This window comes from Pseudomonas sp. QL9 (genome assembly GCF_041409665.1).
In the GTDB taxonomy this organism is placed as follows: Bacteria; Pseudomonadota; Gammaproteobacteria; order Pseudomonadales; family Pseudomonadaceae; genus Pseudomonas; species Pseudomonas knackmussii.
Genome location: NZ_CP166971.1, coordinates 621429 through 679099 on the forward strand (window position 1 = coordinate 621429; position 57671 = coordinate 679099).

The following is a 57671-nucleotide window of genomic DNA, read 5'->3' on the forward strand; positions in this document are numbered from 1 at the left end:
GATGACCCAGGCGGCCGGCACGCGGATGTACTGGCCGAAACCACCATCGGTGTTCATGCCCAGGTCGTAGCCGGTGACGATCACCTCGTCGCCGGGCGCGAACTCACCGACAGAGGACTCCTCCACCACTCCGGCCGCATCGATGCCCGGCGTGTGCGGGTACTTGCGGGTGACGCCACGGTTGCCGCTGGCGGACAACGCATCCTTGTAGTTCAGCGACGAGTAGCGGACCCGGATCAGCACGTCGCCTGCGGGCAACTCGGAGGTGTCGCGCTCGACCACTTGCTGCTCGTACAGGCCGTGCGGGGTTTCGGTGACCCAAAGGGCCTTGAATGCACTCATCTCGCTCTCCTTTTCAATCCTGTCGCACGGGCGGCGCCCGCCGCCCGAAGAATTCATTGCCAGTAGCGGCTGCGCCCCAGGCGCTCCCACCAGCTCAGCAGCACGCGGTCGATCACCGTGCTGGCGCCGACGCCCAGGCGCTCCTGGACGCTCTTCTTCTGCAGGTACTGCAGGTGATAGACGTCCGCTTCGCGGGCGCGTTCGGCCAGATACTCGTCGCTGGTCTTCAGTTCATCGACCAGCTTGCGGCCGAGTGCTGCCTGGCCCAGCCAGACTTCGCCGGTGGCGATCTCGTCGATGGCGAGCTTCGGCCGGTAGTGGGCGACGAAGCTCTTGAATAGCTCGTGGGTGGTTTCCAGGTCTTCCTGGAACTTCTCACGGCCCTTGTCGGTGTTCTCGCCGAACACGGTCAGGGTGCGCTTGTACTCGCCGGCGGTGAGCACCTCGAAATCGACGTCGTGCTTCTTCAGCAGGCGGTGCACGTTCGGCAATTGCGCCACCACACCGATGGAGCCGAGGATCGCGAAGGGCGCGGAAAGGATGCGCTCACCAATGCAAGCCATCATGTAGCCGCCGCTGGCGGCGACCTTGTCGACGCACACCGTCAGCGGCACGCCGGCCTGGCGGATGCGCGCCAGCTGGGAAGCGGCCAGGCCGTAGCTGTGGACCATGCCGCCACCGCTTTCCAGGCGCAGCACCACTTCGTCCTTGGGCGTCGCCAGGCTGAGCAGCGCGGTGATCTCGTTGCGCAGGTGCTCGGTGGCGGAGGCCTTGATGTCGCCGTCGAAATCCAGGACATAGACGCGGCTCTTCTGGCTGCCGGCCTTCTTCGCCTGCTTGACCGCCTTGTGTTCCGACTTGCGCAGGGCCTTGAGCTTGTCCTTGTCCAGCACGCTGCTCTGCAGGCGCTCGCGCAGATCCTTGTAGAAGTCGTTGAGCTTGCGCACTTCCAGGTGGCCGCCGGAGCGACGACCGCGGCCACGCAATGCAGCTATCGTCACCAGCACCACCACGACCGCCACCACCACGGTGAGGGTCTTGGCCAGAAAGCCCGCGTAATCCAGAAGAAACTCCACACTTCCCCCTATTCACCTTTGCCCCGCCCGCCGACCGGAACGGAGAATCCAGCAAGCATACCCAGCCGGCCAGGCCTCAGCCAGCGCCGCGGAGCGCCGTCATCAGCGGCGGGAATGGCATTCAAACAAGCGTATGTTTTTTCGTTGACAGCCCCAGGCCTTCCTCATAACCTCGCGGAACTTTCACCCCTGCCGAGGTCCGTGCGTGGGCAGCATCTATCTGATTCGACATGGCCAGGCTTCATTCGGCGCCGACGATTACGACGTGCTCTCGCCGACCGGAGTGCGCCAGGCTGAAATCCTCGGCGAACACCTGGCCGGACTGGGCCTGCGCCTGGACCGCTGCCTGGCCGGCGACCTGCGTCGCCAACGCCACACTGCCGAAGCGGCACTGCAGCGCATGGCCGCAGCCGGCCTGGCGGTACCCGACCTGGAAATCGATGCGGCGTTCAATGAATTCGAAGCCGACGCGGTGATCCGCGCGCATCTCGACGACCTGCTCGAAATCGACCCCCAAGCCCTGCACATCCTGCGCAATGCGGCGCAGCATCGTGCCGAGTTCCAGCGCCTGTTCTCCTTCGTCATCGCCCGTTGGGTTTCCGGCGAGCACCACAAGGACGGCCTGGTCAGCTGGCAGGAATTCCTCGACACCGTGCACGACGGCCTGCAGCGCCTGCTGCAACAGGCCAGCGGGCGCGACAACATTGCCGTGTTCACCTCCGGCGGCACCATCACCGCCCTGCTCCAGCTGATCGTCGGCATGCCGGCGATCAAGGCCTTCGAGCTGAACTGGCAGATCGTCAACACTTCGCTCAACCGCCTGAAGTTCCGCGGCAGCGAAGTGTCCCTGGCTTCCTTCAACAGTCACGTGCATCTGGAACTGTTGAAGGCGCCGGAGCTCATCACCTACCGCTGAGCCCGGCCCACTGCGCCCCTCGGGGCGCGCGAGAAAACCTAGAAAAGGGATAGAACCATGAGCGTTGCTGACATCGTCTCCACCATGAAGAGCAAATTCAACGCCGGCGCCGCCGCAGGCCTGGACCTGGTGTTCCAGTTCAACATCGAAGACGGCGACAACCACTACCTGGTCGTCAAGGATGGCACCTGCGAAGTCGTACAAGGCGACGCGCCGAACCCGAACGTCACCCTGATCATGGACAGCGAGACCCTGAAGGGCATCACCAGCGGTGAGACCGACGGCATGCAAGCCTTCATGGCCGGCAAGCTGCGCGCCGAAGGCGACATGATGCTGGCCATGAAGCTGGGCGAGCTGTTCCCGGTCTGATCCGCGGAACGCTGCCAGCCAGCACAGAAAAACCGGAGCTTTGCGGCTCCGGTTTTTTTTCGCCTGCAAGGCCCGCCGAAAGCCGAATCAGGCAGCTTGATCGACGGCCAACACGCTCGCCAATAACAGCCGCGCATTCTTGTAGGGGCCCTGGGTGAGCATTAGATTAGCCAATTATCTCGGGGCGCCATCATTGCCCTGCATGATGTTCCCGAGAGTCGCTGCGCCCGCAGCCACCGCCCACGAGAAGGGATAAGCATGTCGCTGACAGACCAGTCCACCCGCATCCGCCAAGGCGAAGAACTCGACGCCTCAGTCATCGATCCCTACCTGAAGGCCCATATTCCGGGCCTGCAGGGCGAACCCAAGATCAGCCAGTTCCCCGGCGGCGCCTCGAACCTGACCTACCTGCTGGAATACCCCAGCCACGAGCTGGTGCTGCGCCGCCCGCCGTTCGGCCACAAGGCCAAATCGGCACACGACATGGGCCGCGAGTTCCGCATCCTCAACCAACTCAACGCCGGCTTTCCCTACTGCCCGAAGGCCTACGTGCACTGCACCGACGAGTCGGTGATCGGCGCCGAGTTCTACGTCATGGAGCGGGTCAACGGCATCATCCTGCGCGCGGACCTGCCGCCGGAGCTCAAGCTCGACGAGCAGCAGACCAACCAGCTGTGCAAGAACTTCGTCGACCGCATGGTCGAACTGCACAACGTCGACTACGTCGCCTGCGGCCTGGCCGACCTGGGCAAGCCCGAAGGCTACGTGGCGCGCCAGATCGCCGGCTGGACCGACCGCTATGAGAAGGCCCTGACGCCCGATGCGCCGAGCTGGGAGCCGGTCAAGGCCTGGCTGCGCGAGAAGATGCCGGCCGACCACCACAAGCCGGGCATCGTCCACAACGACTACCGCTTCGACAACGTCATCCTCGACCCGAAGGACCCGATGCGCATCATCGGCGTGCTGGACTGGGAACTGACCACCATCGGCGACCCGCTGATGGACCTGGGCAACACCCTCGCCTACTGGATCGAAGCCAAGGACCCGGCGCCGGTGCAACTGATGCGCCGCCAGCCCAGCCACCTGCCGGGCATGCTGACCCGCCAGCAGTTCGCCGACTACTACGCCGAGCGCGCCGGCCTGCCGCAGATTCAGAACCTCGACTTCTACTACACCTACGGCCTGTTCCGCCTGGCCGGCATCGTGCAGCAGATCTACTACCGCTTCTTCCACGGCCAGACCCAGGATAAACGCTTCGCTCAGTTCATCCACATGAACAAGCTGCTGGAGCAGATGAGCCTGCAGGTCATCGCCAAGTCATCGCTGTAACACCGATCACAACAAGGGGAACCCCATGTCCAAGACCCACCTGTTCGACCTCGACGGCAAGATCGCCTTCGTCTCCGGCGCCAGCCGCGGCATCGGCGAGGCCATCGCCAAGCTGCTGGCCCAGCAGGGCGCCCACGTGATCGTCTCCAGCCGCAAGATCGACGGCTGCCAGGCCGTGGCCGACGAGATCATCGCCGCTGGCGGCAAGGCGACCGCAATCGCCTGCCACATCGGCGAGATGGAGCAGATCCAGAGCGTCTTCGCGCAGATCCGCGAACAGTTCGGTCGCCTGGACATCCTGGTCAACAACGCCGCCACCAACCCGCAGTTCTGCAACGTGCTGGACACCGACCTGTCGGCCTTCCAGAAGACCGTCGACGTGAACATCCGCGGCTACTACTTCATGTCCATCGAAGGCGGCAAGCTGATGAAGGAGCATGGCGGCGGCAGCATCATCAACGTGGCCTCGATCAATGGCGTGAGCCCGGGCGAATTCCAAGGCATCTACTCGGTGACCAAGGCTGCGGTGATCAGCATGACCAAGGTCTTCGCCAAGGAATGCGCGCAGTTCGGCATCCGCTGCAACGCCCTGCTGCCGGGCCTGACCGACACCAAGTTCGCCTCGGCCCTGACCAAGAACGACTCGATCCTCAAAGTCGCCCTGCAACGCATCCCGCTCAAGCGCGTAGCCGACCCGAGCGAGATGGCCGGCACCGTGCTGTACCTCGCCAGCGACGCCTCCAGCTACACCACTGGCGTTGCACTGAACGTCGACGGCGGCTTCCTCTCCTGAGGTCCATCGCGGCATGAAAAAGGGAGCCTTCGGGCTCCCTTTTTCATTTACCGACTCGCGCCTACCGCCAGTTCTGCAGCGCCTGGATTGCTGCCTGGTTGACCGGCTCGGCTTGCAACCCCGCAGGCCCCGAATGCACGGAGAACACCGCCTGGTCGGCCAGCGGCAGGAAGCTCACCCGCCCCGCCTGCGGCCTGAAGATCAGCAGGTCGTGCTGGCCATCGCGCAGCCAGCGCCAGAGATCGATACCGGAGCCGCTGCTCGCGAGTTCCAGGCGACGCGCCTGGCTCTGCTGTTCGACGGCCAGGAAGCGCCCGCTGAGGCTCTGCAGGCGATAGCCAGGAGCGAGGCCGATCAGTGCCGCCAGGCCCTTCCACTGCATGATGCGCACGTCCAGTTGCCAGAGATCGCCGTCCAGCTCCAGGCTACGCTCGCTGTTGCCTTCCAGAACCTTCACCTCGAAGCGTTGCGGCGCCAGTTGGCGGAAGCTCAGCGTGGCCAGCGGGCGGTCTGCCGGGAGCGGCTGGTAGCTGCGCAGGTCCCACGCAGCCAGCGCGACCAACACGGCCAGCGCGACGAAGGCCAGGCCAGCGCAGCCGCGCAGCCAGCCGAGGAACCAATGGCGGTCGAAGAGGATTCGGGCGGCGACCAGCAGCGCCAGCAGGGCGACCAGCGCGAATGTCCAGGCCAGACCGTCGTACTGCATGCATTCAGTTCCTAGCAGGTAGAATTGCCGGCATTATGCGCAGCCCTCGGCGGCGCCACCAGTCGCTCCGTCGCAGCCTTGGACCCAGGTCGTACATTTCATGCTTCTCGAACTCACCGTTGACCCGCTGACCCTCGCCATTCTCGCCGTCGTCGCGTTCATCGCCGGCTTCATCGATGCCATTGCCGGCGGCGGCGGACTGCTCACCATCCCTGCCCTGCTCACCGCTGGCGTGCCGCCGCACCTGGCGTTGGGCACCAACAAGCTGAGCTCGACCTTCGGCTCGGCGACCGCCAGCTTCACCTTCTACAAGCGCAAGCTGTTCCACCCGGCGAAATGGCGTAACGCTCTGATCGCTACCGCCATTGGCGCAGCCATCGGCGCCTGGGCCGCGCACCTGCTGCCGGCGGAATGGCTCAACCGCATGCTGCCGGTGGTGGTGTTCTCCTGCGGTATCTACATGCTGTTCGGCGGCACGCCCAAGGCGCCGCTGGACGCCGACGCCCGCGTCGGCCAGAAACGCCAGTGGCCGCAAGGTCTTGGACTGGGCTTCTACGACGGCGTGGCCGGCCCCGGCACCGGCGCTTTCTGGACCGTCAGCAGCCTGCTGATGTATCCGCTGGACCTGGTCCGCGCCAGCGGCGTGGCACGCACCATGAACTTCATCAGCAACATCATGGCGCTGGCGGTCTTCGTCGCCTCGGGTCAGGTGATCTGGCTGCTCGGGCTGTGCATGGGCAGCGCACTGATGGTTGGCGCCTACCTGGGCGCACGCACGGCCATTGGCGGTGGCGCCAAATTCATCCGCCCGGTGTTCATCACAGTAGTGCTGGCATTGACCGCGCGCCTGGCCTGGCAGCACTGGTTCAACGTCGTTTGAGGGGACGCGGCGGCGAGCGCCGCCGCGTTCAGTGACCGCCGCCCGGCAGGACGGGATCGGGAAGACCGGCGCGGCGCGCCAGGAAGACGTCGATCAGGTAGCGGGCAATGGAACGCCCGGCCGGCAGGCGTGGCAGCTCGTCAATACGGAACCAGCGCGCATCCTCGATCTCGTCCGGCTGCATGACGATCTCGCCGCTGACGTATTCGGCGTGGAAACCGAGCATCAGCGAATGCGGGAACGGCCAGGACTGGCTGCCCAGGTAGCGGATGTTGCCGATCTCAAGACCGACTTCCTCACGCACCTCGCGGGCCACGCAGTGCTCCACCGACTCGCCCGGCTCGCAAAAGCCGGCCAGGGTGCTGTACATGCCCGGCACGAAGCGTGGCGAACGCGCCAGCAGAAGCTCATCGCCGCGGGTGACCAGCACGATCATGCTCGGCGAGAGCAACGGGTAGCGTTGGATATCACAGGTCTCGCAGCGCATTGCGCGGTCGCGCGGCATCCGCTGCATCGGCGCGCCGCAACTGCCGCAGAAGCGATTCTCGCGAGCCCAGGTACCGATCTGGCTGGCGAAGCCGAGCATGGCGAACAGGTCTTCGTCGGCTTCCAGCATGAAATGACGCAGACCGATCCAGTCGCAGCCTTCCAGGCGCTCCGGCGCATCCACTTCCAGCAGGTAGATGGCATCGCCATCGAAGTGCCCTACCCCATGCTCGGAGAGCACGCGCAGGTCCTGGCGCTTTAGCCACTCGCGGGGAAACAGCACGCCATTGGCATCGCCGAGAAACTGCTGCTTGTAGTGGGCCAGGGCCCAGCCACCTGCGGCAGCCGGGTCGAGCAAGGCCGATTGCCAACGCCCGGTACGCATCAGGCGGCCACCTCAAGGCCCAGGGCGCGCACGCTCTCGGCGGCGACGTCCAGTGCGTGGGGCTGACCTTCGAATCGCAGCACGGCTCCACCCTCCAGATAGTACTCAAGGCCGGTCAGGGCATCGGCCAGGGTTTCCAGCATCTGCTCCGACGGCATCTGCGTCGACTCGATCATCTGCCGCTGGATGTAGTCGGCGCAGGCGCCAACCAGCTCGGCGGCACGTACCTGGTCGAGGAACCAGAGCCCGCCACGCACGGCTTGCAGGCTGAGCGGTACGTTGGCCAGGTGCAGCTTGTCGCCGTTGGACTCCAGATAGGCAGTGATCGCGCGCTTCGCCAAGGCCAGACCGCCCTGCGCCTCATCAATCACCACGATACGCGCCTCGGCCAGTTGGTGCACGGCGAAGGAATCAGCGGACGGTTCAGCGTTCAGGTCGACGGCAGCGGCGCGAGTGCCGGGACGCTGCCCGTGCTCCAGGCTGGCGACCATGCTTTCCACATAGAGCAGCGCATCGGCCAGGGTATTGAGTGCCGCAGGTGACTCCACGGCGCCCTTGGCTACCCAGCCGGAAACCACCGTCGTCTGGGTCTGCAAGGCGGTGGCCGCGGAGTTCAGGCCCACCATGCCGAGGGTCTTGCCCAGCTTGCCAAGCTGGCTGTGCAGCGTCGCCAGGGCATCGCCCTGGGATACGCCGCGCTCGATCAGGTCCAGCTGATCCTTGACCGCGGTCAGCTCCTCACGGATCGCCACGGACAGCGAACGCATCACCTCGCGCCCCGGGCCGGACAGGCGCTGCGACTCGTCCTCCAGCAGGTGGTCGGTGAACGGCAAGGGAGCCAGGCCGAACACCGCCTTGAGCTCGCTTGCGCGCGGCCCCTTGGTGTCCGCCAGCGCGGTCAGATAGAGCAGCTCTTTGAGCAGTTGACGTGGCGGCTCGTAGGCCTCGTTGGCCAGCAGTTGCTTGAGCTCCCGGTCGATGCGCGAGAACAGCTGCTTGCGCGTGCGGCGCGGCAGCATTTGCGCATCCACCATCGATTCCAGAGCCCCCGCACCTACCCAGCACAGGCGCGTGCGCGCACCCAGGCCGAGCAGTTGATCCAGCCCTGCCAGGGCACGCCCCATGGCTTTGAGGCTCGGGTAGAGCGGCTGCTCGCGGACCAGACCGAGCAGGCCGGCCTGGTACAGGTGGCGCAGGCGACGTACTTCGCCCGCAGGGTCGGCTACCGCAGCAGTGGTTTGCGAAACCGGCGGGCGCGGCAGATCCAGGCGCGCGCTGAAGAAGAAGCTCTCCGGCAACATCGGCTGGCCGGCGGCGAGACGCACGTCGTTGATCGCCGGCAGAAGGAGTTCGGGGATTTCCTGGCGATTGGTCTCGAGGTTCTCGAGATAACGACGCAGCACGTAGAGCGCATTGCCCAGCGCAGCGAGTTGGCCATCGCGCTCCTCACCGACGCCGGTGGGAATGTCGGTGGCCAGCTGCAGCGCTTCCTGGGCCAGCAGCTCGGCACCGACCAGCTCGATCAGGTTGAGCGTGCCGCGAATCTGCGCCAGGCATTCCACAGCATGCTGCAGGAGGCTGCCGTTCTGCCGCTCGGCAATGAACTGCTCCAGGTTCTGCTCGGCCTGTTCCATGGTGGCGAACAGCTCGTCGCGCACCAGACTGAGGGAGGTGGCTCCGGTGACCATCGGCCTAGCGCGCCTCCTGCGCGGAAATGGAGAGTGGCATCAGTCGGCGAACTCCGGCTGCTTCTTGCTCATGTGCGCAGCGATGGCCGCCTGCAGGTCAGCCGACTGGAGCATCGCAGCGTTCCAGGTGGCGATGTACTCCAGGCCGTCCGCGACGCTATGGTCGCGGGCGTAACGGATCATTTCCTTGGTGCCGCGAACGGCGATCGGAGACTTGGCGGCGATCTGCCGGGCGATCTCGAACACGCCGTCCAGCAGCGCCGAACTGTCGGCATAGCTGCGGTTCACCAGGCCGATGCGCGCCGCTTCGCTGGCGTCGACCATGCGCCCGGTGTAGGCCAGTTCGCGCATGACGCCATCGCCGATCAGGCGCGGCAGACGCTGCAAAGTGCCGACGTCCGCGGCCATGCCCATGTCGATCTCCTTGATGGAGAACTGCGCGTCTTCGCTGCAGTAACGCATGTCGCACGCCGAGATCAGGTCGATGGCGCCGCCCAGGCAGTAGCCCTGGATCGCGGCGATCACCGGCTTGCTGCAATCGTCGATGGCATTGAAGGAAGCCTGCAGCTCGAGGATGGTGCGGCGCAGCTTGCGGGCGTTGCGGCCGACGTCCTTGCCCAGCTGGCTGCCGGCCTGTGCCAGCAGCATCAGGTCGATGCCGGCGGAGAAGTGCTTGCCGGCGCCGGATATGACCACCACGCGGACCTCGTCGGTCTCGTCGGCCCAGCGGAAGATGTCGACGATCTCGCGCCAGAAGTCCGCGTTCATCGCGTTGATTTTTTCCGGGCGATTGATGATGACGTGGGCGACCTTTTCGGCCAGCTCGACGCGAAATGCTTTGTACTCGGTCACGGAGGTGGTCCTCGGAGGTGCCCTGCTCTGCTGTGCGCGGCAGGTCTTGTAGTGGTGACGCGCCACTATAACAAGGCAAGGACAAAAGTCGATGCCAGGCTATGTGACGCAGGCCACGCCCCGAATGCAGCAGGGCGCAAGCCCCGCCAAGCTACTCGGAAACGGCCACGGGCAGGCCTTGCTGGCGGTTCCGCCATTGCCGCCAGGTATACATCGGGATACCCGCCATGAATACCAGAAAGCCCCAGAAGATCGCCTGCTCGCCAGTGCCGTAGAGGGCCCACAGCGAGTAGAGGAAGCCCAGCGCGCCGACCGCCACCAGTTGCGGCCGCGAGCGCGGCGAGAAGGATTCGGGACGCACCGCCAGAAGCTGAAGCAGCGCCGCAGTGCAGAAGGCATACGGCACCACGCCGGTCATGGTGCCGAGCAGGATGATGACGTTGAACACCTCGACCAGCTCGCCACGCCCGTCGATCAGCACCAGCACCGTCACCAGCAGCCCCGACGACCACAACCCGTTGGCCGGTGCGCCGTATTTGTTGAGCTTGCTGAAGGACTCCGGGAACAGGCCGTCACGCGCCGGCGCGACCGGGATCTGCCCCTGCAGCAGCACCCAGCCGTTGAGCGCGCCGAGGCAGGCGATCACCGCACCGCCGGCTACCAGATAGTAACCCCAGTCACCGAGCAACAGGCGCGCAGCATCGGCGAACGGCGAGGTGGACTTGGCCAGCACGTCCGGCGGCAGCAAGCCCTGCACCGCAGTGATCGACAGTATGTAGACGGCGGCCGCCACCAGGGTGCCGAACAGGGTGGCGCGAGGAATGGTGCGCTTGGGGTCGCGCACATCGTCAGCCGGTACCGTCGCCGACTCGAGGCCGATGAAGGACCACAGGGTCAGCGCCGCAGTCGTGGCGATAGCGTGCGCATAGCCCATGTTGGGCAGTTGCTCCACCGGCGGGATGACCAGGTACTCCCCGTGGAACTGAGTCCAGCCGAGGATGCCGATCAGCAGCAGCGGAATCAGCTTGAGCGCGGTCAGCAGGTTCTGCATCACCGCAAATGCAGCGATGCCGCGCAAGTTGACGAAGGTGCAGAACCAGATGCAGCCGATGGCGGTGGCGACCATCAGCACTGGATCGGCCAACGCCGGGATGAACACCCGCAGGTAGCCGACCAGGGTCACGGAAATCGCCGCGTTGCCGATCCACGCGGCTTTCCAGTAGGTCCATGCGCACAGGTAGCCGGCAAAGCTGCCAAAGCCGTCACGGGTGTAGGCGTATGGACCGCCCGCGCCGGGGTTGAGCCGCGCCAGGCGGGAGAAGGTGAGCGCCAGCAGGACTGCCCCTGTGCTCGACACCAGCCAGCCGAACAGACTGAGTCCGCCATAGCTAGCCAGGCTGGACGGCAGCAGGAACACCCCTGAGCCGACCATGTTGCCGACCACCAGAGCGGTGCAGCTCCAGAACCCCATGCTGCCTTTCTTGGCAGCGCCTCCCCCGCTCATCCTCTCTCCTTAGAGCCGTCCGACGTACAACGACGGACTCAGCTGTCGGCGTTTTCCACGATGCACTCCACTGTATAGCAGCGCTCTCCGTCGACTTCCTGCGATTGCAGGCCGTGCACGTCCGAATCGAAGCCCGGGAAGCTGCGCTCGAAGATCCTGGCGAAGGCCAGATAATCGAGGATCGAGCGGGTTTCCTCGGTGAAGCGCTCGCCCGGCATGATCAGCGGAATGCCCGGCGGATAAGGCACCAGCATCACCGCCGCGATACGCCCCAGCAGCTGGTCGATCGGTACCGCCTCGACCTCCCCGCGCACCAGCTTGGCGTAAGCGTCGGCCGGGCGCATCGCCACCTCCGGGAGCACCGTATACATGCGCTTCATGGCCTTGGCCGTGGCGTGCTGGCGATAGCAGGCATGCAGGCGCTCGCAGAGATCGCGCAGTCCCATGCCCAGGTAGCAGGCGCCATCGGCCTGGAGCACGCTGGGCAGGACTTCGGCCAGCGGCGCATTGCGGTCGTAGCTGCGCTTGAACTCCAGCAATTCGGTAACCAGGGTGCTCCACTTGCCCTTGGTCACGCCCAGGGAGAACAGCACCAGGAAGGAATAGAGGCCGGTCTTCTCCACCACCAGGCCGCGCTCCCAGAGGAAGCGACTGACCACTGCCGCGGGGATCCCGTGTTCTTCCAGCTTGCCGGCCGCATTGAGCCCGGGAGTGGCCAGCGTGACCTTGATCGGGTCGAGCAGCACGTAGTCATTGGCCACGTCGCCGAAGCCATGCCAGTCGGCGTCGGGCGCAAGCAGCCAGTCGCGCGTCCGCACCTCGTCGGTCCCTTCGACACCCGGCGGCTGCCAGACGCAGAACCACCAGTCCTCGGCCGCCAGGCTCTGCTGCACATTGGCCAGCGCGCGGCGGAAGCTCAGTGCCTCGTCGAAAGTTTCCTGGATCAGCGAGCGGCCAGCAGTGCCTTCCATCATCGCCGAAGCAACGTCCAGCGAGGCGATGATGCCGTACTGGGGCGAGGTCGAGATGTGCATCATGAAGGCTTCGTTGAAGCGCGCCCGGTCCAGGCGCCGCGCACCGCCGTCCTGCACGTGGATCATCGAGGCCTGGCTGAAGGCGGCGAGCATCTTGTGCGTCGAGTGCGTGGTGAACACCAGCGGCCCGTGTTCGCTGCGGCTGGTCGCCATGCCGTAGCGGCGGTCGTAGAACTCGTGAAAAGCGGCGTAGGCGTACCAGGCCTCGTCGAAGTGCAGCACCTCGACGCTGCCGTTCAGCGTCTGCTTGATCAGCTCGGCGTTGTAGCAGAGGCCGTCGTAAGTCGAGTTGGTCACCACCGCCAGCTTCACTTTCGGCTCGCGCCCGCGGGCCAGCGGACTGGCCGCGATCTTCGCGGCAATCGACTCGCGGCTGAACTCCGACAGCGGAATGGGCCCGATGATGCCCAGCTCGTTGCGCTCCGGACAGAGGTAGAGCGGAATGGCGCCGGTCATGATGATCGAGTGCAACACCGACTTGTGGCAGTTGCGGTCGACCAGCACCAGGTCATCGCGACAGACCATGGAATGCCAGACGATCTTGTTCGCCGTGGACGTGCCGTTGATCACGAAGAAGGTGTGGTCAGCGCCGAAGTTGCGCGCCGCGCGCGCCTCGGCGTCGGCCAGCGGGCCGGTGTGGTCGAGCAGCGAGCCCAGCTCCGGCACCGAGACCGACAGGTCCGAACGCAGCGTGTTCTCCCCGAAGAACTGGTGGAACGCCTGCCCCACCGGGCTCTTGCGATAGGCCACCCCACCACCGTGCCCCGGTGTATGCCAGGAATAGTTGGACTGCGCAGTGTGCTCGACGAGGGCGCGGAAGAACGGTGGCAGCACCCCTTCCAGGTACTTGCGCGCAGCACGCGAAACCTGGCGGGCAAGGAACGGAACCGTGTCCTCGAACAAGTAGAGGATGCCGCGCAATTGATGCAGGTCGGCCATGGATTCGGCCGGCGCGTTCTCGATGGTCATCTGCTCGCCGAGGGCGAAGATCGGCAGCTGCGCCGCGCGTACCCGTGCCACGCGGATCAGCTCGACGACGTCCTGCAGCAGGCGCTGGTTCTCCCCCGCCCCCTCGGCGGCGACCAAAATGCAGGCCAGCCCATGGTGGGTCGAGGCGACGATGCGGCCTTCGGCGGAACTGGCAGTGGAGAGGATGCTGAAGCCGTCCTGCTCCAGCTCGCGGGCGATGCCGCGGACGCGATCCCCCGCGACCGTGTCGGCCTTGATGTCGCGGTGGACGATGAGGATGGGGAATTTCAGGTCTTTGTACATTGTGAGCCCCGGAAGCTGACGGACTCTGCCGTCTGTCCTCGCAGAATATGGGCTTACTAAATGTAGGGAAATACAGCTGGCTTACCGTTGTAACAAATGGTCGCACGGGCGACAGGGATTGGCGTTTCCCCGCAGGAACGGACCTTGTTCACAAACGCGCGGCCGCGGGTCGTTCCTACAGGTAAATCGGGCGTTACTCCTGTGGAGCGGAAGCCTCCAGTTGCGCCCAAAGCGACGGCCCGCCGGCGGATTTCTCGATCGCCGCCAGACGCGCGGCATGTGCCGCGAGCTCTTCGTCGCTGGCACGAATCACCCGGGTCAGGCCACGCTCGGCAGCCAGGCGGCGAATGGCGCTGACCTGGGGACGCCCGCTGCCGTCGCCCTCGGCGCCCTGGCCGGCCAGCGACAGGCTGGTCTGCCCGCCGGTCATCGCCAGGTAGACGTCGGCGAGGATCTCGGCGTCGAGCAATGCACCGTGCAGGTCGCGGCCGGAGTTGTCGACGCCATAGCGTTTGCACAGGGCATCGAGGTTGTTGCGCTGGCCCGGGTGACGCTCACGCGCCATCAGCAGGGTATCGAGGACCGAGCAATAGTCGGTGACCTCGGCGCGCTCGCTCTGCCCCAGCAGGGCGAATTCGTTGTTGATGAAGCCGACGTCGAACGCTGCGTTGTGGATGATCAGCTGCGCACCGGTGATGAACTCGAAGAACTCGTCGGCGACTTCGCGGAAGCGCGGCTTGTCCTTCAGGAAATCATTGGTGATGCCGTGGACCGCGATGGCGCCTTCGTCGACTTCGCGATCCGGCTGCAGATAGACGTGGAAATGACGGCCGGTCAGGCGCCGCCCTTCCAGCTCGACGCAGCCGATCTCGATGATCCGGTGACCATCGGTCACCGGCATGCCGGTGGTTTCGGTATCCAGTACGACGCTGCGCATCTTTCAGAACCCTGCTCGGTAAAACGTGAAGGGCGCCACCCGGGCGCCCGTTGCATTCTTCAGCGCGGCAGTTCGGCGACGCCGCGGTTGGCCAGCATGTCGGCCCGCTCGTTGCCCGGATGCCCGGTGTGCCCGCGCACCCACTGCCACTCGACATTATGCCGGTTGACCTGCTCATCCAGTGCCTGCCACAGGTCGGCGTTCTTCACCGGCTGCTTGGCGGCAGTCTTCCAGCCGCGCTTCTTCCAGTTCGGCAGCCACTCCTTGATACCTTTCATGACGTACTCGGAGTCGGTGACCAGGCGAATCTCGCAGGAGCGCTTGAGCGCCGCCAGGGCCATGATGGCGGCGGTCAGCTCCATGCGGTTGTTGGTGGTCTCCACCTCGCCCCCCCAAAGCTCGCGCTCGGCGCCCTTGTAGAAGAGCACTGCCCCCCAGCCACCGCGGCCGGGATTGCCCTTGCAGGCGCCGTCGGTATAGATCACGACCTTTTCTTCTTCGCTCATAACACCTTCAGTCCGCCGCCAGGCAGCAAAGGCTCATCCGCGCCCGGCACTAAGGTGCATCCGGCGCAAGGGAGGGCCCCGCAACGGGACGACGCTAGAGTTTGGAATCTCGCCGGCTGACCTTGGCCACCGGCAGCGGCACCAGTTGGCCACGTGCCTCGCGGCGTGGCTGGCGCAGCGGTCGTAGTCCGACCACCAGCTTGCGCGCAACCAGCAGATAGAAGCCGGCGCCGGCACCCTTCAGCCCCTTGCCCCAGCGCTCTATGGGCGCCAGTCGGGCCTGCCAGAGCGCCGAAGCAAGCGGCGGACGATAGCATCCGAAGCGGCGTTTCTCCAGCGCGAAGCCCAGCAGGTTAAGCCAGTCGCAGACCCTTCCTGGGGAAATGCAGCGCGCCCTGCGCAAGCCGTCGCGGGCGAAGTAGTGACGCACGCCCCAGGCGCTACGCGGATTCACCCCGAGCACCAGCAGGTGTCCGCCGGGCCGGACGCTGCGCGCGGCCTCGCGCAGCAAGCGGTGAGGCGACAGGCAGAAGTCCAGCCCATGCTGCAGCAGCACTACGTCGGCTGCGTGTTCACCCAGCGGCCAGGCGCATTCGTCGCAGGCGATCTCGACGCCCGGCAGCGGCGGCCCGAGACGCACTCCGCGCTGGATGTTGCCGGTGCTCGCCGGCAGCTCGGCGTGCGGCCCGTAGTGCACCAGGTAGCCGCCGAAGTATCGTGCCAGCTCATCGGTGAGCAGGCGCTGCTCCTCGGCCAGCATCATTCCGCCCACGGGCCCCTGCAGCCAGTCCCGCGCTTCGGCGATCAGCTCCAGCCAGTCGGCATCGGCCTGGGCAAACGCTTCCCGTTCCATACGTACCCCCTGCAGCCACTCGGCATCCGTCCCACGACTCGACAGCGGCGCTCGCAGGGCGGACCATTGCGCTAACTATGCGCCAACCCATCCTGCTTAGCGACTTCCGACCATGATACAGATCGACGCCCTCCCCGCCTTTTCCGACAACTACATCTGGCTCCTGCAGGATGCCGCGCAACGCCGCTGCGCGGTGGTCGACCCGGGCGACGCCGCGCCGGTAGAGGCCTGGCTCGCCGCCCATCCGGACTGGACACTCAGCGACATCCTGGTGACCCACCACCATCACGACCACGTCGGTGGCGTAGCCCGTCTCAAGGAAGGTTTCGGCGCACGAGTCCTGGGCCCGGCCGGCGAGCGCATTCCCGCCTGCGATCAGGCGTTGGAGGATGGCGACGAGGTGGAAGTGCTCGGCCTCGCCTTCAAGGTGCTGCACGTTCCCGGCCACACCCTCGGGCACATCGCCTACTTCCATGACGACGCCGACGCGCCCCTGCTGTTCTGCGGCGACACGCTGTTCGCCGGCGGCTGTGGACGCCTGTTCGAAGGCACGCCTGCGCAAATGCAAAACTCGCTGAGTCGATTGGCCGCCCTGCCCGGCACCACGCGCGTCTACTGCACCCACGAATACACCCTGAGCAACCTGCGCTTCGCCCGCGCCGTGGAGCCGGAGAACCCGCAGCTGGCTGCGCGCTTTGCCGAAGTCACCGCCTGGCGCGAACAGGGCCGCATCAGCCTGCCCTCGAACATTGCCCTGGAACGCGCCACCAACCCCTTCCTGCGGGTCGCGGAAAGCAGCGTGCGACAGGCAGCCGACGAGCGGAAAGGCGAGCAAATCCTCAGTCCCGCAGAGGTCTTTGCGGTGATTCGGCAGTGGAAGGACAGCTTCTAAGGTCTGGCGAAATCTTGACCATCTCCGGGACGGTTTTTAGAATCCCCGAAATTTTTACCCCGGACACAGTCATCAGCCAATGCCGCCAAAGACCAGTAAGACCAGCGATCTAGACGCATTGGCTCGTGCCATACGAGTCTCCATTCTGCTTGGCGCCGGCGCCCTGGCCGGCTGCCAGACCAGCGGCCATATGGCCTCCCAGGACGCCAGCTACAAACCCGCTGCACCACGCGCCGTCGACGTTCAGTTCAACCCGGCCTATGCCGATGACAGCGACATCTGGGTTCGCGTACGCCACGGTTTCCAGCTACAAGCCGACGCCACCGACAACAACCCGCGCATCGAGCGTCAGCGCCTGTGGTACGTCAGCAACCAGGACTTCATCGAGCAGGCCACCGAGCGTGGCGGCCCGTACATGCACTACGTGGTGGAACGCCTGGAAGCGCGCAACATGCCGCTCGAACTGGCGCTGCTGCCTATGATCGAGAGCGCCTACAACCCCCTGGCGATCTCCCGCGCGCAAGCGGTTGGCCTCTGGCAGTTCATGCCGGCCACCGGCACCCACTTCAACCTGCGCCAGACCAGCTGGTACGACGGCCGCCGCGACATCAAGGCCTCGACCAACGCCGCGCTGACCTACCTGGACCGCCTGCACGACATGTTCAACGGCGACTGGCTGCTCGCGCTGGCCGCCTACAACGCCGGCGAAGGCACGGTGAGCCGGGCGATCGAACGCAACCAGCGGCTCGGCCTGCCGACCGACTACTGGAACCTTTCGCTGCCGCAAGAAACCCAGGACTACGTACCCAAGTTGCTGGCCCTGTCGCAGTTGGTGATGTCGCCCCAGGCCTACGGCATCAACCTGAACCCAATCGCCAACGAAGCCTATTTCAAGGCGGTGAAGATCAAACCGGGCCTGGACCTGAACCGAATCGCGGCCCTTGCCGACGTCGACGCCGACGAGCTCTACCAGCTCAACCCCGCGTTCACTCGCCGCGTTACGCTGGATGGCCCGCAACAGGTGCTGGTGCCCAAGGCCAAGGCGGCAACCCTGAAGGCCGGCCTTGCCACGCTCAAGCCGCAGGAATTGGTGAGCTGGAAGCAGTACAAGGTGCGCCGCGGCGACAGCCTGGCCAGCATCGCCAAGCGCTTCGACGTCAGCGTTGCCGAACTCAAGAACAGCAATCGCCTGGGTAATGGTCGCCTGCGCCATGGCCAGGCCCTGCTGATCCCAGGCCGCGGCACTGGCAACCTGGCCGAGCCGGCAAGCCCGCCGCAATTGGCCAGGGCCGAGACGCGCCCGGCGCCGAGCCGGACCTACAAGGTAAAAAGTGGCGAGAACCTCTGGCAGATCGCCCGCTCAACCGGTGTCGGCGTCGACGACCTGAAGCGCTGGAACAATCTCGACAGCCACGGCATCAAGCCTGGCCAGACCCTCAAGCTGCAGAGCGGCAGCCAGCTGATGGCGCGCGCCTCCAGCAACGACAAGGCACAGAAGCCCAAAGAAGCGGCGACCTACTACAAGGTCCAACGCGGCGATTCCATGTACCTGATCGCCAAGCGCTTCAACGTCGAGATGCAGCACATCAAGCGCTGGAACCCGCGCAGCGCCCACGCCCTCAAGCCGGGCCAGACCCTGACCCTATACCTCGATACCGCCAGCCGCTGATGCCCAGCCCTCAGCGCTGGCTAAGGGCCTGTAGGCAGCGCCCCACCGCCTGAGTGAAATGCCGGAAGGCCACGTATTGCTCATGCAGCAGCGCGCGCCCCGATGGGCGGTTATCGGCATAGAGCACACCGACCTGTCGCTTGCCGGCCAGCAAGGGCGCAATGAAGAACATGCCCTGCCCCAGGTGCTGGCGCAGCGTCTGGCTGACCAGATCGCTCAGTCCGTAGCTGACGGGAACGCCCATCCACACCGGTTCGCGACTCTTGAGCACGTAGTCGAAGAGGTGCGCATCGGCGCCCTTGCCGACAGGCAGCTCGAAATTCGCCAGCCACGCGTCACTCCCCTCGCCGGCAGCCCGGCGCACGCGATAGCGCGTCTGCTGCTCGGCCAGCACCGCCACCATCACGCGCTCCAGGCCCGCACCGCGGTGTAGTCCGTCGACCAGATTGTCGAGCACCGCCTCGATGCCCGCTGGCGCACCGGCGAGCGTGCCCAGCTCCTGAAGGCAGCGACGCATTTGATCCAGATCCGGCTGGAGCAACGCCGCACGACGCCGTTCCTGTTGCAGACGGATCTGCTCCGGGTCGGTCTGCGGGATCAGCTTGCACAGCCGACTGGCACCGAAGGTCGCCGCCACCTTAACGGCCTCTTCGGCGTTTGCCAGAATCAGCGGCAGCACTTCCTCGCGTGGCAACTGAGTGAACTGCGCGACCTGGTCAACGAGCTTTTCCATTTCGGGGCAGTCCCAGCCATCCAGTGCTGCCTCGCTGATCCGCACCCCCAAAGCCACGGCGCGTGAAGCCGGATCACGCGGGGAGCCTCCGGACGCCGCCATCCCGAGGCTCTCACCCAATCCCCAACTGCGCATCAGGCCCGTCGTCAATTGGCGGAAGCTGATCCCCAGCACCTGGCGCACCGCAGCCTCCTGCTCCTGCCCAGGTTGCCGAAGGAGCGCCGAAAGCATATCGGCCTGCTCACCGCCGCCGCCCCAGAAAGCCAGCTCTCCGACGTTGTAGAGCAGCGCGGAGATGAACACTTCCTCCTGCTCGCGAGCGAGCACGAAACCCGCCAGGTTGCGCGCCTGAACGGCAGCATGGAAAGCACGCGCGAGCAGCTCCAGCAGCTGTTCGCGCGGTTCCTTGCCCAGCAACTGGTCGATCAGGCAGGCCGAAAGCCCGATCAGCCGCACGTTCTCGAAGCCGATCAGTACGATCGCGCGGGAAATGGTACGGATGCTTTCCTGCGAGGGGTTGTAGTAGACGCTGTTGGCAACCCGCAGCACCTGGGAGGTCAGGCTGGCATCGCGCAGCAGCACTTCCGCCAGTTGCCGTACCGACGACTGATCGTGCGCGGCAAGTTGCTGCAGGTCCTGAACCACCGCGGCCAAGGCCGGCAGCTCGGCCTCGCTGAGGCGCTCGATCCAATAGTCCAGCCCCTGTTTGGCGGTGTTCACGGGACAACCCTCGAAAATGCGTTTGAGGTGCTCTGACGCTGCAATGGCATTATGCCCATTCAGCATATACTTTTGCTGGAGAAACAAGCTGTTACTTTAGAAGAACTCGGGCCGGTATAGCTTCGCGCTCCGACGTCCTGCATGCCTGTGGCCGTCAACGGCAAACGAATTGCGACGCGAATCTCGTTCCCTTTGCGGAAACCTCGGCGGGTCAGTCCCGGTCTATTCGCTTCCTGATGCCGAATCCTCCCGGTCGCCCCGCGCCAAATGCGCCGGGTGGCGCTTGCCGCGCTTGCGCAAGGCGGACCGGACCCAGTACAAACAACGCCATCCCGAATGGACCCGACGACTGCATGATGCCCAAGCACCCACCCCTGATTCCCGCGCACCTTCTCGAGTCGGCCAGCCTCGCCGCAGGGATTCTTGGAAGCCGACGCGCTGCCTGCCGGGAGATGCGCCCATGATGCGCCGCATTCTGGCCGCCGCGCTGTTGGGTCTGGCGACTCTGGCGCAAGCCGCCCCGCAGCACGCCATCACCCTTTACGACGAACCACCGAAGTACCCCGCCGACTTCCAGCACTTCGACTACGTCAACGCCAAGGCGCCGCAAGGCGGCACCCTGCGACTCTCCGACTTCGGAGGCTTCGACAGCCTCAATCCGTTCATTCCCAAGGGCAATCCGGCGTCGCAGATCAACCTGGTCTACGACACCCTGACCTTCCACTCGCTGGACGAGCCCTTCACCGAATACGGACTGCTCGCCGAGAAGATCGAAAAGGACCCACAACAACGCTTCGTGCGCTTCTTTCTGCGACCGCAGGCGCGCTTCGCCGACGGCACCCCGGTGACCGCCGAAGACGTGGTCTTCACCTTCAACACCCTGATGACAAAGGGCGACCCGATGTACCGCAACTACTATGCGGACGTCGACAAGGTGGTAGCCGAAGATCGACTGCGCGTTCGCTTCGACTTCAAGCGTGCGGGCAACCGCGAACTGCCGTTGATCCTCGGGCAAATCGCGATCCTGCCCAAGCACTGGTGGGACAGCCGCGACTTCGGCAAGACCAGCCTGGAGCCGCCGCTGGGCAGCGGTCCCTATCGCGTGGCCAAGGTCGACCCGGGACGCTCGATTCGCTACGAGCGGGTCAAGGACTACTGGGCGAAGGACCTGCCGGTGAATCGCGGCTTCAACAACTTCGATGCCGTGGTCGTCGACTCCTACCGCGACCTCACCGTCGCCCTGGAAGCCTTCAAGGCCGGACAGTTCGACTTCAACGAAGAGCGCATCGCCAAGAACTGGGCCACCGCCTACGACTCGCCAGCCGTGCGCGACGGACGCATCGTTCGCCAGGAATTGCCCAACGACAATCCCTGGGGCATGCAAGGGTTCGTCTTCAACATGCGCCGCCCGGTATTCAAGGACGTGCGCGTGCGCGAAGCCATCAGCTTGCTGTTCGACTTCGAGTGGACCAACAAGCAGATGTTCTTCGGCTCCTACAAGCGCGACCGCAGCTATTTCGAGAACTCCGAAATGGCCGCCCACGCACTGCCAGACGCCGAGGAACTGAAGATCCTCGAACCGCTTCGCGACAAGCTGCCGCCGCAGGTCTTCGACAGCGTCTTCGAGCCGCCGGAAAGCGACGGCAGCGGCATCATTCGCGAACAGAAGCGCAAGGCCTATCGCCTGCTGCTCGACGCCGGCTACAAGATCGTCGACGACCGCATGGTCGACCCCGACGGCAAGCCGCTGAGTTTCGAGTTCATGTTGGCCCAGGCTGACTTCGAGCGCGTGCTGCTGCCCTTCAAGCGCAACCTGTCCGAACTGGGCATCGACCTGCAGATTCGCCTGGTCGATGTCTCCCAGTACGTTAATCGGCTGCGCTCGCGCGACTTCGACATGATGGTCGCCAGTTGGCCTCAGTCCAATTCACCAGGCAACGAGCAGCGTGAGTTCTGGCATTCGAGCAGCGCCGACAATCCCGGCAGTCGCAACTTCATCGGCTTGCGCGATCCGGCGGTCGATGCACTGGTCGAGGGCCTGATCGCCGCCGACTCGCGTGACTCGCTGGTGCATCACGCCCGCGCCCTGGACCGCGCCCTGCAATGGGGACACTACGTGGTCCCCAACTGGTACCTGGACACCTGGCGACTGGCGTACTGGAACCGCCTGGCCCATCCGCAGAAGCTGCCGCCCTACAGCTATGCGCTGATGACCTGGTGGCAGGCGCGTGAAAACGCCGAACCTTCCACCGCTACGGCGCAGCAGGAGTCTCGCTGATGCTGGCCTATATCCTGCGCCGCCTGTTGCTGATCATCCCGACCCTGTTCGGCATCCTGCTGATCAACTTCATCATCATCCAGGCCGCTCCCGGCGGCCCGGTGGACCAGATGATCGCCAAGCTCGAAGGCATCAACAACGCCGCCGGCGGCGCCACCGGGCGCATTGCAGGTGGCGGCGGCGAGCTCGCCTCAGGCGGCTCCTCGCATTATCGCGGCGGCCAGGGCCTGGACCCGGAGCTGGTGAAAGAGATCGAGCGCATGTACGGCTTCGACAAGCCGGCGCCCGAGCGCTTCTGGATCATGCTCAAGAACTACTGCCACCTGGACTTCGGCACCAGCTTCTTCCGCGACGCCAAGGTCACCGATCTGATCATCGAGAAGCTGCCGGTGTCCATCTCGCTGGGCTTGTGGAGCACCCTGATCATGTACCTGGTGTCCATCCCACTGGGCATCGCCAAGGCCGTGCGCAACGGTAGCCAGTTCGATATCTGGACCAGCTCGGCGATCATCGTCGGCTACGCAATCCCGGCCTTCCTGTTCGCCATCCTGCTGGTCGTGCTGTTCGCCGGCGGCAGCTACTGGGACTGGTTCCCGCTACGCGGCCTGACTTCCAACAACTTCGACCAGCTCAGTACCTTCGGCAAGATCAAGGACTACTTCTGGCACCTCGCCCTGCCGATCACCGCACTGGTGATAGGCAACTTCGCCACCATCACCCTGCTGACCAAGAACAGCTTCCTCGACGAGATCGGCAAGCAGTACGTGGTCACCGCACGCGCCAAGGGCCTGACCGAGCGCCAGGTGCTCTACGGCCATGTATTCCGCAACGCCATGCTGCTGATCATCGCCGGCATCCCTTCGGCGTTGCTGGGCGTGTTCTTCACCGGATCGCTGCTGATCGAGGTGATCTTCTCCCTCGACGGCCTCGGCCTGCTCAGCTTCGAGTCGGCGCTCAACCGCGACTACCCGGTGGTCTTCGGCACCCTGTTCATCTTCACCTTGTTCGGCCTGGTCATGAAGCTGGTCAGCGACGTCCTCTACACACTGGTCGATCCGCGCATCGACTTCGAGAACCGGGAGTGATGCGATGCGCCTGTCCCCGATGAACCAGCGCCGCTGGGCGCGCTTCAAGGCCAACAAGCGCGGCTGGTGGTCGCTCTGGCTGTTCCTCGTGCTCTTCACCCTGAGCCTGGGTGCGGAAATCATCGCCAACGACAAACCGCTCGTCGTCCACTACGACGGCCAGTGGTACTTCCCGGCGTTCAAGCGTTATCCCGAAACCGTGTTCGGCGGCGAGTTCCCGCTCGAAGGCAACTACAAGGCGCCCTACATGCGCCAGCAGTTCACCGACAAGAACGCCTGGGTGCTCTGGCCGCCCATCACTTACAGCTACGACACCATCAACTACGACCTGCGCGTCCCCGTGCCGTCGCCACCGACCCGGGAAAACTGGCTGGGTACCGACGACCAGGCGCGCGACGTGCTCGCCCGGGTGATCTACGGCTTCCGCATCTCGGTACTCTTCGCCCTGGTGCTGACCGCCCTGAGCTCGGTGATCGGCGTGTTTGTTGGCGCCCTGCAGGGCTTCTATGGCGGCTGGGTCGACCTGCTCGGCCAGCGCTTCCTGGAAATCTGGTCCGGTCTGCCGGTGCTCTACCTGCTGATCATCCTCGCCAGCTTCGTGCAGCCGAACTTCTGGTGGCTGCTGGGCATCATGCTGCTGTTCTCCTGGATGAGCCTGGTCGACGTGGTGCGCGCGGAATTCCTCCGTGGCCGCAACCTCGAATATGTGCGCGCAGCCCGCGCCCTGGGCATGAAGAACGGCACCATCATGTTCCGCCACATCCTGCCCAACGCGATGATCTCCACCCTGACCTTCATGCCGTTCATCCTGACCGGCGCCATCGCCACCCTGACCTCGCTGGACTTCCTCGGCTTCGGCCTGCCCGCTGGTTCTCCGTCCCTGGGCGAACTGGTCGCTCAGGGCAAATCCAACCTGCAGGCGCCCTGGCTCGGCATCAGCGCCTTCGCCGTACTCGCCCTGATGCTTAGCCTGCTGGTATTCATCGGCGAAGCAGCGCGCGACGCATTCGACCCGAGGAAGTGAGATGAGCGCCTCTGTGCAACCTAACGACAACCTCATCGAGATCCGCGACCTCTCGGTGGATTTCTCCAGCGGCAACGAGATCGTGCATGCGGTAGACAAAGTCAGCTTCGACATCCGCCGGGGGGAAACCCTGGCCCTGGTCGGCGAAAGCGGCTCCGGCAAGTCCGTAACTGCCCACTCCATCCTGCGCCTGCTGCCCTACCCCACCGCACGTCATCCCAGCGGTAGCGTCCGCTACGGCGAGCTGGATCTGCTGCAAGCCCCGGAACGCAAACTGCGGGGCATTCGAGGCAACCGCATCGCCATGGTGTTCCAGGAGCCGATGACCTCGCTCAATCCCCTGCACACCATCGAGAAGCAGATCGGCGAGGTGCTGGCCCTGCACAAGGGTCTGCAAGGCCAGGCGGCGCGCAAACGCACGCTGGAGCTTCTCGACTTGGTCGGCATCCCCGATCCGGCAACGCGCCTGAAGTCCTATCCCCATGAGCTCTCCGGTGGCCAGCGACAGCGGGTGATGATCGCCATGGCGCTGGCCTGCGAGCCGGAACTGCTGATTGCCGACGAACCGACCACAGCCCTGGATGTCACCGTGCAGCTGAAGATCCTCGATCTGCTGCGCGAACTGCAGGCCCGGCTGGGCATGGCCATGCTGCTGATTACCCACGACCTGAACCTCGTGCGAAGAATTGCGCATCGGGTATGTGTCATGCAGCGCGGTTGCATCGTCGAACAAGCGTCCTGTGAAAACCTGTTCCAGTCTCCGCAGCATCCCTATACCCGGGAACTGCTCGGAGCGGAGCCGCGGGGAGGTCCGGTGGAGAATCCGCCGGGGCCGACTTTGCTGGAGGTGGACGACCTGCGTGTCTGGTTCCCGATCAAGAAAGGGGTGTTCCGGCGCACGGTGGACCACGTCAAGGCCGTGGACGGTATCGCATTCAGCCTACGCCAGGGCCAGACCCTGGGCATCGTCGGCGAAAGCGGTTCCGGCAAGTCGACACTGGGCATGGCCATCCTGCGCCTGATCGACAGCCGCGGCGGCATTCGCTTCGAGGGCAATGCCCTGGACGCCATGAACCAGGCCCAGGTACGACCGCTGCGGCGCGAGATGCAAGTGGTCTTCCAGGATCCGTTCGGCAGCCTGAGCCCCCGTTTGTCGGTGGGCCAGATCGTCGGCGAAGGCCTGGAGATTCACGGAATTTGTGACGAGAAGGAACAGCAACAAAGGATCATAGAGGCACTGGTGGAGGTGGGACTGGATCCGGAAACCCGGAACCGCTACCCCCACGAGTTTTCCGGCGGGCAACGGCAGCGTATCGCCATCGCCCGCGCACTGGTGTTGAAACCGGCGCTGATACTGCTGGACGAGCCCACCTCGGCGCTCGACCGCTCGGTACAGCGCCAGGTGGTGGAGCTGTTGCGCCATCTTCAAGCCAAGTACAACCTGACCTACCTGTTCATCAGCCACGATCTCGCGGTGGTGAAGGCCCTGAGCCACCAGTTGCTGGTGATCCGACAGGGCAAGGTGGTCGAAAGCGGCCCGGCGCAGGAGATCTTCACTGCGCCTAGCCACCGTTACACACAGCAACTGCTGGAAGCCGCTTTCATGGCCCCGGCAGAAGCGATTGATGAATGACCTGAAAGAGGAAGGAACGAACATGGGTTTTCTCGCCGGTAAACGCGCGCTGATCGTCGGTGTCGCCAGCAAACTCTCCATCGCCTCCGGTATCGCCGCGGCAATGCACCGCGAGGGCGCAGAGCTCGCCTTCACCTACCAGAACGAAAAGCTCAAGGGCCGCGTCGAAGAGTTCGCCGCCGGCTGGGGTTCCAGCGCTGACCTGTGCTTCCCGTGCGACGTCGCCAACGACGCCGAAATCGAAGCCGTGTTCCAAGAGCTGAGCAAGAAGTGGGATGGCCTGGACATCATCGTCCACTCCGTTGGCTTCGCCCCGGGCGACCAGCTCGACGGCGACTTCACCGCTGTCACCACCCGCGAAGGCTTCAGGATTGCCCACGACATCAGCGCCTACAGCTTCGTCGCCCTGGCGAAGGCCGGACGCGAGATGATGCAAGGCCGCAACGGTAGCCTGCTGACCCTTTCCTACCTGGGCGCCGAACGCACCATGCCGAACTACAACGTCATGGGCATGGCCAAGGCCAGCCTGGAAGCCGGTGTACGCTACCTGGCCGGCAGCCTCGGCCCGGAAGGCACCCGCGTCAACGCTGTATCCGCAGGCCCCATCCGCACCCTCGCCGCCTCGGGCATCAAGAGCTTCCGCAAGATGCTCGCCGCTAACGAGCGCCAGACCCCCCTGCGCCGTAACGTGACCATCGAGGAAGTCGGCAATGCCGGCGCCTTCCTCTGCTCCGACCTGGCCAGCGGCATCAGCGGCGAGATCCTCTACGTCGACGGCGGCTTCAACACCACCGCGATGGGGCAGCTGGACGAGGAATAACACTCCCCTCCCGCCCACGAGATAGGCCGCTTATCAGGCTGTGTGAGAACACGCTGAGAGCGAGGCCATACCAACGCCCCGACCGATTCGGGGCGTTGGTGTTTCTGGAGAGCCTCAGGCCATCAACTCAATCAGGCGCCGAGAGCCGAGTACCTGAATCGCACGTTTGAGGTTGTAGGCCTGCACGGCCAGGGCCATCTCTGTCCTGGCTCCCGCTAGCTGCCGCAGCAGGAAGCGGCCGTTGCCGAATACCCACTGTTTCAGGTTGCCAAAGGGGTGTTCGACGATCGCCCGGCGCCCGACCGTCATCTCCGGCCGGGCCTTCAGGCGTTGCAGCATGCGCTCGAAAGCGGATTCATGGGCATGCCGGCTGAGATGGCGACGCTGGCTATTCGTACAGCGCGCCTTCAAAGGGCAAGCGCGGCAGTCGCCGGCGATCGCATAAAGCCTCTCTGTGCCTCGTGCCTGTTTGAGCAGGAGCCACTGGCCTGCCGGGCACTGATAGCAGTCATGATCCACGTCGTAGGTAAAGGCGCTGCGATCGAACAGCGCCGTGCCGTTGCCATGATTGTTAACGCCACGGTTCGGCGGTACATACGCCGTGATGCCCGCATCCTCGCACGCCTGGAATTTGCTGCCATCGATGGCCACCAACTGACCACCGAGCAACCCGATCTGGCGGCAAAACTGCACGACAGCTCGCCTGAAACGCCGCGCCATTGTCCTTGCGGAAGTCGGCAATGGTCTTGAAGTCCGGCGCCAGTCGGCCCAGCAGCCACATCACTTCGACATTGCGCTGACATTCGGCTTCCAGTCGGCGCGAGGAACGAATGCGCTGGAAGTAGCCATATAGGTACAGCTTGAGCAGGTCGGCCGGATCATAGGCCGGGCGTCCGACCTTGCTCGCCTGCGCCTTGCTGATGCCCTGCCGCTGCAGATCCAGCCGCGCCACATAGGCCTCGATCACGCGGACCAGATGTTCTTCGGGAACCCACTCATCCAGCGACACTGGAAACAAGCTGCCCTGATCACGCCCTTCACCGCGGATATAGCCCATGAACGACAATGCCCGTATCGATCGATACGGGCAGTGTCTTTGGCTTGTGCTCAGACGGCTAGGTTTTCACACAGTCTGATAAGCGCCCCTTTCCATACAGGCTGTAGATCAGTACTTCTCGATCTTAGCCTGGTCTTGCAGTTGGCGACGGAAGGCAGCGAAGTCTTCCTGACCGCTGCGCGAAGCCAGGAACTGGCGATACATGGCCTTCTCCTGGTCGCTCAGGGTGGCGCTCGGTTCGCTGACACCATTCAGGCGAACGAGTACGTAATCGCCATTGTTCAGGGTGATGCCAGAGAACGTCGGCTGATCGGCCTTGGCCGGACGCGCCATACGGAAGACCGCTTGCAGAAGCTGCGGGTCGACACCTTCCTGACTGCGCGAAGCGGCCTCGACGACCTTCCAGGTCTGACCGTTTTGCGCCTGGGCGATCGGCGTCTTGCCATCGCGCAGGCCAGCCAGTAGAGCTTCGCCAGCAGCCTTGGCCGCCGCGGCAGCATGGTCGCGCTTGACCTGCTCGCGAATCGGCGCACCAACCTGCTCCAGAGTCTGCTGCTCAGGCTTGTGGTGCTCTTTAACGCGCAGTACGACCACAGTTTCCGGATCCAGCTCGATCGCACCACTGTTGGCGCCGTCTTCCAGCACCTCGGTGCTGAATGCCGACTGCACCACCTGACGATTGGCAGCCACGCCCTCGCCGCCTTCGCGGCCGAACGGCTTGCTGGTTTCCACCTTCAGCCCCAGCTCCTGGGCCGGCTGGCTTAGGTCGGATGCCTCGTAGGCGGAGCTTTCGAGCTGCTTGCCTACTTCAACGAAGCGCTGCTCGACCAGTTGGCTTTTCAGATCCTGCTCAAGCTTGGGCTTCAGGCTTGCGAAGCTGGGTACATCCGGCGCCTGCACACCCATCAGCTTGATCAGGTGCCAACCGTATTGCGTACGAACCGGGGCGGAAACGTCACCCTTGTTCTTCAGGGCGTACAGGGCATCTTCGAAGGCTTGGTCGTAAACACCGCGGCCAGCGTAACCCAGGTCACCGCCATTGGACGCGGAACCCACGTCGTTGGAGGCTTCCTTGGCCAGCTTGGCGAAGTCCTCACCCTTGTCCAGGCGCGCCTTGAGCGCCTCGATCTTGGCCTTGGCCTGGGCTTCGGTCTGCTTGGCATTCACCTCGACGAGAATGTGTGCGGCATCGCGCTGCTCGGACAGACCGGCAATTTCTTTCTGATACTGAGCCTGCAGGTCCTCGTCCTTCACGCTGACCTGGTTGAAGAAGGACGACTTCTTCAGCTCCACGTAGTCGATTACGACCTGCTCCGGGCTCATGAACTCGGCCTTGTGGGCGTCGTAGTAGCTCTTCAGGTCAGCGTCCGACACTTCCGCTTTGGCCGGATCAGCCTTGAAGGTCAGAGTGGCAAAGTCGCGGGTCTGCTTCTCCAGACGCGCAAAGCTCTGCAGCTCCGCATCGGTCACGAAACCGGAACCTGCAATACCGGCGCGCAGCTGCCCGATAAGCATTTCCTGCTCGAGCATCTGGCGGAATTGCATGCGGCTGGCGCCCATTCGACGCACGTACTCGTCGAAGCGCTCAGCGCTGAACTTGCCATCCACCTGGAATTCCGGGGTCTGCAGAATCAGCTGGTCAACCTGCTGCTGCGAAAAGACGAACTTGTCTCCCTGAGCGGCCTGCAGCACCAGTTGGCGTTCGATCAAACCCTTCAGAGCGGCGTCCTTCAGGAGCTTTTCGTCCAGCGCGGAGGCATCAAAGTCTTTGCCCAGCCGCTGCTGCAGCTGCGTCCGCTGGTTCTCCTGAGCGCGCTGCAGCTCGCCGAGGCTGATGTCTTCACCGTTCACCTTGGCAGCGACATTCTCGTGGTGGGAAGCCCGCATGATGGCATTGAAGCTTCCTAGCGCCATGACAACGACGCAGCCCCCGATAATGGTCTTGGCGATCCAGCCTTGAGAATTGTCCCTGATGTTTTGCAGCATGCGGCCCCCAAAAGCGGCCACGGCCTGCCGTCAGTGTCGGCTTGGCGTGGGTCATGGATAAGCGGATAAAAGAAAGGCGCATCCGAGGATGCGCCTTCTCGTAACTGGCGAAGCAGCAGGCCCAGGCCTGCGACCCCAGCGGTTGTATTGGACCTTACGGTCCGAACCGCCGCTCCGCGGCCGACTCAGCCGATAGCTGAGCCGGACAGGTCGAGTCCAAAAAGACGCTTAGTTAACAGCATCCTTCAGGGCTTTACCGGCTTTGAAGCCCGGGATCTTAGCAGCAGCGATCTTGATCGGCTTGCCGGTTTGCGGGTTACGACCGGTGCGGGCAGCACGCTCTTTGACAGCGAAGGTACCGAAGCCGACCAGTACGACGGAGTCACCGGCTTTCAGGGCGCCAGTAACGGACTCGATCACCGCGTCCAGAGCGCGACCGGCAACAGCTTTCGGGATATCAGCAGATGCTGCAATTGCATCGATCAGTTCCGACTTGTTCACTCTAAGTCCCCTTATTTCTGTTGAGTATGTTTCTATGTGTTAGGTGTAAGCAAAAGCAGGTGCTGGATTGCTGACTGACAAAGCAAGTGCCGCTTTATAACAAGGGCTCAAAAACAGTGTCAAGAAAGCCCCCCGGCTAATGCGTGCTGATTCGCTCCTTGGAATCAGACTCGCGCTTTTCATCCTTTGCAACCATCTCGGGAGCCGCATCGGGCAAGGGCTCCGGCGTGTATTGCAGCGCAATTTGCAGGACCTCGTCAATCCATTTAACCGGTTTAATAACGAGATCTGCCTTAATGTTGTCCGGAATTTCCTTGAGGTCTCGAACATTTTCTTCGGGGATGATCACAGTTTTGATTCCCCCCCGGTGAGCGGCCAGAAGTTTTTCCTTCAGCCCACCAATGGCCAGAACCTGTCCACGAAGGGTGATTTCGCCCGTCATCGCGACATCCGCCCGCACCGGGATCTGAGTGATCGCCGATACCAGAGCAGTGCACATGCCAATGCCTGCGCTCGGACCATCCTTGGGCGTGGCGCCTTCCGGCACATGAATGTGAATGTCGTGTTTCTCGTGGAAATCGGCCGGAATACCCAGGCTTTTCGCACGACTGCGCACGACTGTCAGCGCCGCAGTGATGGACTCTGCCATCACATCACCCAGTGAACCGGTCTTGGTCAGCGAGCCTTTACCCGGAACAATGGCCGACTCGATAGTCAGCAGCTCACCGCCAACTTGTGTCCAGGCCAGACCAGTTACCTGACCGATTTGATCCTGCTGCTCAGCCAGCCCGTAACGGAACTTGCGTACCCCCAGGTAGTTTTCCAGCGTCTCGGTAGACACCCTGGCCTCAATGCGCTTGGCCTTGGCGCCCTCCTTCACCGCCTTGCGGCAGACCTTGGCGATTTGCCGCTCCAGGCTGCGCACGCCCGCCTCGCGGGTGTAGTAGCGAATGATGTCACGGATGGCACCTTCCTCGAAGGAAAGCTCGCCTTTCTTGAGACCATTTGCCGCAGTCTGCTTCGGTACCAGGTACTTCGAGGCGATATTGACCTTCTCGTCTTCGGTGTAGCCGGGCAGACGAATGACCTCCATGCGATCCAGCAGCGGTGCCGGGATATTCATGGAGTTGGCCGTGCAGAGGAACATCACGTCCGACAGGTCGTAATCCACTTCCAAGTAGTGGTCGTTGAAATTGTGGTTCTGCTCCGGATCTAGAACCTCAAGCAGCGCCGAGGCCGGGTCGCCGCGCATATCGCTGCCCATCTTGTCGATTTCATCGAGCAGGAACAGCGGGTTGCGCACGCCCACCTTGGTCATTTTCTGGATGAGGCGACCAGGCATGGAGCCGATGTAGGTACGACGGTGCCCACGGATCTCAGCCTCGTCACGCACGCCGCCCAAGGCCATACGCACGAACTTGCGATTAGTGGCACGAGCGATGGACTCAGCCAGCGAGGTTTTACCCACACCTGGCGGACCTACGAGGCAGAGAACAGGACCCTTCACCTTTTTCACGCGCTTTTGGACAGCGAGATACTCGAGGATGCGTTCCTTGACCTCGTCCAGGCCGTAGTGATCGGTGTCGAGGATGTCTTCGGCGCGGGCAAGATCATGACGAACCTTGCTCTCGGCCTTCCACGGCACATTCACAAGCCAATCGATGTAGGAGCGCACAACGGTCGCTTCCGCAGACATCGGCGACATCTGTTTAAGTTTGTTCAGCTCGGCGTTGGCCTTAGCCAGCGCCTCCTTGGTCAGACCAGCTGCGTCGATGCGTTTCTTGAGCTCTTCGACCTCATTGTGGCCTTCGTCGATGTCGCCCAGCTCTTTCTGAATGGCCTTCATCTGCTCATTCAGGTAGTACTCGCGCTGGCTGCGCTCCATCTGCTTCTTGACGCGACCACGAATGCGCTTCTCGACTTGCAGCAGATCGATTTCCGCATCCAGCATGGCCAGCACGTGCTCGACACGCGCAGCGAGCTCGGTGATTTCCAGAATCTCCTGCTTCTGCTCGATCTTCAGCGCCATGTGTGCCGCCATGGTATCGACCAGGCGACCAGGCTCATCAATGCTGTTCAGCGACGACAGAACTTCAGCCGGAACCTTCTTGCCCAGCTGCACGTACTGCTCGAACTGGCTCAGCAGACTGCGGATAAAGACCTCGGACTCGCGCTCGCCCACCGATGCTTCGTCGATGATCGACACTTCAGCGCGGCAATGGGCATCTTCCTCAATGAAACGCTCGACGCGGCCACGCTGCTCGCCCTCGACCAGCACCTTTACCGTGCCGTCGGGCAGCTTAAGCAGTTGCAGGACAGTGGCCACAGTCCCCATGCGGTACAGGCCGTCTTCGCCCGGATCGTCATCGGCGGGGTTCTTCTGCGCCAGCAGAAGAATCTGCTTGTCGCTGGTCATGGCGGCCTCGAGGGCCTCGATGGACTTTTCCCGACCTACGAACAGCGGGATGACCATGTGCGGGTAAACCACTACGTCACGGAGGGGAAGCAGAGGCAACTCGACGAGTGTTTTCATGATATTCGGCTCTACAGCGGCACTTGGCCAAAAAAGATGGGTTAAACCCTTGGACCTAAGATGGGGTTAGGCCCGGGAAAAAACAAGCGCGGTAGACGGGAAAGAAAAAGGGGCCTGACGGCCCCTCTTTTTACGCCTCAGGTGCAGCCTTGGCAGGCTGCTCGCTGTTCTCGTAGATCAGCAGAGGCTGAGAAGATCCATCGATGACGCTTTCATCGATTACCACCTTGCTGACATCGGTCTGCGAGGGGATTTCGTACATGGTGTCGAGCAGAATGCCTTCGAGGATCGAGCGCAGGCCACGAGCACCGGTCTTGCGCTCCAGGGCTTTGCGAGCCACAGCCTTGAGGGCATCCGGACGGAACTCGAGATCCACGCCTTCCATTTCGAAGAGTTTGGCGTACTGCTTGGTAAGGGCGTTCTTCGGCTCGGTGAGGATCTGCATCAGCGCTGCCTCATCAAGCTCCTCGAGGGTGGCGATGATCGGCAGACGACCAACGAACTCGGGAATCAGGCCGAACTTGACCAGATCCTCAGGCTCTACCTCACGCAGTGCATCGCCGACCTTCTTGCCCATATCCGGGCTGCGAACTTCAGCACTGAAGCCAATACCGCCCTTGGTCGAACGGTTCTGGATGACCTTCTCCAGACCCGCGAACGCACCACCGCAGATGAACAGGATGTTGCGGGTGTCGACCTGCAGGAATTCCTGCTGCGGATGCTTGCGACCACCTTGCGGCGGAACCGAGGCAACGGTGCCCTCGATGAGTTTCAGCAGGGCCTGCTGTACGCCTTCGCCAGACACGTCACGGGTAATGGACGGGTTGTCTGACTTACGCGAAATCTTGTCGATCTCGTCGATGTAGACAATGCCCATCTGGGCCTTCTCGACATCGTAATCGCACTTCTGCAGCAGCTTCTGGATGATGTTCTCGACGTCCTCACCCACATAACCAGCCTCGGTGAGAGTCGTGGCGTCAGCGATGGTGAAAGGTACGTTGAGCAGGCGTGCGAGCGTTTCGGCGAGCAAGGTCTTGCCCGAGCCGGTCGGCCCGATCAGCAGGATGTTGCTCTTACCCAGCTCGACATCGTCCTTGCGATCGCGCTGATTCAGGCGCTTGTAGTGGTTGTAGACCGCTACCGCCAGAGTTTTCTTCGCACGTTCCTGACCGATCACGTACTGATCGAGGATGGAACGGATCTCTTTCGGCGCCGGAAGCTTGTGCGCACTACTCTCCGCCTGTGCTTCCTGCACCTCCTCGCGGATGATGTCATTGCACAGGTCAACGCACTCGTCGCAGATAAAGACCGAGGGGCCGGCAATCAACTTGCGCACTTCGTGCTGGCTCTTGCCGCAGAAGGAGCAATACAGCAGCTTGCCGTTGTCCTCGCCGTTGCGGGTATCAGTCATTAGATCGTTCCAGTCGGATAAGCTTGAAACACAAGATGAAGGCAAATGCGGGCATTTTCAAGCCCGCGAAGCGGCCGGTTTCCCGGCCACTGCATCAACGGCGGGGGTTCAGGCAGCAGAGGGACGCTGAGTGAAAACCTGATCGATCAGACCGTATTGCACCGCTTCTTCGCCACTCATGAAGCGGTCACGATCGGTATCACGGGCAATCACATCGAGCGGCTGGCCGGTGTGGTGCGCCAGCACCTGATTCAGACGCTCCTTGATGAAGAGGATTTCCTTGGCATGGATCTCGATATCCGAGGCCTGACCTTGGAAGCCCCCCAGAGGCTGGTGGATCATCATCCGCGAATGTGGCAGGCAGTAACGCTTGCCAGCAGCGCCGCCGGCGAGCAGCAGCGCGCCCATGCTGCAAGCCTGACCGACGCAGATGGTCGACACGTCCGGCTTGATGAACTGCATGGTGTCGTAGATGGACATACCAGCAGTTACCGAACCGCCTGGCGAGTTGATGTACAGATGGATGTCCTTGTCTGGGTTCTCGGCCTCGAGGAACAGCAACTGGGCAACCACCAGGTTGGCCATGTAGTCCTCGACCTGGCCGACCAGGAAGATGATTCGCTCCTTGAGCAGGCGCGAATAGATGTCGTAGGAACGCTCACCGCGTGCGGATTGCTCCACCACCATCGGCACCAGACCACCAGCGGCCTGGATGTTCGGAACTTGCGGCATGTAAGAATTGGGCATGTCCGACGATCACTCCCTATTGAAATAGACATATCTCAAAGACGCATAAGCCAGCCCGAAGGCTGGCTTATGACGATCAAACGAAGTACCGCTGAGATCAGGCTGCTTGTTGAGCTTCAGCAGGCTTGACCGCGTCTTCGTAAGATACCTGCTTATCGGTCACTTTGGCCTTCTGCAGGACAGTATCTACAACTTGCTCTTCCAGTACAACCGAGCGCACCTCGTTCAGTTGCTGGTCATTTTTGTAATACCAGGCAACAACTTGCTCGGGTTCCTGGTAGGCAGAAGCCATGTCTTCGATCATTTCGCGAACACGGGCTTCGTCAGCCTTCAATTCATGCTGCTTGACCAGTTCTGCAACGATCAGGCCCAGCACTACGCGGCGCTTAGCCTGCTCTTCGAACAGCTCTGCCGGCAGTTGCTCGGGCTTGATGTTGCCACCGAACTGCTGGACAGCCTGCACGCGCAGACGGTTCACTTCGTTGCTGATCAGGGCCTTCGGCACTTCGATCGGGTTGCTGGCAACCAGACCTTCCATTACTTGGTTCTTGACCTTGGATTTGATCGCCTGACGCAGCTCACGCTCCATGTTCTTGCGAACTTCGGTGCGGAAACCTTCCAGGGTGCTTTCCTTGATGCCGAACAGGGCGAAGAAGGCCTCGTTCAGCTCAGGCAGCTTGGGTTCGCTGACGCTGTTCACGGTAACGGTGAACTCTGCGGCCTTGTTGGCCAGATCCAGGTTCTGGTAATTCTCGGGGAAGGTGAGGCTGAGCACGCGCTCTTCACCAGCCTTGGCACCGACCAGGCCTTCTTCGAAGCCCGGGATCATGCGACCAGAGCCCAGCACCAGCAGGGTGCCCTTGGCCGAACCGCCAGCGAAGGCTTCGCCGTCGATCTTGCCGACGAAATCGATATTCACTTGGTCGTCATTCTGCGCAGCGCGCTCGACAGCCTCGAAACGGGTGTTCTGCTTGCGCAGGATTTCCAGCATGTTGTCGACATCGGTGTCGGCTACGTCAGCCTGCAGACGCTCGATTTCGATGCCGTCGAAGCCGGCAACCTGGAATTCCGGGAAGACTTCGAAGGTCGCAATGTATTCCAGGCCCTTTTCCTTCTCGAACAATTTCGGCTCGACGGACGGAGCGCCAGCCGGGTTCAGCTTCTGCTCGACCACGGCTTCGTAGAAGGTTTCCTGGATCAGGTCACCGAGGGCTTCCTGACGAGCGGCGGCTTCGTAGCGCTGACGGATCACGCTCATCGGCACCTTGCCGGGACGGAAGCCAGGAACCTTGGCGCGACGAGCGGTCTGCTGCAGACGCTTGTTGACTTCGGTCTCGATACGCTCGGCCGGCACGCCAACGGTCATGCGGCGCTCAAGAGCGGAGGTGCTTTCTACGGAAACTTGCATGGATATTCCTCGTGGCACAGACGTAAGCCGGTCCTTCCGGCTCCCAGATCAAGGGCAAGCATTCTAGTCACAAGAAATGCAGAAGTCACCCTGCTGGAAGCAGCAGAAATTCACGGATGCGAGAGCTTCTGAATAAAGAGAAAGATGGTGCGGACGGAGAGACTCGAACTCTCACAGCTTGCGCCACCGGAACCTAAATCCGGCGTGTCTACCAATTTCACCACGTCCGCAGGGTACCGCAGAAACGAAAACGCCAGGCTATAGGCCTGGCGCTTCGGAATATGGGGTGGACGATGGGAATCGAACCCACGACACCAGGAGCCACAATCCTGTGCTCTACCAACTGAGCTACGCCCACCATATTACATGCTTGTTACCGAACGCCATTATGGCGCACCCGGCAGGACTCGAACCTGCGACCATCCGCTTAGAAGGCGGATGCTCTATCCAGCTGAGCTACGGGCGCTTTAGTGGCTGCAACCCTTGCTAAGCAGATCAGTGGAAACCACTGAACCGGTTTGCACTGCCTTCTGTTCTTGCTTCAGGCTGTGCTCGGCAAGCGGGGCGCATGTTATCGATGAGCCCTAACCTCGTCAACGGTTTTTTTAAAAAAATTTCAAAGAGATAAAGGAGTTACGGCAAATCAGGGGGTCGCCGCCTTTGCCTTATGAGGAGGGCGTGCGAAAATGCGCGTCCTTTTTTCTCCCGACTCTATGGTTGCTCTTCCGACATGACTGCAAAACTGATCGACGGCAAAGCGATCGCCGCCAGCCTCCGCCAGCAGATAGCCCAACGCGTCGCCGAGCGCCGCCAGCAAGGTCTGCGCGTTCCCGGCCTGGCAGTGATCCTGGTTGGCAGCGACCCCGCCTCCCAAGTCTACGTCGCACACAAGCGCAAGGACTGCGAAGAAGTCGGCTTCCTGTCCCAGGCCTATGACCTGCCGGAAAGCACCACCCAGGAAGAACTGCTTGCTCTGATCGACAGCCTGAATGCCAACCCGACGATCGACGGCATCCTGGTTCAGTTGCCCCTCCCCGCCCACCTCGATGCTTCGCAACTGCTCGAGCGCATCGCGCCGGACAAGGACGTGGACGGCTTCCACCCCTTCAACGTCGGCCGCCTGGCTCAGCGCATCCCGCTGCTTCGCCCCTGCACACCGAAAGGCATCATGACCCTGCTGCAAAGCACTGGCACCGATCTGTACGGTCTGGACGCAGTCGTCGTGGGCGCCTCGAATATCGTTGGCCGCCCGATGGCGCTGGAGCTGCTGCTGGCCGGCTGCACCGTAACCGTGACCCATCGTTTCACCCGCGACCTGGCCGAGCACGTGCGTCGGGCCGATCTGGTCGTAGTGGCCGCCGGCAAGCCGGGCCTGGTCAAGGGCGAATGGATCAAGGAAGGCGCCATCGTCATCGACGTGGGCATAAACCGTCAGACCGATGGCAAGCTGGTGGGTGACGTGGAATACGAAGTAGCCGCCGAACGCGCCAGCTGGATCACTCCGGTACCGGGCGGCGTTGGCCCCATGACCCGCGCCTGCCTACTGGAAAATACCCTGTACGCCGCGGAAGAGCTGCACAAATAAGCCTTCCCCGTGTCTAGTCCTGAAATAGGTTTACACCTCTCAGGCCATGCTCCAGACCTCAAAACGCCCGATGCACCGCATCGGGCGTTTTGTATTTCAGGGCCAGGTGAGGGCGCTCGCGGTTATAGATGTCGACGGCTTCACGCACCATGCGGCGCGCCTGCGCGAGGTCGGCGGGAGGATGCTCCAGCAACTCGTTCTTCAGGATGCCGTTGACGCGCTCAGCCAGCGCATTCTGGTAACAGTCGTAGCCGTCGGTCATCGAGCAGATTGCTCCGTGCTGCGCGTGCAGGCGTTGGTAAAGCCCCGAGCAGTACTGAATTCCTCGGTCGGAGTGATGCACCAGGGGTTCCTGCGTCGTGCGGCGCCGCAGCGCCTGGCTGTAGGCATGGGCCACCGACTCGGCGTGCAGGCTGTCGTGGACGTGATGGCCGACGATCTTGCGCGAATAGGCGTCGGTGACCAGGCTCAGGTACAGCGGGCCGCTCTGGCTGGGCAGATAGGTGATGTCGGCAACCCAGACGCGCTCCGGCGCATCGGGCAAGACCTGTTGCGGCCCTGGCTTGAGCAGATTGGGATGGCGATGGAACCGGTGAAAACTGTGGGTGGTCTTGTGGTACGCCCGCTTGGGTCGAACCAGCAGGCGGTGCTCGGCCAGCACCCGGAACAGGCGATCGCGCCCAACTCGCAACGCGGCTTCCGCTTGCTGCTGCAACAGATAATGCAGCTTGCGTGCTCCCAGGCGCGGCTGACGCATCCGCACCTGCCGCACGAACTGGGCGATCTGTCGATCCTGCTGGCTGCGCTGATCCGCCGCCCGGTTGCGCTGGTAGTACGCCTGGCGGCTGATGCCCATGAACTGGCAAGCCCTGCTAACACTCAGCGCTTGGACTTGCCTTTGCGTGAGGACTTGCCGGGACGCTTTTTTACGATCGAAACGCCGTAGTCATTCTCCAGCACATTCACCACGGCCTCGAAGAACTGCGCCTTCTGGCTCATCACCTCAAGCTGCTGCTCGAGTTCCTTGATGCGTTGTTCCGGGGTCAACGGCAATTTCGGGGTATTCATATCCGGGCTCCGAGCCTTTCGAAGGGAGGCGCCCTGGTTCCAGTCCTGCCGGCCATGCTTGCGTAACCACACCAGCACCGTCGAGCGGCCCTGGATGCCATAGCGGGCCTGAGCCTCCTTGTAGCTCATTTCCCCTTTTTCGACCTGGTCGACCACCGCCAGTTTAAAAGCCAGCGTGTAATCACGCTGGCTGCGACGAACACCTTCTGCCATCGGGGCTCTCCTGAAATAAGGGCGAAGGTGTAAACCTTATTCAGGACGGGACACCGACAATGAAAAAGGGCCGCATCACAGACTGTGTGAAAACCTAGCCGTCTGAGCACAAGCCAAAGACAATGCCCGTATCGATCGATACGGGCATTGTCGTTCATGGGCTATATCCGCGGTGAAGGGCGTGATCAGGGCAGCTTGTTTCCAGTGTCGCTGGATGAGTTGGTTCCCGAAGAACATCTGGTCCGCGTGATCGAGGCCTACGTGGCGCGGTTGGATTTGCAGCGGCTGGGCTTCAGCAAGGCGCAGGCGAGCCGGACGGGGCGCCCGGCCTATGATCCGGCCGACTTGCTCAAGCTGTACCTGTATGGCTACTTCCAGCGAATTCGCTCCTCGCGCCGACTGGAAGCCGAATGCCAGCGCAATGTCGAAGTGATGTGGCTGCTGGGTCGCCTGTCGCCGGACTTCAAGACCATTGCCGACTTCCGCAAAGACAATGGTTCGGCGTTTCAGGCGACCTGTCGTGCTTTCGTGCAGTTCTGCCGCCAGGTCGGGTTGCTCGGTGGTCAGTTGGTGGCCATCGATGGCAGCAAATTCCAGGCGGTGGCTTCACGGCGCAAGCACCTGAGCCTGGCGCGGCTCAAGCGTCAGCAAGCCAAGCTGGAGGCCGAGATAGCCCGCTATCTGAGCGACCTGGATGAGGCCGACCGCGCCGAAGCGGGCGATGGGGTCGACCGGAGTGCCGTGAAGACTGCGCTGGAGCAGTTGCAGGCTCAACACGCGGACAACCTGACCTGCCAGGTACTGATGCAGGCCCAGGGGCTCGAGCAATTCGTGATCGGCGAGGCCGATGCCCTGTTGATGCGAACTCACCAGGGCGCACGGGTCGCCTACAACGTGCAAAGTGCCGTCGATGACAAGCATTGCTTGGTGCTGCACCACGAGGTGACCCAGGATGGCAATGACACTCGCCAGTTGCAGCCGATGGCGGAAGCCGCTCAAGCCGTGCTGGAACAGGCGCAACTGACGGTCACGGCGGACGCCGGCTACTCCAATGGCGAGCAATTCCAGGCGTGCGAGGATGCAGGCATCACGGCGTATGTACCGCCGAACCGTGGCGTTAACAATCATGGCAACGGCACGGCGCTGTTCGACCGAAGCGCCTTTACCTACGACGCGGAGCATGACCGCTATCAGTGCCCGGCAGGCCAGTGGCTCCCGCTCAAACAGGTACGAGGCACAGAGAGGATTTATGCGATCGCCGGCGACTGCCGTGCTTGCCCTTTGAAGGCGCGCTGCACGAATAGCCAGCGTCGTCATCTCAGCCGTCATGCCCATGAATCAGCGTTCGAGCGCATGCAGCAACGCCTGAAGGCCCGGCCGGAGATGATGGCCAAGCGCCGGGCGATCGTCGAACACCCCTTCGGTAACCTGAAACAGTGGATATTCGGCAACGGCCGCTTCCTGCTGCGGCAGTTAGCGGGCGCCAGTACGGAAATGGCCCTGGCCGTGCAGGCCTACAACCTCAAACGCGCGATTCAGGTACTCGGCGCGCGTCGCCTGATCGAGTTGATGGGCTGATCCCTCCAAAAAAACAAACGCCCCGAACCAGTCGGGGCGTTTGTTTTGCCTTGCTCACAGCGTGTTTTCACACGGCCTGATCAGCGGCCCTTTTTCATTCTGATCACGCTTACTCGGCGAGACGCCAGGTGGTGCCACCCTTGCCGTCTTCGAGCACAACACCCAGAGCAGTAAGCTCGTCACGAATACGATCGGACTCAGCCCAGTTTTTCGCCGCGCGAGCTTCCAGGCGCGCCTGGATCAGCGCTTCTACCTGAGCGGCATCGACCTTGCCGGCAGCACCTGCCTGAAGGAAGACGTCCGACTCCAACTGCAACACACCGAGCAGACCGGCCAACTCCTTGAGTTTGGCCGCCAGGGCCGCAGCGGCCGGGAGGTCAGACTCGCGCAGACGGTTCACTTCGCGGGCCATCTCGAACAGCACAGCGACGGCCTCCGGCGTATTGAAGTCGTCGTCCATGGCTGCAGCGAATCGCTCAGCGAAGGCGTCACCACCAGCAGCCGACGCTTCCGGCAAGCCGCGCAGTGCGGTGTAGAAACGCTCCAGCGCACCCTTGGCTTCCTTGAGGTTGTCCTCGGAATAGTTGATCGGGCTGCGGTAGTGGCTGGAAACCAGCAGGAAGCGCACAACCTCCGGGTGGTACTTCTCCAGCACCTCACGGATGGTGAAGAAGTTGCCCAGGGACTTGGACATCTTCTCGCCATCGACGCGCACCGCGCCGGCGTGCATCCAGGTCGCCGCGTAGAGCTTGCCGGTGGCCGCCTCGCTCTGCGCGATCTCGTTCTCATGGTGCGGGAACACCAGGTCCGGACCGCCGCCGTGAATGTCGAAGGTCTCGCCCAGGCAGCAGGTGGACATCACCGAGCATTCGATGTGCCAGCCTGGACGCCCGGCGCCCCAGGGCGATTCCCAGCTCGGCTCGCCCGGCTTGGCGCCTTTCCAGAGCACGAAGTCCAGCGGATCTTCCTTGGACTCATCGACTTCGATGCGCGCACCGATGCGCAGGTCTTCGATCTTCTTGCGCGACAGCTTGCCGTAGCCGACGAACTTGCCGACGCGGTAGTAGACGTCGCCATTGCCCGGCGCGTAGGCGAAGCCTTTGTCGATCAGGGTCTGGATCATCGCGTGCATGCCGGCGATGTGGCCGGTGGCGCGCGGCTCGATGTCCGGACGCAGTACCGACAGGCGCGCCTCGTCTTCGTGCATCGCGGCGATCATGCGAGCGGTCAGGTCCTCGAAGGATTCGCCGTTTTCCTGGGCGCGACGGATGATCTTGTCGTCGATATCGGTGATGTTGCGCACGTAGGTCAGGTCATAGCCGCGCTGGCGCAACCAACGGGCAATGACGTCGAAGGCAACCATGACGCGGGCGTGGCCGATGTGGCAGAAGTCGTACACGGTCATGCCGCATACGTACATGCGCACCTGGTTACCGACCAGCGGCTGGAAAGGCTCTTTGACCTTGCTCAGGGTGTTGTAGACGGAAAGCGCCATTTACTGCCCCCAGGAATCGCGCAGGGTGACGGTGCGGTTGAACACCAGGGCGCCCGGCTTGGAGTCCTTCGAATCGGCGCAGAAGTAGCCTTCGCGCTCGAACTGGAAGCGATCTTCCGGCGTGGCGTCGGCCAGCGACGGCTCGGCACGGCAACCCTTGAGCACTGTCAGCGACTCGGGGTTGATGTTGTCGAGGAAGCTGCCGCCCTCCTCCGATTTCTCCGGGTTGGCCGACTTGAACAGGCGATCGTACAGACGCACTTCGCACTCGACGCTCTCTGCAGCCGGCACCCAGTGGATAACGCCCTTGACCTTGCGGCCTTCGGGGTTCTTGCCGAGGGTGTTTTCGTCGTAGCTGCAGCGCAGCTCAACGATGTTGCCGGCGGCGTCCTTGATGGCTTCGTCGGCGCGGATCACGTAGCTGCCGCGCAGGCGCACTTCGCCGCCCGGGATCAGGCGCTTGTAGCCGGCCGGCGGGACTTCTTCGAAATCGCCCGCGTCGATGTAGATCTCGCGGCTGAACGGCAGCACGCGCACGCCCATGTCCTGCTTCGGATGGCGCGCCAGCTCGAGGTTCTCGACCTTGCCTTCCGGGTAGTTAGTGATGACCACCTTCAGCGGCTTGAGCACGCACATGGCGCGTTCGGCGTTGGCGTCGAGGTCGTCACGAATGGCGAATTCGAGCATGCCGATGTCGACCACACCGCCGGCGCGGTTCACGCCGATCATGTCGCAGAAGGTGCGGATCGAAGCCGGGGTGTAGCCACGGCGGCGGTAGCCGGACAGGGTCGACATGCGCGGATCGTCCCAGCCGTCGACGTGATTCTCGTCCACCAGTTGCTTGAGCTTGCGCTTGCTGGTGATGGTGTAGTTCAGGTTCAGGCGGGCGAATTCGTACTGGCGCGGCTGCGCCGGCACCGGCAGGTTGGCCAGGAACCACTCATACAGCGGGCGATGGTCCTCGAACTCCAGGGTGCAGATGGAGTGGGTGATGCCCTCGATGGCGTCCGACTGGCCGTGGGTGAAGTCGTAGCTCGGGTAGATGCACCACTTGTCGCCGGTCTGGTGGTGATGGGCGTGGCGGATGCGGTAGAGGATCGGGTCGCGCAGGTTGATGTTCGGCGAGGCCATGTCGATCTTCGCGCGCAGCGAACGCGCGCCGTCCGGGAACTCGCCGGCCTTCATGCGGGCGAACAGGTCCAGGTTCTCTTCCACCGAGCGATCACGGAAGGGGCTGTTCTTGCCCGGCTCGGTCAGGCTACCGCGGTATTCGCGCATTTCCTCGGCGTTGAGGTCGCAGACGAAGGCCTTGCCGGCCTTGATCAGGTCGACGGCCCAGGCATGCAGCTGGTCGAAATAGTTGGAGGCATAGCGCACCTCACCCGCCCAGTCGAAGCCCAGCCACTTAACGTCAGCCTCGATGGCGTCGATGTATTCCTGGTCTTCCTTCGCCGGATTGGTGTCGTCGAAGCGCAGGTGGCAGTCACCGCCGAACTCCTTGGCCAGGCCGAAGTTCAGGCAGATCGACTTGGCGTGACCGATGTGCAGGTAGCCGTTGGGCTCCGGCGGAAAGCGGGTGACGATCTTCTGGTGCTTGCCGCTCTCGAGGTCGGCCTGGACGATGGGTCGCAGGAAGTTGGCGGCGACAGTGGCTTCTTTCGAATCGGCGGTGGGCTTGCTCATGGTGTCCTTGATCGTTACTGACGTTCGGCCAGGGTAGGCCGGCCAAACCAAAGCGCTTATCATAGCCGAAGCTGTCAACCCCCTGACAGGCCTTCGATTTTCCCGACAGAGCGGAATTCCCTCATGATCAAGCTGCACACCAACCACGGCGTCATCACCCTGGAACTCTTCGAAGACAAGGCCCCGGAAACCGCGGCCAACTTCAAGGAGTACGTGAAGAGCGGTCATTACGACAACACCGTATTCCACCGCGTGATCAACAACTTCATGATCCAGGGCGGCGGTTTCGAGCCAGGCATGAAGCAGAAGAGCACCCGCGCACCGATCAAGAACGAAGCCAACAACGGCGTCGCCAACAAGATCGGCACCGTCGCCATGGCCCGCACCATGGAACCGCATTCGGCCAGCGCGCAGTTCTTCATCAACGTCGCCGACAACGATTTCCTCAACCACAGCGCGCCGACCGTGCAGGGCTGGGGCTACTGCGTGTTCGGCCAGGTGGTCGACGGCATGGACGTGGTCAACAAGATCAAGGCCGTGCCGACCACCATGCGCGCCGGTCACCAGGACGTGCCGAGCGACGACGTGATCATCGAGAAAGCCGAGATCGTCGGCGAGTGAGTCGATGAGCGTCCTGTTCATCTCGGACCTGCATCTCGAAGCGGAACGCCCGGACATTACCCGGGCGTTCTTGCATTTCCTCCGCACCCGCGCACGCCAGGCCGAGGCGCTCTACATACTGGGCGACTTCTTCGAAGCCTGGATCGGCGACGACGGCATGGACGAGTTCCAGCACGCCATCGCCCGCGCCTTGCGCGAGCTGTCCGATGCAGGGACACGCATCTACCTGATGCATGGCAACCGCGACTTCCTGATCGGCAAGGCCTTCTGCCGTGAGGCCGGCTGCACCCTCCTCCGCGACCCCAGCGTCGTCGCGCTCAATGGCGAAAAGGTGCTGCTGATGCACGGCGACAGCCTGTGCACCCTGGATGTCGGCTACATGAAGCTGCGCCGCTGGCTGCGCAATCCGTTCTCGCTGTTCATCCTGCGCAATCTGCCGCTAGCGAAGCGCCATCAGCTGGCGCGCAAGCTACGCAAGGAAAGCCGTGCGCAAACGCGCATGAAAGCCAGCGAAATTGTCGACGTGACCCCGGAAGAGGTGCTGAAGGTCATGCGCGAGCATGGCGTGCAAACCCTCATCCACGGGCATACCCACCGCCCGGCCATCCATGACTTGCAACTCGACGGCAAGCCCGCGCGCCGCATCGTCCTGGGCGACTGGGACCGCCAGGGCTGGGCCCTGCAGGCGGACGCCGATGGCCTGCAGCAGGCGCCCTTCAGCCTCGAGCCAGAGCCTTCCGGCTCCTGATCCAGGTCAGCCTCCCCCCCGGGCCGGCAGCTAAGCTGAATCTATCGTCATCGGCAAAGCCCGGGGAATCCTCCATGAAAGCGCACCTCCTACTCGCCGCCTGCCTGCTGGCGCTGAGCGCCTGCTCCAGCCACTACATCATCACCACCGCCGACGGCCAGATGATCACCACCGACAACAAGCCGCGCGTGGACAAGGACAGCGGGATGGTGCGGTTCGAGGACTCCGAGGGCAAAGAGCAGATGATTCCGCAGACGCAGATTCGCCAGATCATCGAACGCTAGGGCGTACAACGAAAAAGCCGCCGAATCCGGCGGCTTTTCCTTGGGCTCAGGCGGCGCTGGGCACGCCACTGTGGAAGCGGAACTCTTCGTCTGGCGAGCTGATCAGCTGCGCCTCGATCTCACGAATGTGCGCTACGCGCTTTTCGATGTCGGCTTCATCGCCGTAACGCCGCGCCAACCCCAGGTAACCCTGGAAGTGCCGTGCCTCGGACTTGAGCAACGACCCGTAGAACTTCGCCAGGTCCGCATCCAGGTGATCGACCAGCGCGGCGAAGCGCTCGCAGCTGCGGCACTCGATGAAGGCGCCGACGATCAGCGTATCGATCAGCTTGTGCGGCTCGTGGTTGCGCACCGCCGCGCGCAGGCCCGAGGCGTAGCGACTGGCGGAGATCGGGCGCAGGCCGATGCCGCGCTTCTTCAGGATCGCCAGCACCTGCTCGTGGTGGCGCAGCTCCTCGCGCGCCAGGCGCGACATGAAGTTCACCAGTTCCTCGTGGGTGCTGTACTTGGCGATCAGTGCAAGCGCCGTGCTGGCGGCCTTGAACTCGTTGTTCTTGTGGTCGATCAGCAGAACCTCCTGGTCCCGCAACGCGGCCTCGACCCAGGCGTCGGGGGTGGCGCAACCAAGAAACTCGCGGATTTCGGACAACATGAGAGGCTCCACTGGATCATCGGCAGGCGCTGCGATGAATGCGCCGGCAGCCAAAAGGCGGAGCATTATACGAATGCACCCGCGCACAGCCAGTTCTACCTTTGATGTGCCTCAAGATCCGCATGATCGGAACACGTCTACAGTTCTGCTAAAGCAAGACCAACAGCCCAGGGAGACGACCATGCAAGCCATCCGCAGCATTCTCGTAGTAGTGGACCCCGTACAGCCGGACGGCCCGGCGCTCAAACGCGCCCGGCTGATCGCCAGCGTGACCCAGTCCCACCTGCACCTGCTGGCCTGCCAAAAGGGCGACGACCTGCTCACATCGCTCGAGGACCTCGCCGCAGAGCTGCGCGAGGAGGGTTACAGCAGCAGTTGCCGGCAGGCCTGGCACGACAGCCTGCAGGGCACCATCATCGCCGAGCAGCAGGCCGAGGGCTGCGGCTTGGTGGTCAAGCAGCACCTGCCCGACAGCCCGCTGAAGAAGGCCCTGCTCACCCCCGACGACTGGAAGCTGCTACGCCACTGCCCTGCGCCGGTTCTTCTGGTGAAAAACACCCTGCCCTGGGCGGGGCGCAACATCCTCGCCGCGGTCGACGTCGGCAACAGCGATATCGAGCATCGCTCGCTGCACGCCAGCATCGTCAGCCATGCCTACGACATAGCCGGACTGACCCACGGCCAGTTGCACGTGATCAGCGCACACCCCTCGCCAATGCTTTCGGCCGCCGACCCGACCTTCCAGCTCAGTGAAACCATCGAGGCGCGCTACCGCGAAGCCTGCAAGGCGTTCCAGGCCGAGTACGGGGTCGACGACGAACATCTGCATATAGAGGAAGGGCCGGCCGACGTGCTGATCCCACGCACCGCGCACCAGCTGGAAGCCGCGGTTACGGTCATCGGCACGGTGGCGCGCAGCGGGTTCTCCGGCGCCCTGATCGGGAACACCGCCGAGGTGGTGCTGGATGCCCTCGAAAGCGACGTGCTGGTGCTCAAGCCGGACGAGATCGTCGCCCATCTGGAAGAGCTGGCCGCGAAAGTCTGAGCGCAATCGATCCGTCAAACGGCCTGCCCTCGCGCAGGCCGTTGCTTTTTCAGACGCGCAGGTCCATCCCCTCGCGCAGGAAGCGCGGCGCTATGTAGCGCTCGTAATGGGCCTCGGAAAGCAGGAAGAACTCCCGGTCGATGGCATCGCGCAAATCCGGCAGCGGCCAGTCGCGGAATTCCGGCAGCAACGCCACACCATAGGCCTCGAGGTTCTGGATCAGCCGCGAACCCCGGGCGATCAACTGGTAGGCCCAGCAATACGGCGACTGCTCGGCGTTGAAGCGGATCTGCCGTTGCTCCAACTGGCCGCGCAGACGCAGCGGCTCGAAGACTTCGAGCTTGGCCATCATCACTTGCACCAGCAGCACCTCAAGGCGCTTCCACACCGCGCGCTTCTCGTCGTCGCCGTAAAGGTTCCAGTTCACGACCTCGTGGTGGAAACGCTTGCAACCGCGGCACACGAGATCGCCGTAGACCGTGGAACACAGGCCGACGCAGGGAGTCTTGATTCGCTGGATGGACATGGGGCTGGAGCAATTCGGGCAAAGCGGCATCTTAGGGTCGAGTGCGCTGCATCGCAAACCGCTGCGGTGCGACCGATGGGTCAGGAAGCGTTCGCAAGGCTCGGCTGATGGCCCTTTCCGCCGACCTCGCACACCGGCCGGACAAATACTGATTCCGACGAAAGGCACGTGGCCGTCATCCTTTTGTCTAGGCGAAATCGGCCTTCTTGCGGCCGGATTGCCGCTTACTTTCGCTGGCGGATTCCAGTAGAATCGGCCCGCCTTTCACAAGGCGCAATGTCCGTTAGAAGCTGTTTTCAAAGCGTCACGAAGCACAGATTCCGGCAGCCGCGCGGGCTGGTCGCTCCCCTCAAGCGTTCAGCCCCTCTCCTCTCAGGCCCTCCGGCGTAAAACTTTGAAAACAGCTTCTGCCCGGAGGCTGCCGATGCCGTCGTAGGTCCGTGGATTACCGTCCACCATGCCTGACGAATGGATCGGAGGGGTCTCCTGGATACGCGTCCTCCGGGACCACTGATGAGGGAAATACTGTGCTTGAAGCCTACCGCAAACACGTAGAAGAGCGTGCCGCCCAGGGCGTCGTGCCCCAGCCGCTGAACGCCGAGCAGACCGCAGGTCTGGTCGAACTCCTGAAGAACCCGCCGGCCGGCGAAGAAGAATTCCTCCTCGACCTGATCACCAACCGCGTCCCGCCGGGTGTTGACGAGGCCGCATACGTCAAGGCCGGTTTCCTCTCCGCCATCGTCAAGGGCGAAGCCACTTCCCCGCTGATCAGCAAGGCCCGCGCCACCGAGCTGCTGGGCACCATGCAGGGCGGCTACAACATCGCCACCCTGGTCGAGCTGCTGGACAATGCCGAACTGGCTGAAGTCGCTGCCGAACAGCTGAAGCACACCCTGCTGATGTTCGACGCCTTCCACGACGTTTCCGAACGCGCCAAGAAGGGTAACGCCGCGGCCAAGGCCGTGCTGCAGTCCTGGGCCGAAGGCGAGTGGTTCAAGGCCAAGCCGGCCGTCGCCGAGAAAATCACCCTGACCGTGTTCAAGGTGCCCGGCGAAACCAACACCGACGACCTGTCCCCGGCTCCGGACGCCTGGTCCCGCCCGGACATCCCGCTGCACGCCCTCGCCATGCTGAAGATGGCCCGCGATGGCATCGAGCCGGTCCAGCCGGGCTCCGTTGGCCCGCTGAAGCAGATCGAAGCGGTCAAGGCCAAAGGCTTCCCGGTCGCCTACGTCGGTGACGTGGTCGGCACCGGTTCGTCCCGCAAGTCCGCCACCAACTCGGTGCTGTGGTTCTTCGGCGACGACATCCCCTACGTTCCGAACAAGCGCGCTGGCGGCTTCTGCTTCGGCACCAAGATCGCCCCGATCTTCTACAACACCATGGAAGACGCCGGCGCCCTGCCGATCGAGTTCGACTGCACCAACCTGGCCATGGGCGACGTCATCGACGTGTACCCGTACGAGGGCAAGGTCGTGCGTCATGACAGCGGCGAAGTGGTCACCACCTTCGAGCTGAAGACCCCCGTGCTGCTGGACGAAGTCCGCGCCGGCGGCCGTATCCCGCTGATCGTCGGCCGTGGCCTGACCGAGAAAGCGCGCGCCGAACTGGGCCTGGCCCCGTCCGACCTGTTCAAGAAGCCGGAAGCTCCGGCCGACAGCGGCAAGGGCTACACCCTGGCGCAGAAGATGGTCGGTCGCGCCTGCGGCCTGCCGGAAGGCGAGGGCGTGCGTCCGGGCACCTACTGCGAACCGAAGATGACCACCGTCGGTTCCCAGGACACTACCGGCCCGATGACCCGCGACGAGCTGAAAGACCTGGCTTGCCTGGGCTTCTCCGCTGACCTGGTGATGCAGTCCTTCTGCCACACCGCGGCCTATCCGAAGCCGATCGACGTCAAGACCCACCACACCCTGCCGGACTTCATCATGACCCGCGGCGGCGTGTCCCTGCGTCCGGGCGACGGCATCATCCACAGCTGGCTGAACCGCATGCTGCTGCCCGACACCGTCGGCACCGGCGGCGACTCGCACACCCGCTTCCCGATCGGCATCAGCTTCCCGGCCGGTTCCGGCCTGGTAGCCTTCGCCGCTGCCACCGGCGTCATGCCGCTGGACATGCCCGAATCGGTACTGGTTCGCTTCAAGGGCAAGCTGCAACCGGGCATCACCCTGCGTGACCTGGTCCACGCCATCCCCTACTACGCGATCCAGGCTGGCCTGCTGACCGTCGAGAAGAAAGGCAAGAAGAACATCTTCTCCGGCCGCATCCTCGAGATCGAAGGTCTGAACGACCTGACCGTCGAGCAAGCCTTCGAGCTGTCCGACGCCTCCGCCGAGCGTTCGGCTGCCGGTTGCACCATCAAGCTGCCGGAAGAGGCCATCGCCGAGTACCTGAAGTCGAACATCACCCTGCTGCGCTGGATGATCGGCGAAGGCTACGGTGACGCCCGCACCCTGGAGCGCCGCGCGCAAGCGATGGAAGCCTGGCTGGCCAACCCGCAACTGCTGGAAGCCGACAAGGACGCCGAGTACGCCGCGGTCATCGAGATCGACCTGGCCGACGTGAAAGAGCCGGTACTGTGCGCGCCGAACGATCCGGACGACGCCCGCCTGCTGTCCAGCGTCGAAGGTCGCAAGATCGACGAGGTGTTCATCGGTTCGTGCATGACCAACATCGGTCACTTCCGCGCTGCCGGTAAGCTGCTGGACAAGGTCAAGGGTGGCATTCCGACCCGTCTGTGGCTGGCTCCGCCGACCAAGATGGACGCCCACCAGCTGACCGAGGAAGGCTACTACGGCATCTACGGCAAGGCTGGCGCGCGCATGGAAATGCCGGGCTGCTCGCTGTGCATGGGTAACCAGGCTCGCGTCCAGACTGGTTCCACCGTCGTTTCGACCTCGACCCGTAACTTCCCGAACCGCCTGGGTGACTCGACCGATGTGTTCCTCGCATCGGCTGAGCTGGCCGCCGTCGCTTCGATCATCGGCAAGCTGCCGACCGTCGAGGAGTACATGGCCTACGCGAAAGATATCGACAGCATGTCTGCCGACATCTACCGCTACCTGAGCTTCGACCAGATCGCCGAGTTCCGCGAAGCCGCGGCCAACGCGAAGATCCCGGTCGTTCAGGCCTAAGCCTTCGGCACAGAGAAAGCCCCGCCCACGCGCGGGGCTTTTTCTTTTCCGGTGTCCCGTCCTGAATAAGGTTTACACCTTCGCCCTTATTTCAGGAGAGCCCCGATGGCAGAAGGTGTTCGTCGCAGCCAGCGTGATTACACGCTGGCTTTTAAACTGGCGGTGGTCGACCAGGTCGAAAAAGGGGAAATGAGCTACAAGGAGGCTCAGGCCCGCTATGGCATCCAGGGCCGCTCGACGGTGCTGGTGTGGTTACGCAAGCATGGCCGGCAGGACTGGAACCAGGGCGCCTCCCTTCGAAAGGCTCGGAGCCCGGATATGAATACCCCGAAATTGCCGTTGACCCCGGAACAACGCATCAAGGAACTCGAGCAGCAGCTTGAGGTGATGAGCCAGAAGGCGCAGTTCTTCGAGGCCGTGGTGAATGTGCTGGAGAATGACTACGGCGTTTCGATCGTAAAAAAGCGTCCCGGCAAGTCCTCACGCAAAGGCAAGTCCAAGCGCTGAGTGTTAGCAGGGCTTGCCAGTTCATGGGCATCAGCCGCCAGGCGTACTACCAGCGCAACCGGGCGGCGGATCAGCGCAGCCAGCAGGATCGACAGATCGCCCAGTTCGTGCGGCAGGTGCGGATGCGTCAGCCGCGCCTGGGAGCACGCAAGCTGCATTATCTGTTGCAGCAGCAAGCGGAAGCCGCGTTGCGAGTTGGGCGCGATCGCCTGTTCCGGGTGCTGGCCGAGCACCGCCTGCTGGTTCGACCCAAGCGGGCGTACCACAAGACCACCCACAGTTTTCACCGGTTCCATCGCCATCCCAATCTGCTCAAGCCAGGGCCGCAACAGGTCTTGCCCGATGCGCCGGAGCGCGTCTGGGTTGCCGACATCACCTATCTGCCCAGCCAGAGCGGCCCGCTGTACCTGAGCCTGGTCACCGACGCCTATTCGCGCAAGATCGTCGGCCATCACGTCCACGACAGCCTGCACGCCGAGTCGGTGGCCCATGCCTACAGCCAGGCCCTGCGGCGCCGCACGACGCAGGAACCCCTGGTGCATCACTCCGACCGAGGAATTCAGTACTGCTCGGGGCTTTACCAACGCCTGCACGCGCAGCACGGAGCAATCTGCTCGATGACCGACGGCTACGACTGTTACCAGAATGCGCTGGCTGAGCGCGTCAACGGCATCCTGAAGAACGAGTTGCTGGAGCATCCTCCCGCCGACCTCGCGCAGGCGCGCCGCATGGTGCGTGAAGCCGTCGACATCTATAACCGCGAGCGCCCTCACCTGGCCCTGAAATACAAAACGCCCGATGCGGTGCATCGGGCGTTTTGAGGTCTGGAGCATGGCCTGAGAGGTGTAAACCTATTTCAGGACTAGACACGGCGGTCGCGACTCGCGAGCAGGTTCCCCCTGCAATCGCCTTCGGACTTTCGGCCTAATACCTATTGGACATTGCGCGGCACCGGCCACTGGCTATCGTTGGACACAGGCCCTGCCAATATTCCTGACGGAGCCCGTGCTAGTTGTGTCTTGTGTGTTGCTCCCTTCCCTTTAGCCCCGCCACGCGGGGCTTTTTCTTGCGCCTGCACAGTACTGGCACAGCCCTTGCTGCCATCGCCATAGAGGCGCTCCAACGGCGGATCGCTCATGACATCGGCGTCCCTTCGCCCGCACCGTCGTGCGCGAAGCGGCGCCTTTTTGCCTTGAGGTGAGCATGACCGACAGCACTACTTCCCTGCACCAACTGGCGTGGGTGGCGGGATCCGACGCACCAGAAAAGAGCGCCCTGAACCTCGGTTTCATGGCCCTGAGCGACGCCGCCTCGCTGATAGTCGCGGCAACCCAGGGCTTCGCCCAACCCTATGGCCTGACCCTCAACCTGCACCGCCAGAGCTCCTGGGCCGTGCTGCGCGATCGCCTGCTGAACGGCGAGTTGGATGCCGCGCACTGCCTGTACGGCCTGGTCTATGGCGTGCAGCTGGGTATCGGCGGCGGCACCACGGCGGATATGGCGGTACTCATGGGACTTTGCCAGAACGGCCAGGCGATCAACCTGTCCGCCGCCCTGCAGCGCGATGGCGTGACCAGCGCCGACGCACTTCGCCAACTGGTGCTGCAGCAAGGCGCACGCCTGACGCTCGCCCACACCTTCCCCACCGGCACCCATGCCCTGTGGCTCTACTACTGGCTGGCCAGCCTGGGCATTCATCCGCTGCGCGACGTCGCCACCCTGGTCGTGCCACCGGCACAGATGGTCGAGCACCTGCGCGCCGGGCGCATCGACGGCTTCTGCGCCGGCGGCCCCTGGGGCGCCCATGCCATCGACGAAGGCATGGGTTTCACCGTGGCCACCAGCCAGGCGATCTGGCCGGACCACCCGGAGAAGGTCCTCGCCGCCACCCGCGCGTTCGTCGAGGAATGCCCCAACGCCGCCCGCGCGTTGGTCATGAGCCTGCTCGATGCCAGCCGCTTCATCGAGGCCAGCGAAGAGAACCGTCGCAGCACCGCGCGCCTAATCAGCGGCGCCGACTATGTCGATGCACCGCTGGCAAGCATTGAGCCGCGCCTGCTCGGCTACTACCAGGACGGCCTCGGCCATGCCTGGAAAGACGCCCATGCCCTGCGTTTCCATGGCGACGGCGCGGCCAACCAGCCCTGGCTCTCCGACGGTCTCTGGTTCATGACCCAGTTCCGCCGCTGGGGCCTGCTGCGCGACGACCCGGACTACCTCGGCGTAGCCCGTCAGGTGCAGCAGCAGGCGCTGTACCGCGAGGCGGCGCAAGCGCTCGGCATCCCCGTGGCTGCCAATGAAATGCGCAGCTCGACACTGCTCGACGGTCGCACCTGGGACGGCACCGACCCCGCCGGCTATGCCCGCGGTTTCGCACTGCACGCCATGGACAACGCCTGAGGAGGATGCCGGAAATGCTGAGAATCCTTCTGATCGACGACACCACGAGCAAGCTCGGGCGCCTGCGCACCGCGCTCGTCGAGGCCGGTTTCGAGGTGCTCGACGACGACGGCCTGGCCATCGACCTGCCCCGGCGCGTCGAAGCGCTGCACCCGGACGTGATCCTCATCGACAGCGAGTCGCCGGGACGCGACGTGCTCGAGCAGGTCGTGCTGGTCAGCCGCGACCAGCCGCGCCCGATCGTGCTCTTCACCGACGAACACGACCCTCAGGTGATGCGCCAGGCGATCCGCTCCGGCGTCAGCGCCTACATCGTCGAGGGCATCCACGCCGCACGCCTGCAGCCCATCCTCGATGTCGCCATGGCCCGCTTCGAGAGCGACCAGGCCCTGCGCGCGCAATTGCAGGCACGCGACCAGCAGTTGGCCGAGCGCAAGCGCATCGAACTGGCCAAGGGGCTGCTGATGAAAATGAAAGGCTGCCCCGAGGAAGAGGCCTACACCCTGATGCGCCGCCAGGCCATGAGCCGCCAGCAGAAACTGGTGCAGGTCGCCGAGCAGATCATCGCCATGCACGAGATGCTCGGCCACTGACGCGGCCAATCGCCAGCGGCGGCACCGGGCGATCAGTTCGCCAGCGCCGCTGCTGGCCCCCGTTCCAGACACCCGCGACTATGCTCGCCCCCGCCTCGTGTCGCCACGGGGCGACACGCTTCCGCCGCCTAGCGGAAGCCCGCAGTGGGCGCACCTGGCCAGGTACCCGGGCGCCCATCCGTCAGAGCCGGCACGCCGGCCCCGAACGAGGCGCCCATGCTCGATCTCAGCACCTGGAATCTCAGCGTTCCCACCGATCCCAAGCCGACCGAAATCACCACCCAGCAAATAGCCGCCGGCTACAAGAGCATCTACTTCACCCGCACCAGCAGCCAGGTGAGCTTCTGGGTCCCGGTTACCGGCTCGCATACCTCCGACAGCGTCTACCCGCGCACCGAGCTGCGGGAAACACTCCCAGACGGTTCGATCTACAACTGGTTTTACCGATCCGCCGACAACGAACTGCGCGCCACCCTCTCGGTCGAGCAGGAGCCCTCGCAGAACAAGGTGGTGATCGGCCAGATCCACAGCAAGTCACCCTACAGCGGCGACGGCGAACCCTTGCTCAAGCTGCAATACCACTACATCCCCAGCCAGGGCAGCGGGCGCATCGAGGCGCTGATACGCAACCATCCAACGGACGACACCTCGGTCAACGTGCCCATCCTCGATGGCGTGACCCTGGGCCAGGCGCTGACCTACAGTCTGCGCGTCACCTCATCGGGCAACCTGGGCATCCGGGTGCAGAGCTCCGATGGCCGCGAGAAGTACTACGGCAAGACGCTCAGCACCACCTGGTCGAAGCAGCTGCTCTACTTCAAGGCCGGCGCCTACATCGCCGACAACTACGGATCGAGCACCGAAGGCGCGCGCGTGGTGTTCTACCACCTGAACCTCGCGCACCGCTGAAAGGAGTCCCCGCACGCGGGCCCTAAACCGTAGAATCGCCGCTTCGACTTCACCGACGCGATCAAGGTTGCCATGGCCCGCCTCACCCTCGAGTTTCCCGACGACTGCTTCTGCTACCAGACCCAGCTGACCGTGCGCGTCACCGACATCAACGGCGCCAACCACCTGGGCAACGACTCGATGATCTCGATGATTTCCGAGGCCCGCGCGCGCTTCCTGTTCGACTACGGCATCCGCGAGACCGGCATCATAGTCACCGACCTGGCCACCACCTACCGCGCCGAGGCGCACGCCCGCGACCACCTGCTGTTCGAGGTCGGGGTGATGGACTTCAACAAGTACGGCGGCGACATCATCTTCCGCATCACGCGCCCGGCCGACGGCACCCTGGTGGCCATGGCCAAGTCCGGATTCGTCTTCTTCGACTATGACGCCGGCAAGGTGATGCCGATTCCCGAGGCCTTCCGCGCCACCTTCCCCGACGTCAACTGGGTAGGCTGACAACCGCAGACCGGGCTATATATCAGAAGCCGTGAATCGCGGCTTCTGCAAAGGAGAAACTCCCATGCCGTCCTTCCTTCGGGTGGGCGCGCTGTCCAGTAGTCTGTGCCTGCTCACCGCCATCCTCGCCCAGCCCTCCTCGGCGGCGGAATCCGATCCCGTGCAACGCGGCCGCTATCTGGTGCAGATAGCCGGCTGCAACGACTGCCATACCGCCGGTTATGTCATGGCTCCGGAGAAGGTCCCGGAAAGCACCTGGCTGACCGGCGACCAGCTCGGCTGGAGCGGCCCCTGGGGCACCACCTACCCGAGTAACCTGCGCCTGTACATGCAGCAGTTCAGTGAAGAGCAGTGGCTGCAACTCGCCCGCAACGCAAACTTCCGGCCGCCCATGCCCTCCCACGTGCTGCGCGCCATGCACGAGGACGACCTGCGCGGGATCTACCGCTTCGTCCGCGGTCTCGGCCCGGCCGGAACGGCTGCACCCACCTACCTCCCGCCTGGCACCACGCCCAAGGGCCCGGCGGTGATCTTCCCGGCGCCGCCGCCACAACTCTGAACGCCCCAAGGCGGAGCAGCAGAAACGCCCACACGCCCCATAGTGATCCGCCCGTCTTTCCCAACCAGAACGCAAGTCACTGTGTGAGTTGAGTTTTTCGCCCTTGGCCCGGCCTTTGCTGTAACCACTGCGGTGGTAATCAACGGCGGTTACCCCAAACACGACAAAGGCGTCGCGTCCACCTCCCCTCCGGCGGAAGGTGGCGCGGCGCCTTTTTCGTTCGCCCCGGCGCTGGGGCGGTTGGACGTATCCCGGTCACGGCCGGGGCCCCCTACCCGCGTTGACGAGGTGTTCAATGAACACGAGTTTCTGGAAAGCCGGCCATGCGCCGACCCTGTTCGCCGCCTTCCTCTATTTCGACCTGAGCTTCATGGTCTGGTACCTGCTCGGCCCGCTGGCCGTGCAGATCGCCACCGACCTGCAGCTCACTACCCAGCAGCGGGCACTGATGGTCGCAACGCCCATCCTCTCCGGCGCCGTGCTGCGCTTCCTGATGGGCCTGCTCGCCGATCGCTGGTCGCCCAAGAGCGCCGGGCTTTTCGGCCAGGTGATCGTCATCGCCTCCCTGGCCGGCGCCTGGATGCTGGGCATCCACAGCCTGCAACAAGCGTTGCTGCTCGGCGTGCTGCTCGGCATGGCTGGTGCCTCCTTCGCAGTCGCCCTGCCGCTGGCCTCGCAGTGGTATCCGCCGCAGCACCAGGGCAAGGCCATGGGCATTGCCGGCGCGGGCAACTCCGGCACCGTGTTCGCCGCCTTGTTCGCCCCCGCACTGGCCGTTGCCTTCGGCTGGCAGAACGTCTTCGGTTTCGCCCTGCTACCACTTCTGGCGGCCTTCATGGTCTTTGCCCTGCTCGCCCGCAACGCCCCCGAGCGCCCGGCCCCGAAAGCCCTCGGCGACTACCTCAAGGCCCTCGGCGACCGCGACAGCTGGTGGTTCATGTTCTTCTACAGCGTGACCTTCGGCGGCTTCCTCGGCCTGGCCTCGACGCTGCCCGGGTACTTCCATGACCAGTACGGACTCGATCCGGTGAAGGCCGGCTACTACACCGCCGCCTGCGTGTTCGCCGGCAGCCTGATGCGCCCGCTCGGCGGCGCGCTGGCCGACCGCATCGGCGGCATCCGCAGCCTGCTGGGCATGTACA

At 63.5% G+C, this 57671-nt stretch carries 49 protein-coding genes, 3 tRNA genes and 1 pseudogene (2 of these 53 cut by a window edge); 26 read left to right on the forward strand and 27 right to left on the reverse strand.

Going from position 1 to position 57671, the window contains the following annotated elements; translation table 11 throughout:
* Together ACA097_RS02860 and sohB are read right to left on the reverse strand one after the other, a co-directional pair.
* Window positions 1-342, reverse strand: partial view of a YhdH/YhfP family quinone oxidoreductase gene (locus ACA097_RS02860; protein WP_043251288.1) — the 5' portion only. The gene continues 651 nt to the left of window position 1, outside the view; only the first 342 of its 993 coding nucleotides appear in the window; its start codon is at window positions 340-342; its stop codon lies off the left edge, out of view.
* 53 nt (window positions 343-395) lie between these two features.
* Entirely contained in the window at window positions 396-1418 is a 1023-nt protein-coding gene (gene sohB, locus ACA097_RS02865) for a protease SohB (protein WP_160286576.1), read from the reverse strand.
* A gap of 205 nt (window positions 1419-1623) precedes the next feature.
* On the opposite strand from sohB, the gene ACA097_RS02870 reads away from it, so the two are divergent.
* From ACA097_RS02870 to ACA097_RS02885, 4 genes are all read left to right on the forward strand, one after another.
* A complete protein-coding gene (locus tag ACA097_RS02870; RefSeq protein ID WP_043251283.1) occupies window positions 1624-2334 on the forward strand; it encodes a histidine phosphatase family protein in 711 nt (236 codons plus the stop codon).
* Between the two features lie 57 nt (window positions 2335-2391).
* Window positions 2392-2703, forward strand: a complete 312-nt coding sequence (locus ACA097_RS02875) for an SCP2 sterol-binding domain-containing protein (protein ID WP_009619228.1) — start codon at window positions 2392-2394, stop codon at window positions 2701-2703.
* A gap of 258 nt (window positions 2704-2961) precedes the next feature.
* Entirely contained in the window at window positions 2962-4032 is a 1071-nt protein-coding gene (locus ACA097_RS02880; protein WP_371368402.1) for a phosphotransferase family protein, read from the forward strand.
* Between the two features lie 25 nt (window positions 4033-4057).
* Window positions 4058-4825, forward strand: a complete 768-nt coding sequence (locus tag ACA097_RS02885; protein ID WP_043251276.1) for an SDR family oxidoreductase — start codon at window positions 4058-4060, stop codon at window positions 4823-4825.
* Between the two features lie 61 nt (window positions 4826-4886).
* Here the strand turns inward: ACA097_RS02885 and ACA097_RS02890 are convergent, their stop codons facing one another.
* On the reverse strand, window positions 4887-5531 hold the full coding sequence (locus ACA097_RS02890; RefSeq protein ID WP_371368404.1) for a hypothetical protein: 645 nt from the start codon (window positions 5529-5531) through the stop codon (window positions 4887-4889).
* Window positions 5532-5631: 100 nt separating this feature from the next.
* Between ACA097_RS02890 and ACA097_RS02895 the strand changes: the two genes are divergently transcribed.
* A complete protein-coding gene (locus ACA097_RS02895; RefSeq protein ID WP_371368406.1) occupies window positions 5632-6411 on the forward strand; it encodes a TSUP family transporter in 780 nt (259 codons plus the stop codon).
* Window positions 6412-6439: 28 nt separating this feature from the next.
* On the opposite strand, the gene nudC is transcribed toward ACA097_RS02895, so the two are convergent.
* The 8 genes from nudC to ACA097_RS02935 all read right to left on the reverse strand — a co-directional run bounded on the left by nudC (window position 6440) and on the right by ACA097_RS02935 (window position 15928).
* Window positions 6440-7282: an NAD(+) diphosphatase gene (nudC, locus tag ACA097_RS02900; RefSeq protein WP_371368408.1), complete on the reverse strand. Its 843-nt coding sequence runs from the start codon at window positions 7280-7282 to the stop codon at window positions 6440-6442.
* Window positions 7282-8970: a hypothetical protein gene (locus tag ACA097_RS02905; protein WP_043251265.1), complete on the reverse strand. Its 1689-nt coding sequence runs from the start codon at window positions 8968-8970 to the stop codon at window positions 7282-7284. Before ACA097_RS02905 ends, nudC begins: the two co-directional genes overlap by 1 nt.
* 39 nt (window positions 8971-9009) lie before the next feature.
* Window positions 9010-9822, reverse strand: coding sequence for a crotonase/enoyl-CoA hydratase family protein (locus ACA097_RS02910; protein ID WP_371368410.1), 813 nt, complete (start codon window positions 9820-9822; stop codon window positions 9010-9012).
* 151 nt (window positions 9823-9973) lie between these two features.
* Window positions 9974-11326 carry an amino acid permease gene (locus ACA097_RS02915; protein ID WP_043251262.1) on the reverse strand — a complete coding sequence of 451 codons (1353 nt, stop codon included), beginning with the start codon at window positions 11324-11326 and terminating at the stop codon, window positions 9974-9976.
* A 38-nt stretch (window positions 11327-11364) separates the two neighbouring features.
* Entirely contained in the window at window positions 11365-13632 is a 2268-nt protein-coding gene (locus ACA097_RS02920) for an Orn/Lys/Arg decarboxylase N-terminal domain-containing protein (protein WP_371368412.1), read from the reverse strand.
* A 193-nt stretch (window positions 13633-13825) separates the two neighbouring features.
* Window positions 13826-14569: a DNA polymerase III subunit epsilon gene (dnaQ, locus tag ACA097_RS02925; RefSeq protein ID WP_043251259.1), complete on the reverse strand. Its 744-nt coding sequence runs from the start codon at window positions 14567-14569 to the stop codon at window positions 13826-13828.
* A 59-nt stretch (window positions 14570-14628) separates the two neighbouring features.
* The gene (gene rnhA, locus ACA097_RS02930) at window positions 14629-15075 is read right to left on the reverse strand and encodes a ribonuclease HI (protein WP_043251257.1); all 447 of its coding nucleotides are present in this window, start codon (window positions 15073-15075) and stop codon (window positions 14629-14631) included.
* A gap of 94 nt (window positions 15076-15169) precedes the next feature.
* A complete protein-coding gene (locus tag ACA097_RS02935; protein ID WP_371368415.1) occupies window positions 15170-15928 on the reverse strand; it encodes a class I SAM-dependent methyltransferase in 759 nt (252 codons plus the stop codon).
* Between the two features lie 112 nt (window positions 15929-16040).
* Between ACA097_RS02935 and gloB the strand changes: the two genes are divergently transcribed.
* A complete protein-coding gene (gene gloB, locus ACA097_RS02940) occupies window positions 16041-16820 on the forward strand; it encodes a hydroxyacylglutathione hydrolase (RefSeq protein ID WP_371368417.1) in 780 nt (259 codons plus the stop codon).
* A 79-nt stretch (window positions 16821-16899) separates the two neighbouring features.
* Window positions 16900-18489: a LysM peptidoglycan-binding domain-containing protein gene (locus ACA097_RS02945; RefSeq protein ID WP_160286564.1), complete on the forward strand. Its 1590-nt coding sequence runs from the start codon at window positions 16900-16902 to the stop codon at window positions 18487-18489.
* Between the two features lie 10 nt (window positions 18490-18499).
* Here the strand turns inward: ACA097_RS02945 and ACA097_RS02950 are convergent, their stop codons facing one another.
* Window positions 18500-19942, reverse strand: a complete 1443-nt coding sequence (locus tag ACA097_RS02950) for an HDOD domain-containing protein (RefSeq protein ID WP_371368419.1) — start codon at window positions 19940-19942, stop codon at window positions 18500-18502.
* A gap of 460 nt (window positions 19943-20402) precedes the next feature.
* On the opposite strand from ACA097_RS02950, the gene ACA097_RS02955 reads away from it, so the two are divergent.
* From ACA097_RS02955 to fabI, 5 genes are read left to right on the forward strand one after another with little or no spacing between them, the layout of a single operon-like run.
* Complete coding sequence (locus ACA097_RS02955) at window positions 20403-22220, forward strand: extracellular solute-binding protein (RefSeq protein ID WP_371368421.1); 1818 nt, start codon at window positions 20403-20405, stop codon at window positions 22218-22220.
* Complete coding sequence (locus tag ACA097_RS02960; RefSeq protein ID WP_371368423.1) at window positions 22220-23305, forward strand: microcin C ABC transporter permease YejB; 1086 nt, start codon at window positions 22220-22222, stop codon at window positions 23303-23305. The genes ACA097_RS02955 and ACA097_RS02960 overlap by 1 nt, the downstream gene beginning before the upstream one ends.
* Before the next feature lie 4 nt (window positions 23306-23309).
* Window positions 23310-24329, forward strand: a complete 1020-nt coding sequence (locus ACA097_RS02965; RefSeq protein ID WP_371368425.1) for an ABC transporter permease — start codon at window positions 23310-23312, stop codon at window positions 24327-24329.
* 1 nt (window position 24330) lies between these two features.
* Window positions 24331-25962 carry an ABC transporter ATP-binding protein gene (locus tag ACA097_RS02970; RefSeq protein WP_371368427.1) on the forward strand — a complete coding sequence of 544 codons (1632 nt, stop codon included), beginning with the start codon at window positions 24331-24333 and terminating at the stop codon, window positions 25960-25962.
* 22 nt (window positions 25963-25984) lie between these two features.
* Window positions 25985-26782 (forward strand): enoyl-ACP reductase FabI, encoded by a 798-nt coding sequence (gene fabI / locus ACA097_RS02975; protein ID WP_043251238.1) that lies wholly within the window; start codon window positions 25985-25987, stop codon window positions 26780-26782.
* A 114-nt stretch (window positions 26783-26896) separates the two neighbouring features.
* On the opposite strand, the pseudogene ACA097_RS02980 reads toward fabI, so the two are convergent.
* The 10 genes and pseudogenes from ACA097_RS02980 to ACA097_RS03025 all read right to left on the reverse strand — a co-directional run bounded on the left by ACA097_RS02980 (window position 26897) and on the right by ACA097_RS03025 (window position 36891).
* Window positions 26897-27839, reverse strand: a pseudogene (locus tag ACA097_RS02980) (transposase).
* Between the two features lie 108 nt (window positions 27840-27947).
* Window positions 27948-29825, reverse strand: coding sequence for a SurA N-terminal domain-containing protein (locus ACA097_RS02985; protein ID WP_371368429.1), 1878 nt, complete (start codon window positions 29823-29825; stop codon window positions 27948-27950).
* Window positions 29826-30053: 228 nt separating this feature from the next.
* On the reverse strand, window positions 30054-30326 hold the full coding sequence (gene hupB, locus ACA097_RS02990; RefSeq protein WP_003087931.1) for a nucleoid-associated protein HU-beta: 273 nt from the start codon (window positions 30324-30326) through the stop codon (window positions 30054-30056).
* A gap of 136 nt (window positions 30327-30462) precedes the next feature.
* Window positions 30463-32859: an endopeptidase La gene (lon, locus tag ACA097_RS02995; RefSeq protein WP_043251236.1), complete on the reverse strand. Its 2397-nt coding sequence runs from the start codon at window positions 32857-32859 to the stop codon at window positions 30463-30465.
* 130 nt (window positions 32860-32989) lie between these two features.
* Entirely contained in the window at window positions 32990-34270 is a 1281-nt protein-coding gene (gene clpX, locus ACA097_RS03000; RefSeq protein WP_043251235.1) for an ATP-dependent Clp protease ATP-binding subunit ClpX, read from the reverse strand.
* 108 nt (window positions 34271-34378) lie between these two features.
* Window positions 34379-35017 carry an ATP-dependent Clp endopeptidase proteolytic subunit ClpP gene (gene clpP, locus ACA097_RS03005; RefSeq protein ID WP_043251234.1) on the reverse strand — a complete coding sequence of 213 codons (639 nt, stop codon included), beginning with the start codon at window positions 35015-35017 and terminating at the stop codon, window positions 34379-34381.
* A 97-nt stretch (window positions 35018-35114) separates the two neighbouring features.
* Window positions 35115-36425, reverse strand: a complete 1311-nt coding sequence (gene tig, locus ACA097_RS03010; protein WP_043251233.1) for a trigger factor — start codon at window positions 36423-36425, stop codon at window positions 35115-35117.
* A gap of 145 nt (window positions 36426-36570) precedes the next feature.
* Window positions 36571-36655: transfer RNA gene (locus tag ACA097_RS03015), tRNA-Leu, on the reverse strand.
* A 52-nt stretch (window positions 36656-36707) separates the two neighbouring features.
* A tRNA-His gene (locus tag ACA097_RS03020) sits at window positions 36708-36783 on the reverse strand.
* Between the two features lie 31 nt (window positions 36784-36814).
* Window positions 36815-36891 (reverse strand) — tRNA-Arg (locus ACA097_RS03025).
* A gap of 264 nt (window positions 36892-37155) precedes the next feature.
* Between ACA097_RS03025 and folD the strand changes: the two genes are divergently transcribed.
* The gene (gene folD / locus ACA097_RS03030; protein ID WP_160286510.1) at window positions 37156-38010 is read left to right on the forward strand and encodes a bifunctional methylenetetrahydrofolate dehydrogenase/methenyltetrahydrofolate cyclohydrolase FolD; all 855 of its coding nucleotides are present in this window, start codon (window positions 37156-37158) and stop codon (window positions 38008-38010) included.
* 58 nt (window positions 38011-38068) lie between these two features.
* On the opposite strand, the gene ACA097_RS03035 is transcribed toward folD, so the two are convergent.
* A protein-coding gene (locus ACA097_RS03035; RefSeq protein WP_160285487.1) for an IS3 family transposase occupies window positions 38069-39291 on the reverse strand; the annotation gives its coding sequence in 2 pieces (ribosomal slippage) (window positions 38069-38940 and window positions 38940-39291; 1224 coding nt in all).
* 156 nt (window positions 39292-39447) lie between these two features.
* Here ACA097_RS03035 and ACA097_RS03040 point away from each other — a divergent pair.
* A complete protein-coding gene (locus ACA097_RS03040; RefSeq protein WP_371368433.1) occupies window positions 39448-40869 on the forward strand; it encodes an IS1182 family transposase in 1422 nt (473 codons plus the stop codon).
* Window positions 40870-40978: 109 nt separating this feature from the next.
* Here ACA097_RS03040 and cysS read toward each other — a convergent pair whose 3' ends face one another.
* Together cysS and ACA097_RS03050 are read right to left on the reverse strand one after the other, a co-directional pair.
* Window positions 40979-42364 (reverse strand): cysteine--tRNA ligase, encoded by a 1386-nt coding sequence (cysS, locus tag ACA097_RS03045; RefSeq protein ID WP_371368435.1) that lies wholly within the window; start codon window positions 42362-42364, stop codon window positions 40979-40981.
* Complete coding sequence (locus ACA097_RS03050) at window positions 42365-44047, reverse strand: glutamine--tRNA ligase/YqeY domain fusion protein (protein ID WP_043251226.1); 1683 nt, start codon at window positions 44045-44047, stop codon at window positions 42365-42367.
* Window positions 44048-44170: 123 nt separating this feature from the next.
* Here ACA097_RS03050 and ACA097_RS03055 point away from each other — a divergent pair, with 123 nt between their 5' ends.
* The 3 genes from ACA097_RS03055 to ACA097_RS03065 all read left to right on the forward strand — a co-directional run bounded on the left by ACA097_RS03055 (window position 44171) and on the right by ACA097_RS03065 (window position 45700).
* On the forward strand, window positions 44171-44668 hold the full coding sequence (locus ACA097_RS03055) for a peptidylprolyl isomerase (protein ID WP_043251221.1): 498 nt from the start codon (window positions 44171-44173) through the stop codon (window positions 44666-44668).
* 4 nt (window positions 44669-44672) lie between these two features.
* Window positions 44673-45416, forward strand: a complete 744-nt coding sequence (gene lpxH, locus ACA097_RS03060) for a UDP-2,3-diacylglucosamine diphosphatase (protein ID WP_043251219.1) — start codon at window positions 44673-44675, stop codon at window positions 45414-45416.
* A 74-nt stretch (window positions 45417-45490) separates the two neighbouring features.
* Window positions 45491-45700, forward strand: a complete 210-nt coding sequence (locus ACA097_RS03065; protein ID WP_043251217.1) for a YgdI/YgdR family lipoprotein — start codon at window positions 45491-45493, stop codon at window positions 45698-45700.
* A gap of 46 nt (window positions 45701-45746) precedes the next feature.
* Here ACA097_RS03065 and ACA097_RS03070 read toward each other — a convergent pair whose 3' ends face one another.
* A complete protein-coding gene (locus ACA097_RS03070; protein WP_043251216.1) occupies window positions 45747-46352 on the reverse strand; it encodes a tRNA-(ms[2]io[6]A)-hydroxylase in 606 nt (201 codons plus the stop codon).
* 181 nt (window positions 46353-46533) lie between these two features.
* Between ACA097_RS03070 and ACA097_RS03075 the strand changes: the two genes are divergently transcribed.
* Window positions 46534-47397 carry a universal stress protein gene (locus ACA097_RS03075; protein ID WP_371368439.1) on the forward strand — a complete coding sequence of 288 codons (864 nt, stop codon included), beginning with the start codon at window positions 46534-46536 and terminating at the stop codon, window positions 47395-47397.
* A 49-nt stretch (window positions 47398-47446) separates the two neighbouring features.
* Here the strand turns inward: ACA097_RS03075 and ACA097_RS03080 are convergent, their stop codons facing one another.
* Window positions 47447-47923 (reverse strand): DUF1289 domain-containing protein, encoded by a 477-nt coding sequence (locus ACA097_RS03080; RefSeq protein ID WP_043251211.1) that lies wholly within the window; start codon window positions 47921-47923, stop codon window positions 47447-47449.
* 527 nt (window positions 47924-48450) lie between these two features.
* Here ACA097_RS03080 and acnB point away from each other — a divergent pair.
* From acnB to ACA097_RS03120, 8 genes are all read left to right on the forward strand, one after another.
* Window positions 48451-51060: a bifunctional aconitate hydratase 2/2-methylisocitrate dehydratase gene (acnB, locus tag ACA097_RS03085; protein WP_371368441.1), complete on the forward strand. Its 2610-nt coding sequence runs from the start codon at window positions 48451-48453 to the stop codon at window positions 51058-51060.
* 105 nt (window positions 51061-51165) lie between these two features.
* Window positions 51166-52388 (forward strand): IS3 family transposase gene (locus ACA097_RS03090; RefSeq protein WP_160285487.1). Its coding sequence is split into 2 segments (ribosomal slippage): window positions 51166-51517 and window positions 51517-52388, totalling 1224 coding nucleotides; the frame shifts between segments, so codons are not numbered across the junction.
* A 382-nt stretch (window positions 52389-52770) separates the two neighbouring features.
* Window positions 52771-53967 (forward strand): CmpA/NrtA family ABC transporter substrate-binding protein, encoded by a 1197-nt coding sequence (locus ACA097_RS03095; protein WP_371368443.1) that lies wholly within the window; start codon window positions 52771-52773, stop codon window positions 53965-53967.
* Between the two features lie 14 nt (window positions 53968-53981).
* On the forward strand, window positions 53982-54560 hold the full coding sequence (locus tag ACA097_RS03100; protein WP_043251204.1) for an ANTAR domain-containing response regulator: 579 nt from the start codon (window positions 53982-53984) through the stop codon (window positions 54558-54560).
* A 216-nt stretch (window positions 54561-54776) separates the two neighbouring features.
* Window positions 54777-55469, forward strand: coding sequence for a polysaccharide lyase family 7 protein (locus tag ACA097_RS03105; RefSeq protein ID WP_371368445.1), 693 nt, complete (start codon window positions 54777-54779; stop codon window positions 55467-55469).
* Between the two features lie 72 nt (window positions 55470-55541).
* A complete protein-coding gene (locus ACA097_RS03110) occupies window positions 55542-55970 on the forward strand; it encodes a thioesterase family protein (protein WP_371368448.1) in 429 nt (142 codons plus the stop codon).
* Window positions 55971-56034: 64 nt separating this feature from the next.
* Window positions 56035-56529 carry a cytochrome C gene (locus ACA097_RS03115; RefSeq protein ID WP_371368450.1) on the forward strand — a complete coding sequence of 165 codons (495 nt, stop codon included), beginning with the start codon at window positions 56035-56037 and terminating at the stop codon, window positions 56527-56529.
* Between the two features lie 295 nt (window positions 56530-56824).
* Window positions 56825-57671, forward strand: partial view of a NarK/NasA family nitrate transporter gene (locus ACA097_RS03120; protein WP_043251197.1) — the 5' portion only. 365 nt of this gene lie beyond the right edge of the window; only the first 847 of its 1212 coding nucleotides appear in the window; the start codon lies at window positions 56825-56827; its stop codon lies off the right edge, out of view.

Excerpts from the sequence above, each read along its gene's own strand:
- ACA097_RS02965 (WP_371368425.1), top strand. The coding sequence starts at position 23,310 with ATGCGCCTGTCCCCGATGAACCAGCGCCGCTGGGCGCGCTTCAAGGCC.
- ACA097_RS02935 (WP_371368415.1), bottom strand. The coding sequence starts at position 15,928 with ATGGAACGGGAAGCGTTTGCCCAGGCCGATGCCGACTGGCTGGAGCTG.
- ACA097_RS02875 (WP_009619228.1), top strand. The coding sequence starts at position 2,392 with ATGAGCGTTGCTGACATCGTCTCCACCATGAAGAGCAAATTCAACGCC.
- lpxH (WP_043251219.1), top strand. The coding sequence starts at position 44,673 with ATGAGCGTCCTGTTCATCTCGGACCTGCATCTCGAAGCGGAACGCCCG.
- ACA097_RS03110 (WP_371368448.1), top strand. The coding sequence starts at position 55,542 with ATGGCCCGCCTCACCCTCGAGTTTCCCGACGACTGCTTCTGCTACCAG.
- ACA097_RS03070 (WP_043251216.1), bottom strand. The coding sequence starts at position 46,352 with ATGTTGTCCGAAATCCGCGAGTTTCTTGGTTGCGCCACCCCCGACGCC.
- ACA097_RS03065 (WP_043251217.1), top strand. The coding sequence starts at position 45,491 with ATGAAAGCGCACCTCCTACTCGCCGCCTGCCTGCTGGCGCTGAGCGCC.
- folD (WP_160286510.1), top strand. The coding sequence starts at position 37,156 with ATGACTGCAAAACTGATCGACGGCAAAGCGATCGCCGCCAGCCTCCGC.
- ACA097_RS02960 (WP_371368423.1), top strand. The coding sequence starts at position 22,220 with ATGCTGGCCTATATCCTGCGCCGCCTGTTGCTGATCATCCCGACCCTG.
- cysS (WP_371368435.1), bottom strand. The coding sequence starts at position 42,364 with ATGGCGCTTTCCGTCTACAACACCCTGAGCAAGGTCAAAGAGCCTTTC.
- clpX (WP_043251235.1), bottom strand. The coding sequence starts at position 34,270 with ATGACTGATACCCGCAACGGCGAGGACAACGGCAAGCTGCTGTATTGC.
- tig (WP_043251233.1), bottom strand. The coding sequence starts at position 36,425 with ATGCAAGTTTCCGTAGAAAGCACCTCCGCTCTTGAGCGCCGCATGACC.
- ACA097_RS03080 (WP_043251211.1), bottom strand. The coding sequence starts at position 47,923 with ATGTCCATCCAGCGAATCAAGACTCCCTGCGTCGGCCTGTGTTCCACG.
- fabI (WP_043251238.1), top strand. The coding sequence starts at position 25,985 with ATGGGTTTTCTCGCCGGTAAACGCGCGCTGATCGTCGGTGTCGCCAGC.
- rnhA (WP_043251257.1), bottom strand. The coding sequence starts at position 15,075 with ATGAGCGAAGAAGAAAAGGTCGTGATCTATACCGACGGCGCCTGCAAG.
- dnaQ (WP_043251259.1), bottom strand. The coding sequence starts at position 14,569 with ATGCGCAGCGTCGTACTGGATACCGAAACCACCGGCATGCCGGTGACC.
- ACA097_RS02895 (WP_371368406.1), top strand. The coding sequence starts at position 5,632 with ATGCTTCTCGAACTCACCGTTGACCCGCTGACCCTCGCCATTCTCGCC.
- ACA097_RS02905 (WP_043251265.1), bottom strand. The coding sequence starts at position 8,970 with ATGGTCACCGGAGCCACCTCCCTCAGTCTGGTGCGCGACGAGCTGTTC.
- nudC (WP_371368408.1), bottom strand. The coding sequence starts at position 7,282 with ATGCGTACCGGGCGTTGGCAATCGGCCTTGCTCGACCCGGCTGCCGCA.
- ACA097_RS03040 (WP_371368433.1), top strand. The coding sequence starts at position 39,448 with ATGGGCTATATCCGCGGTGAAGGGCGTGATCAGGGCAGCTTGTTTCCA.
- ACA097_RS03100 (WP_043251204.1), top strand. The coding sequence starts at position 53,982 with ATGCTGAGAATCCTTCTGATCGACGACACCACGAGCAAGCTCGGGCGC.
- ACA097_RS03075 (WP_371368439.1), top strand. The coding sequence starts at position 46,534 with ATGCAAGCCATCCGCAGCATTCTCGTAGTAGTGGACCCCGTACAGCCG.
- ACA097_RS03050 (WP_043251226.1), bottom strand. The coding sequence starts at position 44,047 with ATGAGCAAGCCCACCGCCGATTCGAAAGAAGCCACTGTCGCCGCCAAC.
- ACA097_RS02915 (WP_043251262.1), bottom strand. The coding sequence starts at position 11,326 with ATGAGCGGGGGAGGCGCTGCCAAGAAAGGCAGCATGGGGTTCTGGAGC.
- clpP (WP_043251234.1), bottom strand. The coding sequence starts at position 35,017 with ATGCCCAATTCTTACATGCCGCAAGTTCCGAACATCCAGGCCGCTGGT.
- ACA097_RS03095 (WP_371368443.1), top strand. The coding sequence starts at position 52,771 with ATGACCGACAGCACTACTTCCCTGCACCAACTGGCGTGGGTGGCGGGA.
- gloB (WP_371368417.1), top strand. The coding sequence starts at position 16,041 with ATGATACAGATCGACGCCCTCCCCGCCTTTTCCGACAACTACATCTGG.
- ACA097_RS02880 (WP_371368402.1), top strand. The coding sequence starts at position 2,962 with ATGTCGCTGACAGACCAGTCCACCCGCATCCGCCAAGGCGAAGAACTC.
- ACA097_RS02955 (WP_371368421.1), top strand. The coding sequence starts at position 20,403 with ATGATGCGCCGCATTCTGGCCGCCGCGCTGTTGGGTCTGGCGACTCTG.
- lon (WP_043251236.1), bottom strand. The coding sequence starts at position 32,859 with ATGAAAACACTCGTCGAGTTGCCTCTGCTTCCCCTCCGTGACGTAGTG.
- ACA097_RS02890 (WP_371368404.1), bottom strand. The coding sequence starts at position 5,531 with ATGCAGTACGACGGTCTGGCCTGGACATTCGCGCTGGTCGCCCTGCTG.
- ACA097_RS02985 (WP_371368429.1), bottom strand. The coding sequence starts at position 29,825 with ATGCTGCAAAACATCAGGGACAATTCTCAAGGCTGGATCGCCAAGACC.
- ACA097_RS03105 (WP_371368445.1), top strand. The coding sequence starts at position 54,777 with ATGCTCGATCTCAGCACCTGGAATCTCAGCGTTCCCACCGATCCCAAG.
- ACA097_RS03115 (WP_371368450.1), top strand. The coding sequence starts at position 56,035 with ATGCCGTCCTTCCTTCGGGTGGGCGCGCTGTCCAGTAGTCTGTGCCTG.
- ACA097_RS02945 (WP_160286564.1), top strand. The coding sequence starts at position 16,900 with ATGCCGCCAAAGACCAGTAAGACCAGCGATCTAGACGCATTGGCTCGT.
- ACA097_RS02885 (WP_043251276.1), top strand. The coding sequence starts at position 4,058 with ATGTCCAAGACCCACCTGTTCGACCTCGACGGCAAGATCGCCTTCGTC.
- ACA097_RS03055 (WP_043251221.1), top strand. The coding sequence starts at position 44,171 with ATGATCAAGCTGCACACCAACCACGGCGTCATCACCCTGGAACTCTTC.
- ACA097_RS02970 (WP_371368427.1), top strand. The coding sequence starts at position 24,331 with ATGAGCGCCTCTGTGCAACCTAACGACAACCTCATCGAGATCCGCGAC.
- ACA097_RS02920 (WP_371368412.1), bottom strand. The coding sequence starts at position 13,632 with ATGTACAAAGACCTGAAATTCCCCATCCTCATCGTCCACCGCGACATC.